The sequence below is a fragment of the Streptomyces sp. NPDC058145 genome, assembly GCF_042884245.1.
Classification (GTDB): domain Bacteria; phylum Actinomycetota; class Actinomycetes; order Streptomycetales; family Streptomycetaceae; genus Streptomyces.
Window position 1 is genome coordinate 282,893 of sequence record NZ_JBHVUH010000006.1, and the last position, 57,347, is coordinate 340,239.

The following is a 57,347-nucleotide window of genomic DNA, read 5'->3' on the forward strand; positions in this document are numbered from 1 at the left end:
GGGTGTGGGGGACGGGGGGGGGGGGGTCCCGGGGGTGGTGATGGGGGTGCGGGCCGGGTGGTCACCGCGGGGGGGGGGCGCCGGGCCGCCGCCCCGGCCGCACCCCCTCGAAACCTCCGGGCGCCGCCGCCCGGGGCTTCAGAAGAACACCCCGCACCGCAGCAGCACGTTCGCGTACGGCCGTGCCTCCCCGGTGCGCACCACCAGCCGTGCCCCCGCCGACAACTCCTTCAGCCGCTGGTGCGGCACCAGCGCCAGCCCGGGGAAGTGGCCGTCCAGCAGCGCGCTCGCCGCCGGATTGGCGTCCCGCACCTCCTCGGCGGCCATGGCGCTCTCCACCACCAGCTCGGCCAGCAGCCCGTCCAGGACCTCCGCGAACGAGGGCACACCCGCGCGGAAGGCGAGGTCCACCACGCGCGGTCCGTCCGGTATCGGCATGCCCGCGTCGCACACCAGCACCCCGTCGCCGTGCCCCAGCGCGGCCAGCGCACCGGCCAGATGACGATTGAGAATGCCCGCCCTCTTCACCGGTCACCGCCCCGCGCACCGAGTGCCTCGGCCTCCGCCGCCGTAGGGTACGACTCCTGCGCGCCGCGCCGCGTCACCGCCGCCGCGCCCACCAGGGCCGCGTAGGCCGCCGCCGCCGGCAGTGCGGCACCCGACCCCAGCTTCCAGGCCAGGGCCGCCGTGAACGCGTCGCCCGCGCCGGTGGTGTCCACCGCGTCCACCCGCACCGACGGCACCCGGGTCACGCCGGAGGAGTCGCACACCAGCGCACCGGCCGCGCCGAGCGTCACCACCACCGAGCGCGGGCCCCGGGCCAGCAGCAGGGCTGCCCAGTCCGCCGGTTCACCGCTCGCGCCGTCCCCGCCGAGGAGCACCCGGGCCTCGTGCTCGTTGACGATCAGCGGATCGCAGGCCGCCAGCACCTCCGCGGGCAGCGCTTGCGGCGGGGACGGGTTCAGCACGAAGCGGCTGCCGTCCGCCAGGTTCCGTACGACCTCCACGACCGTCTCCAGCGGGATCTCCAGCTGCGCCGACACCACCCGCGAGGCGCGCAGCAGACCGGCGGCCTTCCGCACGTCCGCCGGGGTGAGCCGGGCGTTGGCGCCGGGCGACACCACGATGCTGTTGTCCCCGGCGGGATCGACGGTGATCAGCGCGACACCGGTCGGCGCCCCGCCCACCAGCACCCCCGCCGTGTCCACCCCGGCCGCCCGCTGCGCGTCCAGCAGCAGCCGGCCGTGGGCGTCGTCGCCGACCCGGGCCAGCAGCGCCGTACGGGCGCCGAGCCGGGCGGCCGCGACCGCCTGGTTGCCGCCCTTGCCGCCCGGATGGACGGCCAGGTCGCCGCCCAGCACCGTCTCGCCGGCGGCCGGCCGCCGCTCGACCCCGATCACCAGGTCGGCGTTGGCCGAGCCCACGACCAGGAGGTCGTAGTCGTACATGGAATTGACTCCCCTGAGAGATGACCGGGGCGGGTGGTCCCCGAGGACCACCCGCCCGCTCGCCGATGTCAGCCGGTGAACCCGGCCACGTTCTCCTTCGTGACCACCTTCACCGGCACCTTGATGGCCGCCCCGACCTTCTTGCCCTGGACCGCCTTCAGCGCGTTGTCGACCGCGATCCGGCCGAGCTGGCTGGGCTGCTGCGCCACGGACGCGTACAGGGTGCCGCTCTCGACCGCCTTCAGTCCGTCCGGGGTGCCGTCGAAGCCGACCACCTGGACCGACCGGCCGGCCTTGGCGCCCAGCGCCTTGATCGCGCCGAGGGCCATCTCGTCGTTGGCGGCGATGACGCCCTGCACGTCGGGGTGGGCCTGCAGCAGGTTCGACATCACGTCGAGCCCCTTGGTGCGGTCGAAGTCGCCCGGCTGCTGGGCCAGGACCTGGATGCCCGGGTAGGACTTCAGCCCCTTGGCGAAGCCCGCCGCCCGCTCACGGGCGGCGGAGGTGCCCGCCTGACCCTGCAGGATGACGATCTTCCCCTTGCCGCCGAGCTTCTCGGCGACCGTCTTCGCGGCCAGTTCACCGCCGGCCACGTTGTCCGAGGCCACCAGGGCGTTCACGGTCGCCTTGTTGACCCCGCGGTCGACGGCGATGACCGGGATCCCGGCCCTGTCGGCGGCCTTCACGGAGTTGCCCGCCGCGTCCGAGTCCACCGGGTTGACGATGATCGCGCCGAGGTTCGAGCTGGTGAAGTTCTGCAGCTGGTTGGCCTGCTGGGAGGCGTCGTTCTGGGCGTCCGTGACCGTCAGGTCCACGCCCAGCTTCTTCGCCTCGGCCTGGGCGCCCGTCCGGATCTGCACGAAGAAGGGGTTGTTGAGGGTGGACAGGGACAGGCCCATCTTCGGGTCCGTGGACGAGGAGGAGCCGTTGTGCAGGAAGGAGGTCGCACCGACGATCGCCACGGTGACGCCCGCGGCGAGCGCGTACGTCCCCGCCTGCCTGCCCTTGCCACCGGGAGAGGCACCGGCCGCGGCCGGTGCCGCCCCCGCCTTGCGGCGCAGCGTGTCGAAGAGCACGGCCAGCGCGATCACGACGCCGATGACGACCTGCTGCCAGAAGGCGGAGACGTTCAGCAGGTTCAGGCCGTTGCGCAGCACCGCCAGGATCAGCGCGCCGATCAGCGTGCCGGACGCCTTGCCGGTGCCGCCCGCGAGCGAGGCGCCGCCGATCACGACCGCGGCGATCGCGTCCAGCTCGTAGCCGTCGGCGGCCTGGGGCTGCGCGGAGGACAGCCGGGAGGCGAGCACGACACCCGCGACGGCGGCGAACACGCCGGACAGGGCGTAGATGGCGAGCTTCTGCTTCTTCACCCGCAGGCCGGACAGCCGCGCGGCCTCCTCGTTGCCGCCGATCGCGTACATCGAGCGGCCGATGTAGGTCCGGCCGAGCACGAGGGCGGCGATCAGGCCCATCACGATCATCACGAGGACCGGCACCGGCAGCCAGCCGCCGAGCGTGTCCCCGAGGTGCGAGACGGAGCCGGGGAAGGGGATCGGGGAGCCCCCGGAGATCACCAGCGACAGACCGCGGGCCACCGAGAGCATGGCGAGCGTCGCGATGAACGGCGGGAGCTTGCCGTACGCGATGAGGAAGCCGTTGACGAGTCCGGCCGCGATGCCGGTCACGACGGCCAGCAGCCCCGCCACGACGACCGGTACGCCGTGCGATGTGGCGGTCCAGGCGAGGACGGTGGCCGACAGGGCCGCCACCGAGCCGACCGACAGGTCGATGCCCGCCGAGACGATGACGAAGGTGACGCCGAAGGCGAGGACGGCGGTCACGGCCGCCTGGACGCCGACGTTGAGCAGGTTGTCCGTGGTCAGGAAGTCACCCGACAGCGCCGACATGGCGATGACGAGGACGATCAGCGCGGTCAGCGCGCCGTTCTCCAGGAGCAGACGGCGTACCGCCGTGGCGCCACCGGCGCCCGTCGTGCTCTTGAGCGTGTCAGTGGCCACGAGCGGCCTCCTTGTCGGTCGTGGGGCTGCTGACGGCGAGTGCCATCACGGAGTCCTGGGTGGCCTCGTCGGCGGACAGTTCGCCCGCGATCCGGCCCTGGGCCATCACCAGCACCCGGTCGCTCATGCCGAGCACCTCGGGCAGATCGCTGGAGATCATGAGTACGGCGGCGCCGGCCGCGGTGAGTTCGTTGATGAGCTGGTAGATCTCGACCTTGGCGCCGACGTCGATGCCGCGCGTCGGCTCGTCGAGGATCAGCACCTTGGTGTTCGCCAGCAGCCACTTGCCGATGACGACCTTCTGCTGGTTGCCGCCGGACAGGGTCCGCACGTGCTGGCCGAGCCCGGCCATCCGCACGCCGAGCTGCCCCGCGATCCTCGCGGCGGCCTCGCGCTGGCTCCTGAGGTCGACGAGCCCCGCGCGCGTGGCGGCGCGCATGGTCACCAGGCCGAGGTTCTCCTCGACCGACTGGTCGAGGACCAGCCCCTGGCCCTTGCGGTCCTCCGGGATCAGTCCGACGCCGGCCGCCAGGGCGGCGTTGACGTCATGACCCTTCAGGGCCGCACCGGCGACCTTCACGGCCCCCTTGTCGTACCGGTCCGCCCCGAACACCGCCCGGACGACCTCGGTACGGCCGGCGCCGACCAGCCCGGCGATGCCGACCACCTCACCGGCGTGCACCTCGAAGCTGACGTCGTGGAAGACGCCGTCCCGGGTCAGGCCCTCGACGCTGAGCAGCGCGCCGCCCCGGTCGGCCCGTTCGCGCGGGTACTGCTGCTCGATGGCGCGGCCCACCATGAGCCGGACGAGCTCGGCCTCCGGCGTGGCGGCCGGGACCCGACCGACGCTCCGGCCGTCCCGGATGACGGTGACCCGGTCGCCCAGGGCGGCGATCTCCTCCAGGTGGTGGGTGATGAAAACGACCCCGACCCCGTCCTCGCGCAGTTGACGCACGATTCGGAAGAGCTTGTCGACCTCCTCGGAGGTGAGCACGGCGGTCGGCTCGTCCATGATCAGCACACGCGCGTCCAGGCTGAGCGCCTTGGCGATCTCGACCATCTGCAGGCGCGCGATGCCCAGTTCACGCACCCGCGCACGGGGGGACACGTTCACGCCGACCCGCTTCAGCAGGACCTCGGCGTCGGCCTCCATCCGCTTCCGGTCGATCATCCCGAACCGGCGCGGCTGCCGGCCGAGGAAGATGTTCTCGGCGACCGTCAGGTCGGGAACGAGGTTGAACTCCTGGTAGATGGTGGCGATCCCGAGGCGCTCGGAGTCCTGCGCACCATGGATGCGCACCTCCTCGCCGCCGACGAGGATCCGCCCGGCGTCGGGCGTGTAGGCACCGGAGAGCATCTTGATCAGCGTGCTCTTGCCCGCGCCGTTCTCACCGAGCAGCACATGCACCTCGCCCCGGCGCAAGGAGAAGTCGACGCCGTCCAGCGCCACCACGCCGGGGAAGGACTTCCGGATGCCCTCGATGCGCAGCAACTCGTCCTGGTCGCTCACGACTTGCTCCTGTTCGTTACGGGGTTCTCGGCGGGGGGCGCGCCGCACGAGCGGCGCACGACGAGACGGGCGGGGAGGGTGACGGACTCGCCGGGCCGTCCCTCGATGCGGTCCACCAGGGCCCGTACGGCGGCCCGGCCCAGCTCGCCCGTGGGCTGGGCGATCGCGGTGACCGGCGGATCGGTGTGCACGAACCAGCGGATGTCGTCGAACGCGGCGAGCGCGATGTCGTCCGGGACGCGCAGCCCGCGCGCGCGGATCGCGTCCAGGGCGCCGAGCGCCATCAGGTTGTCCGCGGCGAAGACCGCCTCGGGCGGCTCCGGCAGGTCGAGGAAGCCCTCGGTGACCCGCCGGCCGCTCTCGGCCTGGAAGTCACCCGCGCCGGTGTAGGCGTCCGGCAGGTCCAGCCCGTACTCGGCCAGGGCGGCCCGGAAGGCCTCGACGCGCTCGCTGCCGGTGGTGGTGGCCGCGGGCCCGGAGATGATCGCGAGCCGCCGGTGCCCGAGCCCGTACAGGTGCGCGACGAGATCCCGTACGGCGCGCTGCCCGTCGGCCCGCACCACGGGCACCTCGACGCCCGGGATCCACCGGTCGACGAAGACCATCGGCGTCCCCGCGCGCGCGGCGTCCAGCATCAGCGGGGAGCCGCCGTCGGTGGGGGAGACCAGCAGACCGTCTATGCGGCGGTCCAGCAGGGTCCGCACATGGTGGTCCTGAAGGTCCGGCCGCTCGTCGGCGTTGCCGATGATCACGCTGTAGCCGCGTGCGCGGGCCTCCTCCTCGACGGAGCGGGCCAGCTCGGTGAAGTACGGGTTCAGTACGTCGCTGATGACCAGGCCGAGGGTGCGGGTCTGGTCGGTGCGCAGGGAACGGGCGACGGCGTTGGGGCGGTAGCCCAGCGCCTCGACGGCGGCCAGCACGCGCGTGCGTGCGTCCGCGCTGACCGACGGGTGCTCGTTCAGGACGCGCGACACCGTGGCGACCGAGACGCCCGCCGCGGCGGCGACGTCCTTGATGCTCGCCATCGCGGGCTCCACCTCCTTGTGGAACTCATGGAATCGATTACATCGACATGCACGAAGGATGGAATCGATTACACGGGCGTAAATCAACCCCTCGCCCGGTTCCTGAGACCGGATCGTGATGTCAGACCCGGCCGGTACCTTCGGGTCATGGCTCAACAGGCGGGGAACCCCACGGGCGAACGGCGGCTCGCCGTGCTCGAAGGCGTGCTGGAGCGGATCACCTACGCCAACGAGGAGAACGGCTACACCGTCGCCCGCGTCGACACCGGCCGAGGCGGCGGGGATCTCCTCACCGTGGTCGGAGCGCTGCTCGGCGCCCAGGTCGGGGAGTCGCTGCGGATGGAGGGCCGCTGGGGCTCGCACCCGCAGTACGGCAAGCAGTTCGTCTGCGAGAACTTCACGACCGTCCTGCCCGCCACCGTCCAGGGCATCCGCCGCTACCTGGGATCCGGGCTGGTCAAGGGCATCGGCCCGGTCTTCGCCGACCGCATCACCCAGCACTTCGGCCTGGAGACCCTCGCGGTCATCGAGGAGGAGCCGAAGCGGCTGATCGAGGTCCCCGGCCTCGGCCCCAAGCGGACGAAGAAGATCGCCGACGCCTGGGAGGAGCAGAAGGCGATCAAGGAGGTCATGCTCTTCCTCCAGACCGTCGAGGTGTCGACGTCCATCGCCGTGCGGATCTACAAGAAGTACGGCGACGCGTCCATCTCGGTCGTGAAGAACCAGCCCTACCGGCTGGCCGCCGACGTCTGGGGCATCGGCTTCCTCACCGCCGACAGGATCGCCCAGTCCGTCGGCATCCCGCACGACAGCCCGGAGCGCGTGAAGGCGGGCCTGCAGTACGCGCTGTCGCAGTCCGCCGACCAGGGGCACTGCTTCCTGCCGGAGGAACGGCTGATCGCGGACGCGGTGAAGCTGCTCCAGGTCGACACCGGCCTGGTCATCGAGTGCCTCGCCGAACTCGCCGGGCCGCCCGAGGAGGGCGAGGAGCCGGGGGTCGTACGGGAGAAGGTGCCCGGTCCCGACGGCGACGCGGAGCCCGTGAACGCCGTCTACCTGGTGCCCTTCCACCGAGCCGAACTCTCCCTCTCGGCCCAGCTGCTGCGGCTGCTGCGCACCCCGGAGGACCGGATGCCCGCCTTCCGGGACGTGGCCTGGGACAAGGCGCTCGGCTGGCTGCAAAGCCGTACCGGCGCCGACCTCGCCCCCGAGCAGGAGGCCGCCGTACGGCTCGCGCTGACCGAGAAGGTCGCCGTGCTCACCGGCGGCCCCGGCTGCGGCAAGTCCTTCACGGTCCGCTCGATCGTGGAGCTGGCCCGCGCCAAGCGCGCCAAGGTGCTGCTCGCCGCGCCCACCGGGCGGGCCGCCAAGCGGCTGGCCGAGCTGACCGGCGCCGAGGCCTGCACGGTCCACCGGCTGCTGGAGCTCAGGCCCGGCGGCGACGCGGCCTACGACCGGGACCGCCCGCTGGACGCCGACCTGGTGGTCGTGGACGAGGCCTCGATGCTGGACCTGCTGCTCGCCAACAAGCTGGTCAAGGCCGTGCCGCCGGGGGCCCACCTGCTCTTCGTCGGCGACGTCGACCAGTTGCCCAGCGTCGGCGCCGGGGAGGTGCTGCGCGATCTGCTCGCCGAGGGCGGCCCGGTGCCGGCGGTGCGGCTCACCCGGGTCTTCCGGCAGGCCCAGCAGTCAGGCGTCGTCACCAACGCGCACCGCATCAACGCCGGACAGCACCCGCTCACCGACGGGCTGAAGGACTTCTTCCTCTTCGTCGAGGACGACACCGAGGAGGCCGGCCGGCTCACCGTGGACGTGGCCGCCCACCGGATCCCGGCCCGGTTCGGCCTGGACCCGCGCCGGGATGTCCAGGTGCTCGCCCCCATGCACCGTGGGCCGGCCGGCGCCGGCACCCTCAACGGCCTGCTCCAGCAGGCCATCACACCGGGCCGGCCCGAGCTGCCGGAGAAGCGGTTCGGCGGCCGGGTCTTCCGTGTCGGCGACAAGGTCACCCAGATCCGCAACAATTACGAGAAGGGGGAGAACGGTGTCTTCAACGGCACCGTGGGCGTGGTCACCTCGCTCGATCCGGTCGACCAGCGTCTGACGGTGCTGACGGACGAGGACGAGGAGGTTCCGTACGACTTCGACGAACTGGACGAACTGGCCCACGCCTACGCGGTGACGATCCACCGGTCGCAGGGCAGCGAGTATCCGGCCGTGGTGATCCCCGTCACCACCGGGGCCTGGATGATGCTCCAGCGGAACCTGCTGTACACGGCGGTGACACGGGCGAAACGGCTGGTGGTGCTCGTCGGTTCACGCAAGGCGATCGGACAGGCGGTGCGCACGGTGTCGGCCGGCCGGCGCTGCACGGCTCTGGACTTCCGGCTCCGCGGTTCCTGAGCGCCTCTGACCAGCGGCTCCGACCCGCATCACAAAAAATGATCGATCAAATGAGTCGTGAAGGTCACAGAGCACTTCCGGTTACCGGTCGGAGCGGGCAGGATGAGCAGGTTGGCGGCACTGAGTGCCGTCGATGGGCCCAATGGTCGACCCCGAGTGCACTCTCCTGAGCCAAATGGGGGATGGTAGAGACAGTCAGGGCACCTCGAAGATGAGGCACTACGTCGGTGAGGGAAGACGTGAGCGACAACTCTGTAGTACTGCGGTACGGCGACGACGAGTACACCTACCCGGTGGTCGACAGCACCGTTGGTGACAAGGGCTTCGACATCGGGAAGCTTCGCGCCCAGACCGGGCTGGTGACTCTGGACAGCGGTTACGGCAACACGGCCGCCTATAAATCCGCCGTCACCTACCTCGACGGCGAGTCGGGCATCCTCCGCTACCGCGGTTACCCCATCGAGCAGCTGGCCGAGCGCTCCACGTTCCTGGAGGTGGCCTACCTGCTGATCAACGGTGAGCTGCCGACCGTTGACGAGCTGACGACGTTCAAGGACGACATCACGCGGCACACCCTGCTGCACGAGGACGTCAAGAACTTCTACAAGGGCTTCCCGCGCGACGCCCACCCGATGGCCATGCTGTCCTCGGTCGTCTCGGCGCTGTCCACCTTCTACCAGGACAGCCACAACCCGTTCGACGAGAAGCAGCGCAACCTCTCCACGATCCGGCTGCTCGCGAAGCTCCCGACCATCGCGGCGTACGCGTACAAGAAGTCGATCGGTCACCCGTTCGTCTACCCGCGCAACGACCTCGGTTACGTGGAGAACTTCCTCCGCATGACCTTCTCGGTCCCCGCGCAGGAGTACGAGCTCGACCCGGTCGTCGTCTCCGCGCTCGACAAGCTGCTGATCCTGCACGCGGACCACGAGCAGAACTGTTCGACGTCCACGGTCCGCCTCGTCGGCTCGTCGCAGGCGAACATGTTCGCGTCGATCTCGGCCGGCATCAACGCCCTGTGGGGCCCGCTGCACGGCGGCGCCAACCAGTCCGTCCTGGAGATGCTCGAGGGCATCCAGGCCAACGGCGGCGACGTCGACTCCTTCATCCGCAAGGTGAAGAACAAGGAGGACGGCGTCCGCCTGATGGGCTTCGGCCACCGGGTGTACAAGTCCTTCGACCCGCGCGCGAAGATCATCAAGGCCGCCGCGCACGACGTGCTGTCCGCCCTCGGCAAGTCCGACGAGCTGCTGGACATCGCACTCAAGCTGGAGGAGCACGCGCTCTCCGACGACTACTTCGTCTCGCGCAACCTCTACCCGAACGTCGACTTCTACACCGGTCTGATCTACCGGGCCATGGGCTTCCCGACCGAGATGTTCACGGTCCTGTTCGCCCTCGGCCGCCTGCCGGGCTGGATCGCCCAGTGGCACGAGATGATCAAGGAGCCGGGCTCCCGCATCGGCCGCCCGCGCCAGATCTACACGGGCGTGGTGGAGCGCGACTTCATTCCGGTCGAGGAGCGCTGAGCACCTGCCGGTCCAGGGGTGCCGATCCGGTGCCCCGCCCGCCGGACAGGGCCTGCCGTCACGGGCGGGCCCTGGATCGACGGTGATGAGCGAGAACAAACGGAAGGCGCCCTGACGCCGGTCCCCCCACGGGCCGACGACCAGGGCGCCTTCCCATGTCCCGGTGCGGATTCCCCCCACGGGATCCGGCCGGGCGCTCGGAGAGGACAGCGCCTGAAATCGCTGTCTGAACACCACGGGCAGAACCCGTCGTGCTCCGGTGACGCGGTGCGATGTGCCGGGACAACGCACGCTGGGAGGGCCGCTCAAAGCTTCCCGGTGTACGTGCCCCGGCAACGCATCTCTGAGGAAGTCCCCCAAGACATCCCCAGATGTCAGTCAGCGCCCCCCAAGACGCTGGTCTGACATCGCCAACTTAGACCTTCGAACCCCTTCGATGGTTACGTTCGCGTCACTGTGATCTGCGTCTCTTGCATTTGTCCTTTAGGTGCGCAAGAGCCCCGATACGACGATCGGGACTCAAGCGTAAGGATGATGCGCGAGCCTTGTGAAGAGCTTATGTGAGGCGCGCGCCCGACTCCAGGGGGGATGCCACTCCAACTGCGGCTAACCGCCGGTAACCCCGGGTGAGTTCAGTGGAAGCCGCGCAGCCGCAGGCTGTTGGTCACCACGAACACCGAGGAGAAGGCCATCGCGGCGCCCGCGATCATCGGGTTCAGCAGACCCGCGGCGGCCAGCGGCAGCGCGGCCACGTTGTAGCCGAAGGCCCACACCAGGTTGCCCTTGATGGTGGTGAGGGTGCGCCGGGAGAGCCGGATCGCGTCCGCGGCCACCCGCAGGTCGCCGCGGACCAGGGTCAGGTCGCCGGCCTCGATCGCCGCGTCCGTGCCGGTGCCCATCGCAAGCCCCAGGTCGGCGGTGGCGAGCGCGGCCGCGTCGTTGACGCCGTCGCCGACCATGGCCACGGTCCGGCCCTCGCCCTGCAGCCGCCGTACGACGTCCACCTTGTCCTCGGGGAGCACCTCGGCGATCACCTCGTCGATGCCGACCGCCCGGGCGACCGACTCGGCGACCGTCCGGTTGTCCCCGGTGAGCAGCACCGGCGTGAGTCCGAGCGCGCGCAGCTCGCGCACCGCCTCGGCGCTGGTCTCCTTCACCGCGTCGGCGACGGCGAGCACTCCGCGGGCCCGGCCGTCCCAGCCGACGGTGACGGCCGTACGCCCGTCCCGCTCGGCCTCCTCCCGGGCGCGGGCCAGCTCCTCGGGCAGCTCGTCGTACAGCCGTCCCACGGCCACCTCACGGCCCGCCACGCGCCCGCGTACGCCCCGGCCGGGGACGCTCTCGAAGTGCTCGACGGCCGGCAGTTCCCACCCGTCGTCCATCACCGCCCTTGCCGGAGAGCGCTGCGCGCTCGCCCCTTTCAACCGTTCCTCGGCGCCCGCGGCGATCGCCCGGGCGACGGGGTGCTCGGAGGCGTGTTCCAGGGCGCCCGCGAGTCGCAGCAGCTCCTTCTCGTCCTCGCCGTCGGCGGCGTACACCCCCTGGAGCGTCATCCGTCCGGTGGTGACCGTGCCGGTCTTGTCCAGGACGACCGTGTCGACGCGACGCGTGGACTCCAGCACCTCGGGGCCCTTGATCAGGATGCCGAGCTGGGCGCCCCGGCCGGTACCGACCATCAGCGCGGTCGGGGTGGCGAGTCCCAGCGCGCAGGGGCAGGCGATGATCAGGACGGCGACGGCGGCGGTGAACGCGGCCACGGTGTCCCCGGTGACGCCCAGCCAGACGCCGAAGGTGCCGAGCGCGATGAGGATGACCACCGGGACGAACACGGCGGAGATCCGGTCGGCGAGCCGCTGTACCTCGGCCTTGCCGTTCTGCGCGTCCTCCACCAGCTTCGCCATCCGGGAGAGCTGGGTGTCGGCGCCGACCCGGGTCGCCTCGACCACCAGCCGGCCGCCCGCGTTGACGGTGGCGCCGGTGACCCGGTCGCCGGGGCCGACGTCCACCGGTACCGACTCGCCGGTCAGCATGGACGCGTCCACCGCGGAGACGCCCTCGGCGACCGTGCCGTCGGTGGCGATCTTCTCACCGGGCCGGACGACGAACCGGTCGCCGACGGCCAGGGAGGCCACCGGGACACGCACCTCGCGCCCCTCGCGCAGTACGGCCACGTCCTTGGCGCCCAACTCCATCAGCGCCTTCAGGGCGGCCCCCGCGCGCCGCTTGGAGCGGGCCTCCAGATAGCGGCCGAGCAGGATCAGCGCCACGACTCCGGAGGCGACCTCGAGATAGATGGTGGAGGAGCCGTCCATGCGCGAGACGGTGAACCGGAACTCGTCGTGCGTGCCGGGCATGCCCGCGTCGCCGAAGAAGAGGGCCCACAGCGACCAGCCGAAGGCGGCCAGGGTGCCGACCGACACGAGCGTGTCCATGGTCGCGGCGCCGTGCCGGAGATTGGTCCAGGCGGCCCGGTGGAAGGGCGCTCCGCCCCAGACCACGACCGGCGCGGCGAGGGTGAGGGAGAGCCACTGCCAGTTGTCGAACTGCAGGGCGGGGACCATCGCGAGCAGGACGACCGGGACGGCGAGCAGTGCGGAGACCAGCAGGCGGTGCCGCAGGGCGCCGAGTTCCGGGTCCTGGCCGGCTGACTCGGGGGTCTCGGCGGCCTGGGGTTCGGGCTCCGGGGACGGGGGTTCCCCGGCGGTGTAGCCGGTCTTCACCACGGTCGCGATCAGGTCGGCGACCTGGACGCTTCCGGCGTAGCTGACCTTCGCCTTCTCGGTCGCGAAGTTCACGGTGGCGCTCACGCCGTCCATGCGGTTGAGCTTCTTCTCCACCCGCGCGGCGCAGGAGGCGCAGGTCATCCCGCCGATGAGCAGCTCGACCTCGGAGGTGTCGCCTATCGCGCTCGCCGGTTTGGCGGTGGTGCTGGTCATGTCCGGACTCCAGACATCGGACCGGGCCGTACGGATCCAGTATCAGCTGGTCGGAAACGGCCCGGTCGGGGAAGGGAGGGTGCTTCTCAGGCCTGGCCGGCGAGCTCGAAGCCGGCCTCGTCCACGGCGGCGCGGACGGCCTCGTCGTCGAGCGGGGCCGCGGAGACGACGGTCACCTCGCCGGCGGACGCGACGGCCTTCACCGAGCTGACGCCGGGGATCTGGGAGATCTCGCCGGAGACGGATCCCTCGCAGTGGCCACAGCTCATGCCCGTCACCTTGTAGACGGTGGTGACGGAGCCCGAAGTGTCGGTCTGGGCGGTCATGTCGTTACTCCTCGTCGAAGCAGGTGGGGCCGGTGGGGCTCACGGTGGTGTCCCCATGCTCGGCACACTATACCCCTAGGGGGTATTTCTCCAAGCATCTCCGGGGGTCAGCGACCACACCCAGGCGACGCCGAGCAGGGCCACGAGTACCAGGCCTCCCGCCGAGAGCAACGTGAACAGGTGCTCCTGTCCGGCGCCGGTCCGCGGGAGGTAGGGCTGTCCGAACGGCCCCGGGACGGCTTCGGTGCCGTACACCCGTGTCACCAGCCGGCCGGCGACACCGCGCGTGGCGTCCCACGCAGCGTGCAGCACGCAGACGCCGAGCCAGGTGCCGACCACCGGCGCGGCGAGGCGGAAGCGCCCGTTCGGGCGGCGCTGGGACAGCAGCGCGGCACCCGCGATCGCGGTCCACAGCCCGTGTCCGAGCGGGGCGAGCAGCTCGCGCGGGAACTCCGTCTCCAGCACCACCCGCAGATCGGCGGCGTCGGAGAGGAGTGCCGCGTCGAAGGCGTAGGCGCAGCTCTCCACCGCCGCGAAACCGAGGCCGACGGCCGCGCCGAGCACCAGCCCGGCCCGCGCCCCGCGGAGGCCCGGCTGCCGGCGCAGCGCGAACACCAGCGCGCCGAGCTTCGCCGCCTCCTCGACCAGGGCGACACCGGTGAACCGCTCCAGGGAGGGGTGGAGCAGATACGACTCCATCAGCATGGCGCCGGGCACCCCGAGCGCGCCGCCGGCCAGGAAGCAGCCGAGGACCGCGCTGACGCCCAGGTCACGGCCGTGCCGCTCGTACGCCCACAGCACGAAGACGACGGGAACCAGGAAGCCGCCCAGCAGGACGAGTGCGGGCAGCGGTGCGATGCCGCGCGTCGAGTACGTCACCACCCCGGTCAGCGCCCACAGGGCGAGCCCGCCTTTCAGGCAGCGCCGCCACAGGCCCGCACCGATGCGGGGGAACGGCGGTGGCGGCTGCTGCGGGCCGGGGATGCGGGCCCGGGGCCTGCGGGGCGGCGGGGAGTGGGTCACGTGGGTCCCCCTCGGACTGCTGCGGGGTGATTTCATCCGCACCCTATGCAGGTGCGCCTTTTGTCGCAGTCCGGGTGACCCTGTGGGGTCAGGCGCGGCCGAGCCGGTCGCCCACCAGGGGTTCGAGGTAGCGGACGAGCACGTTCTTGACCTCCTGGACGTAGGCCGCGCGCTCGGCTCCCTCGTGGGCCAGCACCAGCTCCAGGCCGGCCTTGTAGATGCCGAGGCAGACGTGCGCCGTGCGGGTGAGGTCGGCCGGTGGGGCCTCGGGCAGCAGCGAGGCGAGCAGGCCCTCGACGCGGCCGATCAGGGTCGCGTGCAGCTGGTCGTGCGCCTCCGTGATCCCGCCGGGCAGGTCGGGGCCGTGCATCAGTGCGAAGAACACCGGGTGCTCGGTGTTGAAGGCCATGAACCGATCCACGGCCGAGCCGATGGCCTCCTCCAGCGGGGTGGCGGGATCGACCGGGGCCAGCGCCTCACCGTAGGTCTCCCGCATCTCGTGCATCAGGCGGTCGCCCAGCTCGATCGCGATCGCTTCCTTGTTCGGGAAGAACTGGTAGAGCGTGCCCGGCGAGACGCCCGCCTCGCGGGCGATGGCGTTGGTGCTGGCGGCGGTGTAGCCGGTGGTGCAGAAGACCTGGGCGGCGGCCTGGAGGAGCTGGGCGATACGGCGTTCGCCGCGTGCCTGACGGCGGCGCGGCTGCTCGTTCTCCGAGGTGTCGGACACGCGTTATCCCCAGCCCTTCGAAGGCGATTGACAAACGCGAGTGGTCGCTCGCATTCTTGTGAAACGCGAGCGATCTCTCGTGTTTGCCAGTTTATGGCAATGACCGACCCATGCCGCCTGCCTGCACGGACATGGGTCACGGTGAAGGGGACACCGCACGATGACCGAAGTCAACAAGGCGCCGCGCACCGGGGACGGACCTCCCCGGGCCGGCGGCTGGACGCGTTTCGTCACCGCCCGCCCGCGCCTGTCGCTGCTGGTGGCCCTGGTGCTGACCGCGCTCGCCGTGCTGGCCGGCAGCGGGGTCGCGGACCATCTGGGCAGCGGCGGCTGGGAGGACCCGGCCGCGGAGTCGACGTACGCGACCAAGGCCCTGGAGCGCGCGTTCCCCGGCTCCCAGCCCAATCTGCTGCTCCTGGTCGACGCCGGCCGCGGCTCCGTCGACGACCCGTCGGTCGCCGCCGAGGCCCGCGGCCTGGCCGAGCGGCTGGCCGGGGAGCGGGGCGTGACCGGCGTCGGCTCCTACTGGCAGGCCGGTCCCTCGACGGCGCCCGGCCTGCGCGCCAAGGACGGCCATGAGGCGCTGATCGCCGCCCGCATCACCGGCGACGAGAACGCCATGGGCCGCACGCTGGACCGCATAGCGCCCCACTACCGGGGCGCGCACGGCCCGGTGCGGGTGCAGGTCGGCGGCATCGTCGCCGTCCGGCACGAGATGCAGACCATCATCAAGGAGGACCTGACCCGGGCCGAGATGATCGCCCTGCCGATCACACTGGTGCTCCTGGTGATGGTCTTCGGCAGCGCCGTCGCGGCCCTGCTGCCCCTGGGCATCGGCATCGTGGCGATCCTCGGCACGAACGCGGTGCTGGGCGGCCTGACCACCTTCACCGACGTCTCGGTCTTCGCGCTCAACCTCACCACGGCCCTCGGCCTCGGCCTCGCCATCGACTACGCCCTCTTCATCGTCCGCCGCTACCGGGAGGAACTGTCCGCCGGGGCCGACCCCTTGGCGGCGGTCGGCACGACACTGCGCACGGCCGGCAGGACGGTGCTGTTCTCCGCCCTCACCGTCGCGGTCTCCCTGGCCGCCATGATGCTCTTCCCGCAGTACTTCCTGCGGTCCTTCGCCTACGCCGGCATCGCCGTGGTCCTGCTGGCCGCCGCTGCCGCCCTGATCCTGCTCCCGGCGGCCCTGATCCTGCTCGGCCACCGGGTCAACTCCCTCGACCTGCGGCGCCTGTTCCGCCGCGGCCGGGAGACCACCGGCTCCGGCATGGAGGCGACGGGCAACACAGGGTGGACGCGCACCGCCACGCTGGTGATGCGCCGCGCCCCGCTCTTCGCGCTCGGCACCAGCGCCCTGCTCGTCGTCCTCGGACTGCCCTTCCTCAACGTGAAGTTCGGCACCGCTGACGACCGCCAACTGCCCTCGGGCGCCGAGTCCCACGTGGTGCAGCAGCACCTCCGCGACGGTTTCCCGGGCACCCCCGGCGGCGGCATCGAAGTCCTCGCCGAGGGCGGGGCCACCAAAGCCCAGTACGCCGCCTACAGGCAGCGGGTCGCTGCCCTGCCCGAGGTCGCCCGCGTCGACGGCCCCCTGATCAAGGGCGATACGGGCTACTTCACCGTCCAGCCGAAGGGTGAGGCCGTCGACACCGGGGCCCAGCGCCTCGTCGACGACCTGCGCTCGCTGAAGGCCCCCTTCGACACCAAGGTGACCGGCACGGCCGCCGTCCTGGTCGACTCCAAGCACGCGATAGGCGAACGCCTGCCCTGGGCGGGAGCGTTCATCGTGGTCGTCACCCTGCTGCTGGTCTTCCTGCTCACCGGGAGCGTGCTGATACCCCTGCAGGCCGTGGTGCTCAACGCGCTCAGCCTGACGGCGATGTTCGGCGCGGTGGTCTGGGTCTTCCAGGACGGCCACCTGTCCGGCGCGCTCGGCTTCACCAGTCCAGGCTCCATCGAGACCACCCTGCCCGTCCTGATGTTCTGCGTGGCCTTCGGGCTCTCCATGGACTACGGCGTGTTCCTGCTCTCCCGCATCAAGGAGGAGTACGACCGCAGCGGGGACCACAACGAGGCGGTCCGTCACGGGCTGCAGCGCACCGGCGGACTGATCACCGCGGCGGCGGTCATCCTCGCCGTGGTGATGGTCGCCATCGGGACCTCCCGCGTGACCAACACCAAGATGCTGGGCCTCGGCATCGCGCTCGCGGTCCTGATGGACGCGATGGTCGTCCGCAGCCTGCTGGTCCCGGCGATCATGCGGCTCACCGGCCGCGCCACCTGGTGGGCCCCCGCCCCGCTGCGCCGCTTCCACCGGCGGTTCGGGCTCAGCGAGGGCGAGGCATCCGCGCCCGCGCCGGAGAAGGAGACGGCGGGGGTGTGATCCGACGGCGGGGTGTGGGGCGGCGTGACCGCGTGCGAAGGTGGGCCGCATGAGAGCGGTGGTGTTCGAGAAGTACGGGGAGCCGGCCGAGGTGCGGGAGGTGCCGGACCCGGAGCCGGCCGAGCACGGGGTCGTGGTGCGGGTCGAGGCGACGGGGCTGTGCCGCAGCGACTGGCACGGCTGGATGGGCCACGATCCGGACATCACCCTGCCGCACGTCCCCGGGCACGAACTCGCCGGCGTCGTCGAGGCGGTGGGCGCCCGGGTGACCGGCCGGCGGCCCGGCGACCGGGTCACCGTCCCCTTCGTCTGCGCCTGCGGAAGTTGCCCGTCCTGCGCGGCCGGCGACCAGCAGGTGTGCGAGCGCCAGACCCAGCCCGGCTTCCACCACTGGGGGTCCTTCGCCCAGTACGTGGCTCTCGACCATGCCGATGTGAACCTGGTCGCGATCCCGGACTCGATGGGGTACGGCACCGCCGCCGCCCTCGGCTGCCGCTTCGCCACCGCCTTCCGCGCGGTGGTGCGGCAGGGCCGGTTGGCGGCGGGGGAGTGGGTCGCGGTGCACGGCTGCGGCGGGGTCGGGCTGTCGGCGGTGATGATCGCGGTCGCCGCGGGGGCCCGGGTGGTCGCGGTGGACGTCTCGCCCCGGGCGCTCGAACTGGCCCGGACGTTCGGCGCGGCCGGGACGGTGGACGCCGCCGCCGTACCGGACACGGCGGCGGCCGTGCGGGAGCTGACCGGCGGCGGCGCCCATCTCTCCCTGGACGCCCTCGGCTCACCCGTCACCTGCGCCGCTTCCATCGGCTCCCTGCGCCGCCGTGGCCGGCACGTCCAGGTGGGCCTGCTGCCCTCGGCCGACGGCACCACCCCGGTCCCGCTGGCCCGAGCCATCGCCCTGGAACTCGAGATCCTCGGCAGCCACGGCATGCCCGCCCACGCCTATCCCGGGATGCTGGAGCTGGTCGGCTCCGGGGCGCTGCGCCCCGATCTGCTGGTGACGCGGACGATCCCGCTGGACGAGGCCCCGGCCGCCCTCGCCGCCATGGGGACGGCACCGGGGGCGGGCGTGACCGTCATCGAGCCGTGGCGCTGAGCGCGGCCCACTCACGGTCCAGGATCGCCATGATCACCTCGTCGGCCCACTCGCCGCCGCGCACCTGCACCTCCCGCCGTACCCCCTCGACCACGAAGCCGGCCTTCTCGTAGACGCGCAGGGCCCGGTGGTTGAAGGCCCAGGCGGCCAGCTCGATGCGGTGCAGGCCGAGCGACTCGAAGCCGTGGGCGACGATCAGCCGGGTCGCCTCGGTGCCGATACCGCGGCCGCGGCCCCGGGGACCGACGAGGGTGCGGAAGGTGCAGCCGCGGGCGGCCGCGTCGTACTCGTACAGCACGACCTCGCCCAGGACCTCACCGGTCTCCGGATCGGTGACGGCCAGGTCGAGGCGGTCGGGGGCGGTGGCCCGGGAGCCGTACCAGGTACGCAGCCGCTCCGGGGTCAGTTCGGTGGACGGCTCGAAGGTGAAGCGGACGACCTCGGGGTCGGCGACGATCGCCCCCATGACATCGGCGTCGGCCGCGGTGAACGGCCGCAGAACGGTCCTGCGGCCGGTCAGAACGGGTTTGACGGAGAAACTCATGGGGCGACTGTGCCCCACGCGGCGGGTGAGGCACAGGTGATTTTCCGGCGCTCAGTCCACTCTGCGGCTCCGGTTGCCCGGCCGGGAGGCGACCCAGGCGCGGACGGTGTCGGCGTACCAGTAGGGCTTGCCGGCCTCCACCTGGTCCGGCGGCGGCAGCAGGCCGTGCTTGCGGTAGGACCGCACGGTGTCCGGCTGCACCCTGATGTGCGCCGCGATCTCCTTGTAGGACCAGAGCCTTCGGTCGGTCATGCGTCGTACCTCCCCGCGCGCGCCGCGGCGTGGCCGGGGGACGGCCGTCGGGGGAGCCGGGCGGTGCGCTGGTGATCACCAAGCCTGTGCCCGGTGAACGACACCGAGGGGCGGCGGGCAAGCGGCTGTTGGCCGGGTGTGACCGAGAACCCGCATAGGTGCGACATCTGTGACATGAAGGGGGAGTTTGTGACACGGCCGCAGCAAAGTGGCGCGTGACGGCGCCGGTTCGGGCGACGAGGGGCGCGAGGAGGGACGAGGTGACGACCGCGACGGGATGGCGCTCAGGCTCCGCAGGACCTCAGGAACGCCCGGGTGCGGCGGGCGATCGGCAGCGGCTTGTCCGGGTCGCACGGGTACATGTCCTGCTCGACGATCGCGAACAGGTCGGTGTCCAGCCGTCCGGCGGCCTCCAGTACCGGACCGAGTGCGGGGACCCCGGACGGCGGTTCGCACATCACGCCCTGGGCGACCGCGGGGCCGAACGGAGTGCCCTTGGCCCGCACGCCGGCGAGGATCTCCGGGTCCACCTGCTTGAGATGCAGATAGCCGATCCGTTCGCCGTAGGCCTCGATCAGCTTGACGCTGTCGCCGCCGCAGTACGCGTAGTGCCCGGTGTCCAGGCACAGCGACACCAGACCCGGGTCGGTGCCGTCGAGGAACCGGGTGACGTTCTCCTCGGTGTCGATGTGCGTGTCGGCGTGCGGGTGGACCACGACCGTGAGGCCGTACCGCTCCCGCACCTCGCGCCCCAGCCGTTCGGTCAGCGAGGTCAGGTCGCGCCACTGCCCGGCGGTCAGCGTGTCGGGCTCCAGCACCTCGCCCGTCCGGTCGTCCCGCCAGAAGGACGGGATGACGACCAGGTGGCGGGCGCCCATGGCCTGGGTCAGGGCGGCGATGCCGGCGACGTGTTCCCAGGTCTTCTCCCAGACGGCGGCGCCGTGGTGCAGGCCGGTGAAGACCGTGCCGGCCGACACCTTCAGGCCCCGGCGGCCGGTCTCCTCGGCGAGCACCGCGGGATCGGTCGGCAGATAGCCGTAGGGGCCCAGCTCGATCCACTCGTAGCCCGAGCCGGCGACCTCGTCGAGGAACCGCTGCCAGGGCACCTGCCGCGGGTCGTCCGGGAACCACACACCCCAGGAGTCGGGCGCCGAACCGATCCGGATGCGGGAAAGTGAGGAGGGCGACAAGGACGTCATGGCCGCCAGCCTGCGGGCGCCCGGAAAGCGGTGTCAAGCTGTCGTCCGAATGTCCGGACAAAAGATTGACAGGGTTCGTCTGACAGGACTAGAAAGCCCGGGAAGAGATACGCGGGGTGAACCGGACAGCGCGGAAGGGAAGCCGATGGCGTACGACCTGATCACCATGGGGCGGATCGGAGTGGATCTCTACCCGCTGCAGACCGGCGTCCCACTCGCCCAGGTGTCGGCCTTCGGCAAGTTCCTCGGCGGATCGGCGACCAACGTCGCGGTCGCCGCCGCCCGGCTCGGCCGCCGGACGGCCGTGATCACCCGCACCGGCGACGACCCGTTCGGCACCTATCTGCACGAGGCCCTGCGCGGCTTCGGCGTCGACGACCGCTGGGTCACCCCGGTCCCCGGACTGCCCACGCCGGTCACGTTCTGCGAGGTCTTCCCGCCGGACGACTTCCCCCTCTACTTCTACCGCCGGCCCAAGGCGCCCGACCTGGAGATCGACGTCGGCGACCTGGACCTGGACGCCATCGCCGCCGCCCGGGTCTTCTGGGTCACCGGCACCGGCCTGAGCGAGGAGCCGAGCCGTACGGCGACCCTCACGGCCCTCGCCCACCGGGCCCGGTCCGGTACGACGGTCTTCGACCTCGACTGGCGCCCCGTTCTCTGGAACAGCACGGCCTGGACCGACCCCGACGAGGCCCGGCCCTTCTATGCCGAGGCGCTGCGGCACACCACGGTCGCCGTCGGCAACCTGGACGAGGTGGAGATCGCGACCGGCGTCCGCGAACCCCATGCGGCAGCCCGCGCCCTGCTGGCCGCGGGGGCCGAGATCGCCGTGGTCAAACAGGGGCCCAAGGGCGTCCTCGCCGTCGACCGGACCGGCGAGTGCGCCGAGGTCCCGCCCCTCCCGGTCACCGTCCTCAACGGACTCGGCGCCGGGGACGCCTTCGGCGGCTCCCTCTGCCACGGTCTGCTGGCGGGCTGGGACCTGGAGACGACCATGCGGTACGCCAACGCGGCCGGCGCCATCGTCGCCTCCCGCCTGGAGTGCTCCTCCGCGATGCCGACCCCCGGCGAGGTGGCCGCCGCGCTCGAGGCCGGAGCGGTCCTGTGAGGGCGGGCCGCGTGGCGGGGACGCACACCGAGGGCGGGTCGGGGACCCGGCTGCCGCCCGTCGACGTCTCCGAACTGGTCCGCGTCCGCATCCACCACCCCGAAGCCGTCGCCGAGGCCGCCGCCCGCCGCGTCCGGCGCCCGCTGCTGGGTACGAGCGACCGCCTGATGATCGTCGCCGCCGACCATCCGGCCCGTGGCGTGCTCGGCGTGGGCGACCGCCCTCTCGCCATGGCCAACCGCGCCGACCTGCTCCGGCGCCTGTGCCTCGCGCTGTCCAGGCCCGGAGTCGACGGCGTCCTCGCGACCGCCGACATACTGGACGACCTGCTGCTGCTCGGCGCCCTCGACCACAAGGTCGTCCTCGGCTCGATGAACCGCGGCGGACTGCAGGGCGCCGGCTTCGAACTGGACGACCGCTTCACCGGTCACCGCCCCGAGGACATCCAGCGTCTCGGCTTCGACGCCGGCAAGCTGCTGCTGCGCATCGACTACGCCGACCCCGGTTCCCTCACCACCCTGGAGTCCGCCGCCCGCGTCATCGACGACATGGCCGCCCGCCGGCTCCCGGTGTTCGTGGAGCCGTTCATCACCAGCCGCACCCCCGAGGGGCGGCTGGTCAACGACCTGTCCGCCGACGCCGTCACCAGGTCCATCGCCATCGCCTCCGGCCTCGGCGGCTCCTCGGCCTACACCTGGCTGAAGGTGCCGGTCACCGAGAACCCCGACGACATGGCCCGGGTCATGGAGACCTCGACCCTGCCGGCCGTACTCCTCGGCGGTGACGTCGGCGACTCCCCCGGGGAGCAGGTCGCCGCCTACGAGAAGTGGCGCGGCGCCCTCCAACTGCCCACCGTGCGCGGCCTGGTGGTGGGCCGTTCGCTGCTGTACCCGGCGGACGGCGATGTGGCCGCCGCCGTGGACACCGCCACCGGACTGCTGTGAGGGGCCGCATGACCAGCACCGACCTGCACCTGCCCCGGGGAGCCACCGCGAACGGCGGGTACACCGTCGACATCGGCCCCGGGCGCGCCGGATGGGAGTACAGCGGCCTGCGTGTCGTGGAGCTGACACCCGGCGGCAGCCATACGTTCACCACCGGGGGCAGTGAATGGATCGTGCTTCCGTTGCAAGGCGGATGTACGGTGCGAATCGAGGAAGACGAGTTCCAACTCCTGGGGCGGGAAAGCGTGTTCACCGGGGTCTCCGACTTCGTGTACGCGCCCCGCGACGCCCGGGTCCAGATCGCCTCCGGCGCGGGAGGCCGCTTCGCCCTGGCAGGAGCGAAGTGCGAGCGACGACTCCCCGCCCGCTACGGCTCCGCGCCGGAGGTCCCCGTCGAACACCGCGGCAGCGGCACCTGCGCCCGCCAGGTGCGCAACTTCGCGGCGGCCGACACCTTCGACTGCGACCGGCTGATCGCCGTGGAGGTCGTCACCCCCGGCGGCAACTGGTCCTCCTACCCGTCGCACAAGCACGACGAGCACCGGCCGGGCGAGGAGTCGCGGCTGGAGGAGATCTACTACTTCGAGATCGACGGCCCGAACGGTTTCGGCTACCAGCGCGTGTTCCCCTCGCGAGAGGGCGGCTCCGACGTCCTCGCCGAGGTCCGCTCCGGCGACGCCGTCCTCGTCCCCGACGGATGGCACGGCCCGTCGATCGCCCAGCCCGGCCACGACATGTACTACCTCAACGTCATGGCGGGACCCGGCGAGACGCGGGAGTGGCGGATCCGCTTCCATCCCGACCAAGCAGAGAGCACAGGGGGCTACCGATGACCATCCGGCTGACCGTCGCCCAGGCACTCGTCCGCTTCCTCGCCGCCCAGCACACCGAACGCGACGGCGAGCGGCGGCGGCTGATCGGCGCCACCTGGGGCATCTTCGGGCACGGCAACGTCGCCGGGCTCGGCCAGGCGCTGGTCGAGTACGCCGAGGTCATGCCGTACCACCAGGGCCGCAACGAGCAGGCCATGGTGCACGCTGCGGTCGGCTACGCCCGCCAGTCCAACCGTCTGTCCACCCACGCCGTCACGACCTCCATCGGCCCCGGCGCCACCAATCTGGTCACCGGCGCCGCCCTCGCCACCGTCAACCACCTCCCGGTCCTGCTCCTCCCCGGCGACGTCTTCGCCGCCCGCCCCGCCGACCCGGTCCTGCAGCAGCTCGAGGTGCCGTACGCGGGCGACGTCTCGGTCAACGACACCCTGCGCCCGGTGTCGCGTTACTTCGACCGGATCACCCGGCCCGAGCAGCTGATCCCGGGCGCGCTGCAGGCCATGCGGGTCCTCACCGACCCGGTGGAGACCGGCGCGGTCACCCTCGCCCTGCCGCAGGACGTGCAGGCCGAGGCGTACGACTGGCCCGAGGAGTTCTTCGCCGAGCGCGTGTGGGTGGTACGGCGTCCCGGCGCGGACCCGACCGAGCTGGCCGAGGCGGTCCGGGCCGTCCGCCGGGCGCGCAGACCGCTCGTCGTCGCGGGCGGCGGCGTCCACCACAGCCGCGCCGAGGAGGCCCTCGCGGAGTTCGCGGCGGCCACCCGCATACCGGTCGCCTCCACCCAGGCCGGCAAGGGCTCCCTGCGCCACGACCACCCGCAGGACGTCGGAGGCGTCGGCCACACCGGCACCGCCACCGCCGACGAACTGGCCCGCACCGCGGACCTCGTCATCGGCGTCGGGACCCGGTACACCGACTTCACCACCGCCTCCGGCACCCTCTTCGAGAACCCGGACGTGCGCTTCCTGAACCTCAACATCGCGCCCTTCGACGGCCACAAGCTCGCCGGGCTCCCGCTGGTCGCGGACGCCCGCAGCGGCCTGGGCGAACTGACCGAGGCGCTGGTGATGCACGGCCACCGGGTCGCCGGTTCCTACGTCACCGAGTACACCGAGGACAAGGAGCGCTGGGAGCAGCGCGTGGACGCCTGCTTCGAGGCCGACGAGCCCGACGTACGGCCCACCCAGCCGCAGGTCATCGGCGCTCTCGACGCCCTGGCCGACGAGTCCGACATCATCGTGGGCGCGGCCGGCTCGCTCCCCGGCGACCTGCACAAGCTGTGGCGGACCAGGTCCCGGGACCAGTACCACCTGGAGTACGGCTACTCCTGCATGGGGTACGAGATCCCGGCCGCGATCGGCGTCAAGCTCGCCGCGCCCGGGCGGAGCGTGTGGGCGCTGGTCGGTGACGGCACGTATCTGATGATGCCGACGGAGATCGTGACCGCCGTCCAGGAGGGCGTCGCGATCAAGGTCCTGTTGGTGCAGAACCACGGGTACGCCTCGATCGGCGGCCTGTCGGAGTCGGTGGGCGGCGAGCGCTTCGGCACCGCCTACCGCCACCGCGCGGCCGACGGCACCTTCACCGGCGCCCCGCTGCCGGTGGACCTCGCCGCCAACGCGGCCAGCCTCGGCATGCGGGTGCTGCGCGCGCGGACGGTCCGGGACCTGCGGGCGGCACTCGCCGAGGCGCGCGCGGCCGACACTCCCACATGTGTCTACGTGGAGACCGAAACGTCCGACACTGTGTCGGGCGCGCCTCCGGCGCAGGCCTGGTGGGATGTTCCTGTGGCCGAGACCGCGACCCGATCGTCCGCGGTCAAGGCACGTGAGCTGTACGAACGGCACGTCTCGACCCGACGCCGCCATCTGTAGAAGGAGTCTCTGGGCATGACGAAGATCGTCAACCACTGGATCGGCGGCAAGACCGCCGAAGGCGCGTCGGGCACGTACGGGCCGGTCACGGACCCGGCGACCGGCGCGGTCACCACGAAGGTCGCGTTCGCGTCCGTCGAGGAGGTGGACGCGGCGGTCGCCGCCGCCAAGGACGCCTACACGACCTGGAGCCAGTCCTCGCTGGCCCAGCGGACCAACATCCTCTTCAAGTTCCGGGCGCTGCTCGACGCGCACCGGGACGAGATCGCCGAGCTGATCACCGCCGAGCACGGGAAGGTGCACTCGGACGCCGTCGGCGAGGTGGCGCGCGGCCTGGAGATCGTCGACCTGGCCTGCGGCATCAGCGTGCAGCTGAAGGGCGAGCTGTCCACGCAGGTGGCGAGCCGGGTGGACGTGTCGTCGATCCGGCAGCCGCTGGGTGTCGTCGCGGGCATCACCCCGTTCAACTTCCCGGCGATGGTCCCGATGTGGATGTTCCCGATCGCCATCGCCTGCGGCAACACGTTCGTGCTGAAGCCGAGCGAGAAGGACCCGTCCGCGGCGGTCAGGCTCGCCGAGCTGCTCGCCGAGGCCGGACTGCCCGACGGCGTCTTCAACGTCGTGCACGGTGACAAGGTGGCCGTGGACCGGCTGCTGGAGCACCCGGACGTCAAGGCCGTCTCCTTCGTCGGCTCGACCCCGATCGCCCGCTACATCCACACCACGGCCTCCGCGGGCGGCAAGCGGGTGCAGGCCCTCGGCGGCGCGAAGAACCACATGCTGGTCCTGCCGGACGCCGACCTGGACGCGGCCGCCGACGCGGCGGTCTCGGCGGCCTACGGCTCGGCCGGCGAGCGCTGCATGGCGATCTCCGCGGTCGTGGCGGTCGGCGCGATCGGCGACGAGCTGGTGGAGAAGATCCGCGAGCGGGCCGAGAAGATCAAGATCGGCCCCGGCAACGACCCGGCGTCCGAGATGGGCCCGCTGATCACCGCCGCCCACCGTGACAAGGTCGCCTCCTACGTGAAGGGCGCCGCGGACGAGGGCTGCGAAGTGGTGCTGGACGGCACCGGCCACACCGTGGAGGGCTTCGAGGACGGTCACTGGCTCGGCATCTCGCTGCTCGACAGGGTCCCGACCACCGCCGGCGCCTACCAGGACGAGATCTTCGGCCCGGTGCTGTGCGTGCTGCGCGCCGAGACGTACGAGGAGGGCGTGGCCCTCATCAACGCCTCGCCGTTCGGCAACGGCACCGCCATCTTCACCCGGGACGGCGGTGCGGCCCGCCGCTTCCAGCTGGAGGTCGAGGCCGGCATGGTCGGCGTCAACGTCCCGATCCCGGTCCCCGTCGGCTACCACTCCTTCGGCGGCTGGAAGGACTCGCTCTTCGGCGACCACCACATCTACGGCAACGACGGCACGCACTTCTACACCCGCGGCAAGGTCGTCACCACCCGGTGGCCGGACCCGGCGGACGCCCCGGCGGGCGTCGACCTGGGCTTCCCGCGCAACCACTGAGAACGCCCCGTCGGGCCGTCCGGATACCGGACGGCCCGACATTTTTTTGCCGTGGTACCTGCGGTTCCCGTTTTCGCGGATGAAACGGGCAAGCCATGAGAGATCTGCCGCTCACCTTCGAAAGCAAGGTCATCGATCCACTTGGCTTACTGAATGAGCTGTTGCGTGATCAGTACCTGCGAAAGCGATGTGAACTGCGTCGCTTTCCAAGTGCGGAATCCGAAGGTGAACTCCCATTGACGTGGCGGTTTTCGAAGGGGTTCTCTAAGCAGCGCCGGGAGCGGACGAGACGAAACGTACGACGAGCCGCCGGAGGCGATAGCGCTCCCGACCCCCACTTTCAGTCGCACGAGTCGATCGGAACCCCGCCGCATGACCGACACGCTCCGCCCTGTCGACACAGCCGTCACAGACGCTCCCGGCATCTCTGACGGCCCCCAGAAGCTCAAGCGTTCCATCGGCGTCGTCGGCGGCACCCTGCTGACGCTCTCGTGCGTCACGCCCGCCTCCACGCTCTTCGTGGTCATCCCGGACCTGTTCGGCTCCCTCGGCACCGCCACCGCCCTGACGATCGCCATCGGCTCCCTCCTCTGTATCGCCGTGGCGTTCTGCTACTCCGAGCTGGGCACCCTCATCCCCAGCGCGGGCGGCGAGTACGCCATGGTGTCGACGATGGCCGGGCGGCTCGCGGGCTGGCTGGTCTTCGTGCTGTCCCTGCTGGTGGTGATGATCGTCCCGCCCGTGATCGCGATGGGTACGGCCGACTACCTGGCCCCGATCGTGCACCTCGACCCGGCCATGACCGGCGCCGGCGTGATGCTGCTCGCCACCCTCGCCGGACTGCTCGACCTGCGGGCCAACGCCTGGATCACCGGCATCTTCCTGGTCCTCGAGGTAATCGCGGCCGGCGTGGTCGCCCTGCTGGGCTTCTCGCACAGCCACCGCGGCGTCGGCAGCCTGGTCTCCATGCAGGTGGCCGGCCCGAGCGGCCACACCGACCCGGTGACGGCCATGCTCGTCATATCCGGGCTCGCCATCGCCCTCTTCGCCACCCAGGGCTTCTCGACCGCCGTCTACCTCTCCGAGGAACTGGAGCACCCGCGCCGCAACGTCGCCCGCACGGTGCTGGCCACCCTCGTCATCTCCTCGGTGGTCATCATCGTGCCGGTCGCCGCGATCACCCTGGGCGCCTCCGACATCAAGGAGCTCACCAGCGGCGACATCAGCTCCATGGTCACCGCCTGGTCCAACTCCGCGGTCGGCGCCTTCGTGAGCATCTGCGTGGCCCTCGCGATCATCAACGCGGGCATCGTCATGGTCATCCAGAACTCCCGCGTCCTGTTCGCCTCCGCCCGCGACAAGGCCTGGCCCGAGCCGGTCAACAACGTCTTCTCCAAGCTCGGCCGCTTCGGCTCCCCCTGGGTCGCCACCCTCGCGGTCGGTGTCCCCGGCGCGCTGCTCTGCTTCGTCAACCTGGACACCCTGTACGGCGTCACCGGGGTCTCCGTGACCGGCATGTACATCCTCGTCGCGGTCGCCGCCCTGCTCTGCCGCCGCGGCTCCCACCAGCACACCCCCGCCTGGCGGATGCCGCTGTGGCCCGCGATGCCCATCCTGCTGATCGTGGTCCTCGCCTACATCCTCACCCAGCAGGAGGCGAGCTACCTGCTGTGGACCGGCGGCATCACCGCGGTCGCCACCCTCTACTGGGCCTTCTACCTCCGCCCGCGCCGCGACACCCGCTGGCTGGTGTCGATCCCGGAGGACGCGCAGGCCTGAGGGCTCGGCAGAAGCCCCACGTCACCACCGAGCACGCCCCGTCGTCCTCGCCGCCCCGCACTGCGACGGGCGACGAGGGCGACGTCGTTCCCACGGCCCACGCCGGCCCACATCCCGTGGCAGCCCCGGTCCCGCTCGGTACCACGCCTGGAGTACGGGGGAGCGGGCCCGTACGCCGCAAGGAGGGCGGGGGTTCAGCCCCTGGGCCGCATGCGCTGTCGGTGGCGGCCCGTACCGTTGAGGCATGGATCTTCGAGTGCCCGTGCCGTGGGGACTGCTGAAGGGGCCGCGCCGGCTGCTGGCCGCCGCGGCCGCCGTCGTGGTGCTCGCCGGCGCCGGGACGTGGTCGGCCGTCGCGTCCGACCACCCGCCCGGGGTGCGCCGGGCCGACCGGGTCATGACCATGGCCGACGGCACCCGCCTGGACACCTCGTACTTCACCGGCGCCTCGTCCGGCCGCCGCCCCGCCGTCCTGCTCGCCCACGGCTTCGGCGGCAGCAAGGCCGACGTGCGGCAGCAGGCCGAGGACCTCACCCGCGCCGGATACACGGTGCTGACCTGGTCGGCCCGCGGCTTCGGCCGCTCCACCGGCAAGATCGGCCTGAACGACCCGGAGCACGAGGTCACCGACGTCTCCCGGCTCATCGACTGGCTGGCCGAGCAGCCCCAGGTCCGCCTGGACGGCAAGGGCGACCCGCGCGTGGGCGTGACCGGCGGCTCCTACGGCGGCGCGATCTCCCTGCTCGCCGCCGGACACGACCGCCGTGTCGACGCCATCGCCCCGGCCGTCACCTACTGGAACCTCGCCGACGCCCTGTTCCCGAACGGCGTCTTCAAGAAGCTCTGGGCCGGCGTCTTCTTCAACACCGGCGGCGGCTGCGCCAGGTTCGAACCCGCCCTGTGCCGGATGTACGACCGGGTCGCCGAGTCCGGCACCCCGGACGACGCCGCCCGCGCACTGCTCAGGGAACGCTCGCCGGTCGCGGTCGCCGGCCGTATCAAGGTGCCCACACTGCTGGTGCAGGGCCAGACCGACTCCCTGTTCACCCTCGCCCAGTCCGACGCCGCCGAGAAGGCGATCCGCGCGAGCGGCGCCCCCGTGGACGTCGACTGGATCGCGGGCGGACACGACGGCGGCGACATGGAGGACAGCCGGGTGCGGAAGCGGGTGACCGCCTGGTTCGACCACTACCTGAAGAGCGACGAGTCGACCGGCACCGGCCCCGCCTTCCGCATCACCCGCACCGGCGGCGTCGACTCCACCGACGGCGCCGCCCAACTGCGCGGCGCGAGCGCCGGCGCCTACCCGGGCCTGCGCGACCACCCGCGTGCCATCGCCCTGACCGGCCGCGAGCAGCACGTGACCAACCCGGCCGGCGCCAGCCCGCCCGGCGTCTCCGCGCTGCCCGGCCTCGGCGGCTCCGGCGGCCTCTCCCAGCTCTCCGCGCTCGGCGTCGGAGTCTCCCTCGACTTCCCCGGCCAGTACGCCCGGTTCGACTCGGCCCCGCTCACCCGCGACCTGCGGATCACCGGCTCGCCGACCGCCACCGTCCACGTCGCCTCCACCACCGACGACGCGGTCCTGTTCGGCAAGGTGTACGACGTCGGCCCCGACGGCATCCGGCAGGTGCTGCCCTCCCAGCTCGTCTCACCCCTGCGGGTCACCGGCGCCAAGGCCGGCAAGGACGTCACGGTCACCCTCCCGGCGATCGACCACGAGGTGCGCAAGGGCCACCGGCTCCGCCTGGTCCTCGCCTCCACCGACCTCGGCTACGCCTCCCCGGCCGCCCCGGCCACGTACACCGTCTCCCTCAGGTCGGACCTGAGCGTGCCGACCGCGCCCGCCGTCACCACCGCGGCGGCCCCGCTGCCCGCCTGGGTGTGGTGGCTGCCCCTGGCCGGGGCCGTGGGCGCGCTCGCCCTGCTGGTCACCGGCCGCCGCTCCACGGCCGCCCCCGCGCCCGCTCCGGCGCTCGCCGACGTCCCGCTGCAGATAACGGACCTGAGCAAGCGGTACGCCAGGTCCGCCGACCGGTACGCGGTGCGCGAGCTGTCCTTCCGCGTGGAGAAGGGTCAGGTCCTCGGCCTGCTCGGACCCAACGGCGCGGGCAAGACCACCACCCTGCGCATGCTGATGGGCCTCATCGGGCCCGACGGCGGGGAGATCCGCGTCTTCGGCCACGCCGTCCGGCCCGGCGCGCCGGTGCTGTCGAGGGTCGGCGCCTTCGTGGAGGGCGCGGGCTTCCTGCCTCACCTGTCCGGCCGGGAGAACCTGGAGCTCTACTGGCGGGCCACCGGCCGGCCGGCCGAGGACGCCCATCTCGACCAGGCCCTGGAGATCGCCGGCCTCGGCGACGCGCTCGCCCGCGCCGTGCGCACCTACTCCCAGGGGATGCGCCAGCGCCTGGCCATCGCCCAGGCCATGCTCGGCATGCCCGACCTGCTCATCCTGGACGAACCCACCAACGGCCTCGACCCGCCCCAGATCCGCGAGATGCGCGAGGTGATGATCCGCTACGCGGCGGCCGGCCGCACCGTGATCGTCTCCAGCCATCTCCTCGCCGAGGTCGAGCAGTCCTGCACCCATCTGGTGGTGATGGACCGCGGCCGGCTGGTGCAGGCGGGACCGGTGCGGGAGATAGTGGGCTCCGGCGACACGCTCCTGGTCGGCACCGGCACGCCCGTGGAGGAGCCGGTGGTGGAGAAGGTCACGGCCCTGCCCGGCGTCGCCTCCGCCGTCCGCACCGAGGACGGGCTGCTCATCCGTCTCGAACCCGGCGGCAGCGCCGAGGAACTGGTCGTGGAACTGGTGCGCCTCGAGGTGCCCGTCGCCTCGGTCGGTCCCCACCGGCGCCTGGAAGACGCCTTCCTCACCCTGATCGGAGGTGCCCCGTGAGCACGCTCACCGAGCCCGTCGAGCCCGTCGAGCCCGTCGAGGTGGCCCCCGGTTACCGCGCGGGCCGTACGCTGCCGCTGCGCGTGGAGCTGGTCCGCCAGCTCAAGCGGCGCCGCACGCTGGTCATGGGCGGCGTTCTCGCGGTCCTGCCGTTCGTGCTGCTCGTCGCGTTCGCGATCGGCGGCGAGCCCTCGGGCCGCGACGGCCGGGTCACGCTGATGGACACGGCCACCGCGTCCGGCGCCAACTTCGCCGCGGTCAACCTGTTCGTCTCGGCGGGCTTCCTGCTGGTGATCCCGGTCGCCCTGTTCTGCGGGGACACGGTCGCATCCGAGGCGAGCTGGTCCTCCCTGCGCTACCTGCTCGCCGCGCCCGTGCCGAGAACCCGGCTGCTGCTGTCCAAGCTCGCCGTGGGTCTCGGGCTGAGCCTCGCCGCGATGGTGCTGCTGCCGGTCGTGGCCCTCGCGGTCGGTACGGCCGCCTACGGCTGGGGCCCGCTGCAGATCCCCACCGGCGGCGCGCTGGACCCGGGCACGGCGGCGCAGCGGCTCCTGGTGGTCGTGGCATACGTCTTCGTGTCCCAACTCGTCACGGCGGGACTGGCGTTCTGGCTGTCGACGAGGACGGACGCCCCGCTCGGCGCGGTCGGCGGCGCGGTCGGCCTGACGATCGTCGGCAACGTCCTGGACGCCGTGACGGCCCTCGGCCACTGGCGTGACTTCCTGCCCGCGCACTGGCAGTTCGCCTGGGCCGACGCCGTGCAGCCGGACCCGGAGTGGTCCGGCATGGTCCAGGGCGCCGCGATCTCCGTGACGTACGCCGTAGTGCTGTTCGCCCTGGCCTTCCGGGGCTTCGCGCGCAAGGACATCGTCTCCTGACGACGGCCCGGGCCGGGCGCCCGCACACCCCATTGACGTTTCCTTACTTACGAGTAAGTTGACCCGGCAGTAAGAACCTTCGTCACAGCCGCGACCGGGAGCCGTCATGGGCGTACGCAGGGATCTGAAGCGAGCACGGCGGCGCGCCGACCTGGCGGCGCGCGGCTCGGTGGAGATCGTCAGGGACCCCGGGGGCACCGTGCGCGAGGTGCGGGCGGCACCCCTGGCGGCACCGCTCGTTGGCGGCTCCATGGCCGACCTCCCGTTCACCCACGCGGCCGAGACCCCGGACGCGGTGCTCCTGCGCCGCCGCGCCGCGGGGGCCTGGCGCCCGGTGACCGCGGCCGCCTTCGCCGCCGAGGTCACCGCCGTCGCCAAAGGGCTGATCGCCGCCGGTCTGGAACCGGGCGGCCGGGTCGCGGTGATGTCCCGCACCCGCTACGAGTGGACCGTCCTGGACTTCGCGATCTGGGCGGCCGGCGGCCAGTCCGTGCCCGTCTACCCGACCTCCTCCGCCGCGCAGGTGGAGTGGATCGTCCGGGACTCCGGCGCCCGGTACGTGGTCACCGAGACCGCGGAGAACACCGCCACGGTCCTCGCCGGCACCGCGAGCCACGCCCGCCGGCCACGCGTCCGGCAACTGACCCCTTCGGCCGACGCCGGGACATCCGCCGCGTCCGCCGTGCCGGGCGACGCCCTCGCCGACCTCACCGCCCTCGGCCGTGACCTCGGCGACGACGAGGTCGCCAAGCGGCGCGCCGCCCTCACCCCCGACACCATCGCCACCCTCTGCTACACCTCCGGCACCACCGGCCGCCCCAAGGGCTGCGTCCTCACCCACGCCAACCTGCACGCCGAGGCCGCCAACACCGTCGAACTGCTGCACCCGGTCTTCCAGGCGGTCACCGGCCGGACCGCCTCCACCCTGCTCTTCCTGCCGCTCGCCCACATCCTCGGCCGCACCCTGCAGCTCGCCTGCCTGATGGCCCGTATCGAGACCGGCCACTTCCCGAGCGTCAAGCCCGACGAACTGCGGCCCGCGCTCAAGGAGTTCCGGCCCACCTTCCTGGTCGGGGTGCCGTACCTCTTCGAGAAGATCCACGACACCGGGCGCGCCACCGCCGAGAAGATCGGCCGCGGCGCCTCCTTCGACCGCGCCGAACGGATCGCCGTGCGCTTCGCCGAGGCGTACCTGAGGAAGTTCCTCGGCACCGGCAAGGGCCCGGGCCCCGGCCTGTACGCCGCATGGGCCCTGTACGACCTGCTGGTCTACCGGCGCATCCGCAAGGAGCTCGGCGGCCGCATGCGCTACGCCATCAGCGGCGGCTCCCCGCTGGACCGCGACCTCAACCTCTTCTTCAACGCGGCCGGGATCGTCGTCTACGAGGGCTACGGCCTGACCGAGACCACCGCCGCCGCCACCATCGTGCCCCCGCTCACCCCCCGCCCCGGCACGGTCGGCCTGCCCATCCCGGGAGTGGCCGTGCGCATCGCCGACGACGGCGAGGTGCTGATCAGGGGCGGAGTGGTCTTCGGCGCGTACTGGAACAACCCGGCGGCAACGGACGCCGTCCTGTCCGACGAGTGGTTCGCCACCGGCGACCTCGGCCGCCTCGACGAGGACGGCTACCTCACCATCACCGGCCGCAAGAAGGACATCCTGGTGACCTCCGGCGGCAAGAACGTCTCCCCGGCCGTCCTGGAGGACCGGCTGCGCAGCCGCTCACCGGTCGGCCAGTGCCTGGTCGTCGGGGACGGCCGGCCCTTCGTCGCCGCGCTGATCACCCTCGACCCGGAGGCGGTAGCGCACTGGCTGACGGTGCGAAAGCTCCCGCCGGACACCCCGCTCGCCGAACTCGTCCGCGACGAACGGCTGCGCCGCGAGGTGCAGAAAGCGGTGGACCACGCCAACGAGGCCGTCTCCCGCGCCGAGTCGATCCGGGCCTTCGCCCTGGTCGAGGGGGATTTCACCGAGGAGAACGGGCTGCTGACCCCGTCGCTGAAGGTGAAGCGGCACGCGGTGACCGCCGCCTACGCCGAACGCATCGAGGCGCTGTACCGCGGGTGAGCGCGCGAAACGACGGCGGGCGACCGGAAGGAACCGGTGCCGGCCGCCGTGGAGTGTGCGCTCAGCCGTTGTTGGTGCCGTTGCCGGACACGGCGGAGATGCCGACGCAGGCCAAGGGCGACGAGCCGGTCTCGCACGTCCTGGACGACATCTCCGTCCTGGTGGGCAACGGCTTCGGCGACAACCGAGCCTGCCGTCCCCCGACACCGCCCGGCGGGCACGCGGACATCCGCGGGCCGTTCGGGCGGTTTCTCGTGCTTCCGCGCAGGTGGAAATTCGCCGACATCGGCCAAGGTGTCAATTCTGTGGGGGCGTTCGAGTGAATTGACGGGTGGTATGCGTTCCGTAGTTTCTTCCGCTGTCTATTCCTCGTTTTACAGCTGCCGGTCATGGTGCGAGCCGTTGAAGCTGTGCTCGCTCGGTCGAAGCCGCTCGCTGGGTTTCGGCCGTCAAAAGGGCATGACCGCAGAGAAGGGAAAGTCTCATGAACAAGAGCGCTGCTGTCCTCGTCGGCGCGATCCTGGCTCTGGGTGGGGCGGCCCCCGCGTTCGCGGACTCCGGCGCGGACGGCGTCGCCGCCAACTCGCCGGGTGCCGTCTCGGGCAACGCCATCCAGGTTCCGGTGCACGTTCCGGTCAACGCCTGCGGCGACTCCGTGGACGTCATCGGGGCGCTGAACCCGGCGCTCGGCGCCAAGTGCGACAACGACTGAGTGCAGTAACCCGACGCCTCAGCCCACGGGCTGTGTCGTGGCCGGCCCCGGACCTCTTTCTCGTTCCGGGGCCGGCCTTCCCATTTCTACGAGCAGAAAGACAACGACATTGCGACAGACCCTCAGCAAGGGCGTGCTCGTGGCCGCCGCCGCGACGGGCCTGCTGTCCCTGTACGGCGGCCTGGCACTCGCCGACTCGGACCCGCACGGCGCCGCCCGGCAATCGTCCGGGGTGGTGTCCGGCAACACCGTCCAGGCCCCGGCGGACGCCCCGGCCGACGTCTGCGGCAACTCCGCCAACGGCGCCGCCGCGCTGAACCCCGCTTCCGGCAGCTCCTGCGCCGGCGGTCATGAGTCCGGCACGGACAGCGACAAGGGCCAGGGCGCTACTAGCGCGGACCCGAAGGACGAGTCCGACTACAGCGACGACGTGGCCCCGACGCCCTCACAGAACAAGGGAAACGATTCCTCTCCGTCCTCGTACGGCGAGGAGGACAAGGCCCAGGGCCCCTCGAAGGAAGAGGAGCACTCGACCGAGCCCTCGTACGGGCAGGAGGAGCCCACTCCGGCACCCTCGTACGGGGAGGAGAAGCCCACCCCCGCACCTTCGTACGGCGGTGAGGAGCACTCGACCGCGTCTTCGTACGGGAAGGAGGAGCACTCGGCCCCGTCCTCGTACGGGGAGGAGAAGCCCACCCGCGCACCTTCGTACGGCGGTGAGGAGCACTCGACCGCGTCTTCGTACGGGAAGGAGGAGCACTCGGCCCCTCCCTCCTACGGCGACGACGAGCCCTCTCGGAAGCCTTCGCACGGGGATGACGAGCCGACTCGGAAGCCCTCGTACGGGGATGACGAGCCGACTCGGAAGCCTTCGTACGGGGACGAGGAGCCCTCTCCGAAGCCTTCGTACGGGGACGAGGAGCCGACTCCGAAGCCTTCGTACGGGGACGAGGAGCCGACTCCGAAGCCTTCGTACGGGGACGAAGAGCCGACTCCGAAGCCCTCGTACGGGGACGAAGAGCCCTCTCCGAAGCCTTCGTACGGGGACGAAGAGCCGACTTCGAAGCCCTCGTGCGACGACGACCATTCGACCCCGCCCTCCCACTGCGACGACGACGATTCGACCCCGCCCTCCTACGGGGATGACGACACGCCCCCGTCCCACGGCGGCTGGGAGCACCACCACCATCACTGGAACCGACCCCACCTCCCGCACACCGGCGGCAACGCCGAAGCCATGATCGCGACCTCCGCGGCGAGCGCCGCGCTGATCGTGGCCGGGACCGCCCTCTACCGCCGGGGCCGCCGCGCCGCGCCCCGTCGCTGATGTGCCGGGTGCCGGAGCCCAGTGCCCGGCACCCCGCCTGTTCGGCCGTACGAGGGGTGCGGCCACCTGTAAGCCGTAACCGCGTTGGCGGAGTCCCTGTTCGTATGACTGGGTGTCAGTAACAGGAACCGCCGGGCGAGCAGGCGGGCGCGCGGGAGAGGGAGGGTCCCGGCATGGCTCCACAGCGGCGAAGGGCCCGGTACCGGCTGGCGCTGATCGCGGCCGGGATCACCGCCGCGGCGGTCCTGGTGGCGGGACCGGCTCCCACCCCGGTGACCTCCACACCGGCACCACCCGCCCCCGCGGCGTCCCCGTCCGCGACCTCCGCACCAACGACGCCCCCGGTCTCCGCCTCGCCCGAGGCCACGAAGGGGGCCGCCGGGATCGCCCCCTTCGGCGCCTTCCTCGACTCGGGGCCGCTGGGGGTGACCCGTATGTCGGGGCTGCGCCGCTGGCTCGGCGGCACCGAGCCGAAGGTCGCGCACACCTATCTGCCCGGCGGTAGCTGGACCGACATCGAGGGCCCGCCCGGCTTCCTGGACGCGTGGGCGCAGTGGCGGCGCGGGCAGGCGGACCGCACGCTCGTGCTCAACGTGCCGATGCAGGAGCACAACGAGGAGAACGTCTCCGACGACCAGGTGCGCGGGCTGCTCCGGCAGGCGGCGACCGGGGAGTTCGACCACCACTTCCGTACGCTGGCCGAGCGGCTGGTGGAGTCGAAGGTGCCCGACACCGTGCTGGTCCTCGGCTGGGAGATGAACGGCATCACCTACACCCACCGCTGCGGACCGGACCCGGCGGCCTGGAAGACGTACTGGAAGCGGATCGTCACGACCATGCGGTCGGTGCCGGGCCAGCGGTTCCGGTTCGACTTCACGCCGAGCCGCGGCCGGGACGCCGTTCCCTGGACCGAGTGCTACCCCGGGGACGACACCGTCGACATCATCGGCATGGACGCCTACGACCAGCCGGCCGGACTGTCGTTCGACGAACAGGTGAAGGAGCCCTACGGGCTGCGGCAGCACGTCGACTTCGCCAAGGCCCACAACAAGCCCATCTCCTATCCGGAGTGGGGGCTCTTCCGCAACGGCGACAACACCGTCTACATGCGGGGCATGCTGGCCTGGATCGAGGAACACAAGCCGCTGTACAACACGCTCACGGACTACTGCCCGCACGGTGTGTGGCAGTGCGCGCGGAACCCCCGTTCGTCCCAGGTCTACCGGTCCTTCCTGTACGGCCGCGGCGAGCAGCCGGCCGCCCCGGCACCGACGGTGTCCACGTCGGCCCCGGAGTCCACGAAGTCCACCGCGCCCACGCCGGAGCCGGCCGACGGCTGCCCGGCCCCGGACGACTGGCTGGAGTACTGGCTCGGCCGGAAGTCCTGCTTCCGCCCCGGCCGGTGATCCAGCGAACGGCAGGCCCCGGCGTCAGCCCGACGGCTGCCGTCGCCACCGGCGCAGCACCCTGCCGCCCCACTGCCGGGCGGCCGCGGTGAACAGCGTGGCCGACATGAGCGGCGCGGTCCGTCGCCGGGCCATCAGCAACCGCCGGTTGGCGACCGGTTCGGGCCGCCAGTGCATCTTGTACGGCTCGTTGCCGCGCAGCAGGCTCAGCGTGCCGCGTCCGTCCGCGCCGGTGCGCGCGGCCTGCTCGCTGCAGGCGTCCAGCAGCATCACGGCCACGTCCGCCTTGCTCTCCCGCAACCGCGGATGCGCGCCGTACAGATAGCCGCCGGCCAGGCTGCGGGACCGCAGCGTCAGGTCGACGGCGACCACGTCGTCGCCGATCCGGAACTCGGTGACGACCGCGTTCCCGGAGCGGACCAACTCGGGTACCGCGCGCACCAGATGTTCGCGGAACCGGGGCAGCGTGTGCTCGGCCGTCACCTTGCGCTCCTGCCACTGCAGCCGGTGCAGCTCCAGCATCCGCTGCAGGGCCGCGGCCGCCTCGTCGGGCCGGGCCACGTGCCGCACCACGCCCAGCGATGTGTGCCTGCGCAGTTGCGCGCGGACCCGCTGGGCCCGCTTCGTGGGCAGCCGGGCGGCCAGCTCGGCCAGCGGGACGGCGGGCAGCTCAAGGCACAGCGAGTCGCGGACCGTGCGGCGCGGCCCGCGCCAGCGGTCGTAGACCCGCTCCACCGCACCACCGGGCCGCACCTCGCGGAAGTCGACCAGGGCGGTGCGGGCCGCGTCCCACAGGGCGTCGGCGAGGGCGTCGGCCGCTCGCCCGTCGTCGGTGTCGTCCAGCAGCACGTCCCCGTAGTCGGAGATCGCCCCGCCCAGCGGCACCAGCGCGGGCAGCGGGCGGTGGACCAGCATCAGCGGCGCCGCGCCGACCAGTTCGTCACCGGAGCGCACCAGCAGCACCCGGAGCCGGCCCGGCCCGCCGTACGACCGCCACCAAGAGTGCAGCCAGGCGTGGTGCTGGAACGGGGTCGCGGTGGCGCACCGCTCGAACAGCCGCCCCCAGGCCGGGGCCAGCGCGGCGAAGGCGTCCAAGTCGGTGACGAGGTCGGTGGTGTGGGCCCGGACCGCCGGGCAGACGGCCGTCACAGCTGGCCGTGTGTGTCGGAGGCGACGGCCGGGCCGGGCACCGACGCCGGGCGGAGCCCGGCCCCGGCCGCCTCGTCCTCGGCCGCCTCGTCCTCGGCCGCCTCGTCCTCGGGCCTGCGCCGTGGCCGTACCAGCAGCACCAGGGCGCCGAGCAGTCCGCCCGCGCTCGTCCCGACCAGGCCCGTGACCACGGGGGAGGCCGAGGTGGGCGCGGTCGGCCGCGGGGCCCGGGAGAACTGCACCAGCTCGACATGGGTGTCGGCCTTGGTGGCGTTGGCGTGCTGGGCGAGGGAGTGGGCGACCGCGTTGGCCATGTCGGCGGCCTTGGCAGGGCGGCCCGAGGTGGCGGAGACGGCGACCATCGGGGCGTCCGGCGAGGTGGCCGTGCGCACGCTGCCGCGCAGGGTGTTCACCGGCACCCCGGCCGGCCCCTGCGCGTCGCCGAGCACCGCGAGGTCGGTGGCGACCCGGCCGTAGGCCTGGGCGAAGCCGACCGCGGCGGCGGAGTCGGAGCTCTCGGTGGGTACGGCGATGACGTAGCTGGTGGCCGTGTACGTCGGCGGCTTCAGCACGCCGTACGCGCCGCCGAGCAGTCCGCCCGTGAGGACGCCGGCCGCCACCAGCGACCAGGGCGGAAGCGCGCGCAGGCGCCTGAAGCGGGCCGGGCGGGAGTGCCGGGTGGGATTCTCGGTCATGGCGAGCTGACTCCCTCGGGAGATCGGGACCTGGGGAACGTGCCGGAGAGCGCCGCCGCGTAGACGTCCATGAGCCGGGCGGCGCTGCGGGTGATGCAGTAGTGGCGGGGCGCCTCGGGGGCGGTACGGGGGCCGGGCCCGGCGGCACGCACCTCGGCGAGCGCTCGGGCATAGGCGTCGGCGCCGCCCGTGACGCGCAGCGCGTCCGGGGCGGCGCCGGGCGGCAGGTCCTCGATGGCCGGGCAGGAGGCGTAGCGCACCGGCAGCCCGGCCGCCAGCGCCTCGACGACGGCCAGCCCGAAGGCCTCCTCCGGGGACGGTGCGGCGAGCACGTCCATCGCCGAGGTCAGCGCGGGCAGTTCGGGCCCGGGCGAGCCGTCCGGGGTGTAGGGCCGCTCACCGGTGAACAGCACCCGGCCGGCGACGCCGGTCTCCTCGGCGGCCCGGCGCAGGGCGGCCTCCTCCGGGCCGCCGCCGACCAGCAGCAGCCTGCAGTCACCCGGGAGCCGGGCGAGGGCCCGGATCAGGACGTCGAAGTGTTTGCCCGGGACGAGCCGGCCGATGCCGCCGATGACGAACGCGTCGTCCGGCAGCCCGAGCCGGGCGCGGGTGAGCCGCCGCCGCACCGGGTCGAAGCGGAACCCGTCGAGGTCGATGCCGTTGGGCACCACCGCGATGCGCGGCCGGGGCACCCCCCACTGGGTGAGCCGTTCGGCGACCGTGGGGGAGACCGCGACGGTGGTCCGGCCCAGCCGCTCGCCGGCCAGGTACAGCGCGCGCACGCCCGCCGTGAGCGGCCGCCCCTCCATCTGCGAGTCGCCGAGGGAGTGTTCGGTGGCCACGACCGCGCGCACCCCGGCCAGCCGGGCGGCGATCCGGCCGTACAGGCAGGCCCGGTAGAGATGGGTGTGCACGAGGTCGTAGCGGCCGCGCCGGATGACGCGGGCCAGGCGGGGCAGCGCCGCCACGTCCCGGTTGCCGCTCATACCGAGGTGCGTCACCCGCACCCCGTCGGCGGCCAGCCCGTCGGCCACCGGCCCGGGGTTGGTCAGCGTCACCACGTCGCACCGCGCGGGCAAGTGCCGCAGCAGCAGCCGCAGTTGCTGCTCGGCGCCGCCCACGCCGAGCCCGGTGATGATGTGCAGCGCCCTCACCGCGGCCCCTCCACCGGCCGGCGGCGCAGCCGGTGCAGCCGGTACTTCAGCAGCAGGCGCACACCGGTGTCGTGCTGCCCGACGTACACCCGGGGCAGCGCGTACGGGCCGGTCAGCGCGCCGGGGTCGATGGCGCAGGCGTAGTCGTACCCGGCCTCCCGCACCGCGTCGGCCGCGCGGGCGTCGACCGTGCCGTACGGATAACAGAAGCCGGTGACCGGAGCGCCGGTCAGCCCCTCCAGCAGGACCCGGCTCTCGACGGTCTCGGCCTTGAGCGTGAGGTCGTCGGCCCGGGTCAGGTCGACGTGGGTCAGACCGTGCGAGCCGATCTCCACGCCCGCCCGGGCCGCGCGCCGGATCCCGTCCGCGGTCAGCAGCGGCTTGCGCGGGCCCAGCGGGTCCCACGCGTTGTCGCCGCCGAGCCGGCCGGGCAGCGCGAACAGGGTGGCCGTGCACTCCCAGCGGGCCAGCACATCGACCGCGCCGGTGAGGAAGTCGGCGTAGCCGTCGTCGAAGGTGAGCCCGACCAGACCGCGCCCCTCGCCGCGGGCGCGGGCGGCGAGCAGTTCGCGCACCGACACCCCCCGCAGGCCCCGGCCGCGCAGCCAGCGAAGCTGCCGCTCCAGCCGGTCGGGCGTGACGGTGATCCGGTACGGGTCGTCGGCGCGGTCGCCGACCGAGTGGTACATGGCGATCCACGGGACACGGCCCGGACCCGCGGCGGCGGCGCGCCGGGGCGACTCAACGGAGGACGGCATGGGCGAGCCTTCCGGCGAGGGTGCGGACGAATCGGATGGCGGGGGTGCAGCCCTGGGCGCCCAGGGCGTGGCCGAGCAGGACGAACACGACGGTCACGGTGGTGGTGCCGGCCAGCAGACCGGCGAGCGGGGCGGTGGGCAGGCTCGCGGCGAAAACCCCCGCCAGGGTGGCCACCGCGGCGGCCCGCAGCGGCCGGCTCAGCTCGCGCAGCACGCCCCGGGCCCGCACGGGCACGCTGCGCGAGGCCAGGCCGGACAGCAGCAGGACGGCGGTGAAGGTGATCCCGGCGGCGTTGGCGGCGGCGATGCCGGTGACGCCCCAGGTGCCGATGGTGCCGGCGCCGATCCAGGAGGTCACGGCGATGCCGGCGGCCATGGCGGCGAGCGGGTACCAGGTGGCGCGGCCCGCCGAGAAGTAGGAGCGGACCAGCACGCCCGTCAGGGTCTGGCCGAGCAGGCCGAGCGCGTACACCCGCATGACGTCCGCGGTTGCCGCGGTGTCGGCGGCGGTGAACGCGCCGCGCTGGAAGAGGAGCTGGATCATCTGCGGGGCGCAGGCGAGGACGGCCGCGGTGCCGAGCAGCACCAGGCCGGCGGCCACCGCCAGATCGCGCTCCACCCTCGTCCGGGCCCGCTCGGTGTCGCCGTCCGCGAGGGCCCGGGCCACCACCGGGAAGGTGACCGTGCACAGCATCATCGACAGCATCATCGGGATCTGCGCGACCTTCTGCGCGTAGTTCAGGTGTGAGATGGCCCCGGCGGGCAGGTGTGAGGCGAGGAACCGCTCGATGAGCACCTGGGACTGCCGGCACAGCCCGAACAGCAGCACGGTGGCCATCAGCGTGACGTCCACGGGCCGGGCGGTGGCGGCGTCCCCGGAGACGGCCCGTGTCACCCGGCGATCGCGCAACCGGCGCACCAGGTCGGGCAGTTGGACCGCCACCATCAGGCACCCGCCGGCCGCGACCCCGAACGCCGCCGCACGCACCCCCCAGCGGCCGCCGAGCGCGAACATCGCCGTGATGATGCCGATGTTGTACACGACGTAGATCGCCGCCGGGGCCAGGTAGCGGCCGTGGGCCCGCAACGCCGCGCTGCAGTACCCGGCGAGCCCGAAGCTGAGCACACAGGTCGCGGTGAGCCGGGTGCAGTCGACGGCGAGGGCGGGGTCGGGCAGCCCGGGCGCGAGCACTCCGACCAGTTGCGGTGCGGCGGCGGCGAGCAGCGCGCCCACCGCCGTGAAGGCCAGCGACAGCCGGGGCAGGCTGCCGGCCACCAGGGACCGCACGGGATCGCCGGGGGCACCCTGCGCACGCCGGGCCAGGGCGGCACTGAACGCCGGGATCAGCGCGAACGCCAGCCCCTCCTCGATGAGCAGCGTGGCCGCGAACTCCGGCACGGTCCAGGCGACCAGGAAGGCGTCGGTGTCCCGGCCGGCCCCGAAGAGCTGGGCCAGCGATTGGTCGCGCACCAGTCCGAGGAGGGCGCCGGCGACCGAGAGGGAGGCGGTGACCAGGGCGGCGCGGGCGAGGAAACGGGGGATGGGCGGTACGTGTTCGGGGATCGGGGTGGATTCGCGGCTCGACTCGGGACCGGGGCCTGGGGCTGGGCCGGGGCCGGATTCCCGGGCGGTGCCGGCTCCGGCGCCGGGCGTGGCGTCCTCGCCGGGCGCGGCGTCTCCTGGCACGGCCGTCCGCGCGGTCGGCAGGGACACCCCGCCCACCGGAGCCGCGTCGGCGGATTCCGCCGCCGGCCCGGTCGGCCCGCCGGCTCCGGGGTTCGCCGCCGGACCGGCCGGCGCCCGAGGGTCCCGCGGTTCGCGGGAGGGGGTCGTCGTCATCGTGCGGCCGCCTCTTCCGGCTCCGGGGCGCGTTCGGCCGTGGCGGTGCCGGACAGCGCCCACCAGGCCGCCAGCCCGAGACACACCGCGGTCAGCACGGTCGAGGGACCGCCGATGTCGGCGTAGGCGAAGTCGACCAGTTGCCAGACCAGCAGTCCGCAGGCGACCAGCGCGCACTCCCGGCCCCCGGCCGAACGCCGGGTCCGCCACAGGTTCCGCAGCGCGCACACCAGCAGGGCCAGCCAGCCGCCCGCCAGACCCAGCAGCCCGAGGAGGCCCTGCTCGCCGAGCACCAGCAGGTACATGTTGTGCGGGGAGAGCAGCGGCTGGCGGCGGAAGGCGGCGCCCGCGCCCGCCGTGTCGCTGCCCGAGGACAGCGCCAGCGAGGCGTGGCCGTCCCGGTACTCGGGGAAGCCCTTGAGGCCGACGCCGGTCAGCGGGTGTTCCCGCCACATGTCGGTGGCCGCCGCCCACATGGTGTACCGGTCGGTGACGGACTGGTCGGGCGCGTCGGTGACCCGGGTGATGCTGTCGAACCGCTCCTGCAGCATCGCCGTGCCCACCCCGAACCCGCCCACCAGGACCACGCCCGCGGCCACCGCCGCCGCCCCCACCCGCAGCGCCCGGCGCGGCCCGGCCAGCGCGAGCTGGACGGTGACGGTCACGACGGTGGCGATCCAGGCGCCCCGGCTGAAGGACAGGGCGAGCGGCGGCAGCAGGGCCACGGCGCAGGCGGCCGCGGTCCACCGCTCGCGCCCCGTGGACCGGCCCAGGGCCAGGCCCACCGCGCAGACCAGGCCGAAGGACACCACCGTCGCCATGCCCATCACGTCCGACGCCCCGAAGGTGCCCACCGCGCGGACGTCCTCGCCCTCGTACGACGCCCCCGTGCCGGTGACGTACTGGTGCACCCCGAGGACCCCCTGCCACAGCGCGAGCGCCACGAGCGACCAGGCCAGCAGCCGGAAGTCGCGCCGGTCGCGGATCAGCAGGAGGACGGCGGCCGGTACGAGGACGAAGATCTGCAGATAGCGGCCGAGGCCGGTGATCCCGGCGCCCGGCGACACCGCGCCCATCGCGGCGAGCGCGAGGCCGGCGACCGGCAGCCCGAACACGACGGCGGCGGTACGGGACAGCGGGCGCCGGCGCTCCCGCAGCAGCCGTACGGCGCAGTGGGCGACGACCACGGCGGACATGGCGTCGGCCGGGCCCGCGCCGCCCTCACCGCCGGGCTGGCCCGGCAGCGCGAGCAGCGCGACCACGGCCACCACGGACAGCACCGGCGCAGGCCTGAACGGGCGGTGCAGCGGCAGGGTGAGGCTCATCGGTCAGCTCCCCGCCGACCGCACGAGCGCGACCGCGGTGCGCAGCAGGATGCAGACGTCCTGCCACAGCGACCAGTTGTCGATGTAGGCGTTGTCGAAGCGGGCCCGGTCCTCGATGGAGGTGTCGCCGCGCAGGCCGTTGATCTGGGCGAGTCCGGTGATACCGGTCCGCATGCGGTGGCGGGCCGCGTAGCCGGGGTGGGCCTGGCTGAACAGGGAGACAAAGTAGGGCCGTTCGGGGCGCGGCCCGACCAGGCTCATGTCGCCCCGGAACACGTTCCACAGCTGCGGCAGCTCGTCCAGCGAGGTCCGCCGCAGGAAGCGGCAGAAGCGGCTCATGTCGCGCTCGCCCGCCACGCTCCACCGGGTGGCCGCCTCGTGCTGGTCGACCGGGCGGTGGGTGCGGAACTTCAGCAGTGTGAAGGGGCGCCCGTCCTTGCCGATGCGCTCCTGCCGGAACAGCACCCCCGGTCCGTCGGTGAGCCGGAGCACCACCGCGCACACCAGCAGCACGGCGGAGACCGGTACCAGCAGCGCCCCGGACACCAGCACGTCCAGCAGCCGCTTGCCGAGGCTCCCGCACCGCCCCGAACCCAGGTCCAGGTGGCGCACGGCGAACCCGGCGAGCTGGTCGCTCGACTCGTGCGCCGGGCTCTCCGGGTCCACCTCCCACACCGTGCAGCCCGCCTCGAGGAGCGTCCGCAGCAGCGGCGCCCGCTCGGTGCGCACGGCCGGTGCGACGGTGAGGACGACCCTCACGCCGTTCTGGATGAGCGCGCGCCCCACCTCCTCGTCCGTGGTGAGCACGGGCAGCCCGCCCCGGCCCTCGAGGTGTTCGGCGACGACGCCCACCGGCCGCACCCCGCAGCGCGGATGCCGCAGCAGCGCGGCGGCCACCCGCTGCGCGGTCGCGGCGGGGCCGATGACCAGCGCCGGGCGCGGGTGACCGGCCAGGACGGCACCGCGTCGCCAGTGCACCGCGCCGCGCCCGGCGCAGGCCACCGCCGCGTGCAGCGTCCAGCCGAGCAGCAGGCTGCGGGCGGACAGCGCCAGACCAGGGTCGTAGGCGGCTCGCAGCGCGGCCAGGGCGAGCCAGGTCACCGCGATCCGGCCGCAGACGGCGGGAAGTTCGTCGAGCACGCCGAGCACCCGCCGCGCCGCGCGCGGCCGCAGCAGTATGGTGCCGGCCACCAGTACGGCGATCAGTAACGGGCGGTGGACGGCGCCTTCCAGGGCGAACGCGCCCGCGAGTGCGGCGAGCACGTCGGCGGCGAGCAGGGGCAGCGGCGAGGCGGGCCGCGCGGGCGGCCGGCGCACCGGGAACCGGGACCCGTCGGCGGTGCGGGCGGGCAGCACCGAGAGAGGCGAGAGTCCGTGGTCCCATGGCTGGCCGCCGGTGGAGGGGACAGTACTTTCCGCGGTCACGAGTGGATGGACTCCCTGCGCTCGAAGGACACGGGTGGCCGGGGTCCGAGGAGTTCGCGGTAGAGGTCCGCGACCCGCTCGGCGGTGTGCCGCACGTCGTGCGTGGACAGGATGTGACGGCGCCCCTGGGCCGCCAGGGCGGCACGCAGGGGTGCGTCGGCGAGCAGCGCGGTGACGGCCCCGGCCAGCGCGCCGGGGTCCGCCGCCGGCACCAGGCAGAGGGGCGCGAGGGCCGGTGGCAGGCTCTCCCGGGCGCCGTCGACGTCGGTGAGCACGACCGGCCGCCCGCAGGCCAGCGCCTCCAGCGGGGCGAGGGCCATGCCCTCCCAGCGCGAGGGCAGGACCACCAGGTCGGCGGCCCGGTACCAGGGCACGGTGTCGGGGACCGCGCCCGCGAAACAGACCGAGGGGTGCGCCCGTGCGCGCAGCGCGTCCCGGTCGGGTCCGTCGCCGACCAGCATCAGCCGGGCGTCCGGCGCCGTGCGCCGGACCTGCTCCCAGGCGCGCAGCAGCACGTCCTGACCCTTCTGCCGGCACAGCCGCCCGACGCAGACGACGAGCGGTGCGGACGGATCCAGGTCCGGCCGGAGCGCGGCGCGGGCGGGTGCGGTCGCGGCGGGAGCGGGGCAGAAGCGGGCGGTGTCGATGCCGTTGGGGATGACGGCGTAGGAGGCGTGCACCCCGGCGCCTACCCCGGTCGCGCGCTCCGCCTCGCTGACGCACACCACCCGGTCGGCCCATCGGGCGCCCCAGCGCTCCCAGCGCAGTGCGAGGCCCGCGGTCACTCCGCCGACGGCTTCGAACGACCACGCGTGCGGCTGGAACACGGTCGGGATGCGGCCGCGTACCGCCAGCCGGGCGGCGAGGCCGGCCTTGGCGCTGTGCGCGTGCACCAGTTCGGGCCGCACCTCTTCGATCAGGCGTGCCAACCGCCGTACCTCACCGGCCAGCCCCGGCCCCGGCGACCGTGCCGCCCGCCAGGGACGGAAACCGGCGCCCATCTTCTGCAGCTCCGAGCCCAGTTCACCGCCGGGGCAGCCGGCCGTTACCCGTGCGCCGGACGCCAGCTGAGCCCGCGTGAGGTCGAGCACGACACGGGCGACCCCGCCGTCGACGGGTTGCGCGAGATGCAGAACCCGCGGCCGAGGATCGGGTGCCGGCTGATGCATTCTCGGGTTCCTCGCTCACAGGGGCGCTCGGGGCTGCGGATGGGTACGCGTGTCATGCCGGCGCGTCCGCGGCCACGAGGTGTGCGCCGGTCCACGCCATGTCCCGGTGAGCAACGAGCCGGTGGCCCGGCTGGTCACCACCGCGCCGCCGAGCCGGGCCGGCTTCGAACACATCTGCGTGGCGGCGAGCGGGTACGCCGTCCGTCCTCCCGCACGTGGTGGAGAGAGCAGCAACTCTATTGGGCATGCGGAATAATCGGAAGAAACCGGACAAGTGTGTCGGAATGGTGAAAGGGTACTTCGGCACACATCACCCCTTTGGCGGCGGAACCCCGGCGGCTGCAATGCGTTGACACAGCGCTGGGCATCCCGCCCGGATGTTTGTGTCGATCCCAAGGAGCACTTCTCCATGTCGCGTATCGCGAAGGGTCTGGTTCTGACCTCCGCCGCCGTCGCGGCCGTCGCCGGCGGTGTCGGCGTGGCCGCCGCCGACTCGGGTGCGGACGGCCTCGCCGCCAACTCCCCGGGCGTGCTGTCGGGCAATGTCATCGAGGCCCCGGTCCACGTGCCGGTCAACGTCTGCGGCGACACCGTCGACGTCATCGGCCTGCTGAACCCCGCGTTCGGCAGCGGCTGCGCAAACGACTGACGCAGAGACGCACCCCCTTCGCCGGCCGCCCGCCCGTGCGTCACGCACGGACGGGCGGCCGGTTCATGCCGCCTTCCCCTGGCTGCTCCACCCGGGCTCCGAGCGGTTGCGGTACGCCACCGGCGGTTCAACGGTGGGCTGAGACCCCAGCCCCACCGAAAGGAACCCGCATGCGTGTGCTGCCCCCACGGCGTCTCGCGTCCGCCACCCTCTGTGCCGCCTTCCTGGTCGGCATCGCCGGCTCCGCCGCCGTCGCCACCGACCTGGTTCGGGAGCGCACCCAGGTGGGTTCTCCCTCGGCCGTCCCAGGCGCCGACCCGCTGCTCGCCCGGATCAAGGCGCTGAGCGACACCGGCTCCGTCCCCGCGCCCGTCAAGGAACTGCCCGAACAGTCGCTCCGCAAGGGCCGGCTGACCCCCGGCGAGGCCCACCGGCTCGGCGAGGCGGCCAAGCGTTCCGTCGCCGAGGAGGCCACCGCGGCTCCGGCGACCGCCGCCACACCGACCGATGCCGCCACGCCGCTCACGGCGTTGACACCCGCGGTTCCGGCGGACACGCCGACGAGTGCCGCGACGCCTTCCATGGATCCGACGCTGTCCACTGCCGCCTCGCCGTCCATGGCAGCCACCACGCCCACGGCGGCGACGCCCTCCACGGCGACCGGCCCGCGGCTCCTGCCGCGCCCGCCGACGGCGCCATGAGCCAGACCCTCGGCCTGTCGGTCCCCGTGCTAGATCCGCTGGTGGCCAACGGTGCCGCCCGCTTGGCGGCGCCCGCCGCGCCCGGGATGCCACGAGTGACGTGCTCGCCGCGCCGACCGGCGCGATCGACGCCCTGGTCAAGGCCGTCGTCTCCAGCCTCGACGACGTACTGCCCACCGCCACCGGCGTGGTGAACGAACCGCTGGGCCTGCTCAAGTCGGCCCTCCCCGGCACCGGGGCACCGACCCCGAACCTGGCCCTGCCCAGCGTGCCCGGCCTGCCGGTGGTCCCGGCGCTGCCGACCGGGTGACGGCTTCCCCGCCTCCGCCTCGGCCGTCGTGCCCACCGGCGCACGACGGCCGAGGCGTCTTCCTTTCGGGGCATCTCATATGCCTTTTCGCTATGGGGTTTCCGGCCCGACGGCGACTCGTTAGGCACGGCGTCAGAATTCCCTGGGGTGACGTGAGTTACCGAAGGAAGGAACACGATGAAGCCCCTCAAGGCCGCCGCTGTCGTTGCCGGTTCCCTGGCCCTCGCCGGCGCCGCCGCGCCCGCGTTCGCCCAGAACTCGGCCGACCTCAGGCCCACCAGCCTCAACGGCGCCGTGGACACGCTCGCCCAGCACCCCCTCACCGTGCACGACGTGATGCCGCTCAAGCACCAGTCGGACGCGCTCAGCACCGAGAGCGAGGACTCCGTCCTGCACACGGTCAAAGACGCCACCACCGCCGTGAACCAGCAGAACCCGCTGCTCGGCGGCATTCCCCTGCAGGGCTGACACCCCGGCGACGCGTCGACGGAGAGCCGGTACCGCACCGTGCGGGACCGGCCCTCGGCACGTTCGAGACCGCTTCCCTCGATCCTGTGGAGCGGTACCCGGCACTGAGTCGAAGGGGTGAGAGGCCACCAGACCGTGCCATGCCTCGTCGGTAGGTCGCGCGGTGACCTCAGCCTCAAGTTCAAGCGCGCCCCCGCCCGCCTCGCCGACCTCGGCACGCTGGTCGTCCTGACCTGGGGCGGCGAGGCGCCCGACGGCACCGACCGGACCGGCCTGCTCGTACCTGGTCTTCACCACCCGTGCCTGGCCCGACGGCGAGCCCGGCAAGGTGGTGGAACAGGCCGCGCCGGCCGCGTTCGCCGGCGCCGAGGAGACCCTCACGGCCGCCGCGCACGTCGTCCTGCCGGCCCGCCGCCTGCGCGGCTGATGCCCGCGGGCCGGGGCGACGAGCTGATGAATGACGAACCCAAGAATGACCGGCTGATGAACGACGAACGCATGAACGCAAGAGCGGACGAATGAAGAACCGATGAGTGAAGAGCCGACGAACGACGAACCGATGAGTGATCGGCCGATGAATGACGAGCTGATGAGTTGAGAGCCGAAGAGTGAAGACCCGATGAGCCGATCGGTCACCGAGTGACGGGCTAGGGCACCCGGCCGTCTTCCGCGCGCCGCGTACCGCCGGATGGCCCTCGTCGGTGACTCGGCCCGGGTCCTGTCGGTTACGGATACGGACATCTGATCCCGATCGAGGAGTGAGAGATGGTCGTCGGTGCCGGAGGCGTCGCGGTGGGGGCGAATCAGCAGGTCGCGGCGGGCGGTCGCAGAGTCACCCGCAGAGAGGCGGCCCGGGCGCTGCTGGCCACCGGCGCCGCCCTGGCGCTCGCCCCGGTCGTCGCCGCCTCCCGCCCCCTGCCGGCCGGGCGCGGCCCCGGGGGCAACTCCTTCGACGAGACCTACCGGGGCCGCCGCATCCAGGGCGCCCTGGTGCCGATCTCCGGGCGCCGCAAGGCCGACGGCACCTGGGAGGTCACCATCGACGGCCATCCGCTGCACCTCATGCGCCGGGCGGACGGCACCTGGCTGAGCATGGTCGACCACTACGGCTCGTACCCGACCGCGCTGGAGGCGACCCGCGCGGCCGTCGACGAGATCGGTCCCGGGCAGCAACTGCGCGACCTCGCCCCCGGCCCGGTCGGCGGCGAGATGGCCGGGCACCACATGGGAGGGCGTCATGGCGTACGTGCGTAAGGACGTCAGCACGCTGACCCGCACCGAGCGCCGCCGGTTCGTCAACGCGCTGCTGGAACTGAAACGGCGCGGCGAGTACGACGAGTTCGTGCGCATGCACATCGACCACTACACCGCCGACGGGGAGACCGGGCTGCGCTCCGCCCACATGGCCCCGTCCTTCCTGCCCTGGCACCGCAGGTTCCTGCTGGACCTGGAGCGGGCGCTGCGCCGGGTGGACTCCTCGGTGACGGTGCCGTACTGGGACTGGACCCGGAACCGTACGAACACCTCCGTGCCGTGGACGCCGGACCTACTCGGCGGCAACGGGCGGCGCTCCGACCGGCAGGTGATGACCGGACCGTTCGCCTATACGGCGGGGCACTGGACCATCAGGGTGGGGGTCACGGACGGCAAGTTCCTCACCCGGGATCTGGGCCGGGCCGCCAATCCCATCGCGCTGCCCACCAGGAGCCAGCTCCAGTGGGCCCTCGACGACCCCGTCTACGACGTCCGGCCCTGGGACTCGACCGCCGTGAGGGGATTCCGCAACAAGCTGGAGGGCTGGGGACCCGGCAGCGGCAGCGCCTCCTGGCGCAACCACAACCGGGTGCACCGCTGGGTCGGCGGTGTGATGCTCGGCGGCGCGTCCGTCAACGACCCGGTGTTCTGGCTGCACCACGCCTTCCTCGACATGCAGTGGCACCGGTGGCAGCTCGCCCACCGCAGCCACCGCTATCTGCCCGCGAGTCCGCCTCCTTCGGGGGACCGGCAGCACGGGCGGATCATCGCCCGGTACCAGAGGCTGCCGCCCTGGGACGTGACGCCGGACCAGCTCGAGGACGTGAGCGGGATCTACCGGTACGCGTGAGCGGACGGCGGACACGGCAAGAGCCCCGGCGCTCGAGGTGCCGGGGCTCTTCGCTGTCCGCGCGGCCGGATCAGTCGCCGTAGGCGCCGGGGCCGGGGTTGCCCGGCGTGACCTTGTGGTCGCCGCCGTTGCCGCAGACGTCGCCGAACGCGGGGTTCAGCAGGCCGATGACGTCGACCGTGTCCCCGCACACGTTCACCGGGACGTGCACCGGAACCTGGGCCGCGTTTCCGGACAGCACGCCGGCCGAGTCGAGGGCCCCACCCTCGGCGCCCGCGTCGGCCAGGGCGAGGCCGGCGCCGCCGATCACCACGGCACCCGTGCCGAGGGCGACAGCGGCTGCCTTCGCGATGCGAGACATCAGGTTCTCCTTTTTGCTCGGGGGTACGGCAGCAGGACCAGCCGCCGCACTCCCCGTTCAACGGCCCGGCATGGGGCTGGTCACGCCGATCAGCCGGGGATCACCCGTTCAACGGGGCGTGCGGGCGGCGGCGCCGGGCGGGGTGGGGAGCGGGGCGCCGGGGCCGCCGCACACAGCGGGGCCCGCAGACGCACGGCAGACGTACGGCGCACGTCCGGCGCGCGCTAATTGGGAGGCGTTCGGCCGGTCCGCCCGCCTAGCCTCCGGTCATGACCACCGACTCAGGCACCGCCGCCGACACAGAAGCCGACCCGGGCAACGACGCCGGCACGAGCGAGCGGGCCCGGCAGCTGATCGGGCTGCTGGCCGAGGAGCGCCGGATGCGTGCCCTCGCCGCCGTGGCCCTGGGCGCGGACACACCCGAACGGGTCGCCGAGGCGGCCGGGCTGTCCGCGAAGGACACGGCGCTGGCGCTGCTCCGCCTGCGCGAGCAGGGGGCGGTGACGACCGGCACGGCGGGCGCGCTCGCCGTCTCCTACGGCCTGTTCCGCGAGCTGGCCCAGCGGCAGCGTCCGGCACCACGGGCCGGGAGCGGGCCGGACGCCGTCCTGGACACATTCGTCCGGGACGGGCGGCTGGTACGGCTGCCCGCCCAGTGGACCCGGAAGAAGCTGGTGCTGCGGCACATCGCCGAGCAGACCTTCGAGCCGGGCGTCGCGTACCCGGAACGGGTCGTGAACGAGCGCCTGCGGGCCTGGTGCGAGGACTCCGACGGCATCGACCATGTGACGCTGCGGCGCTACCTGGTGGACCTCCACCATCTGCACCGGAGCGAGGGAATCTACCGCTGCCCGGAAGCCCGCTGAGCCGGCCGGACGCCGGCTGCCGTGTCCGAAGGCCGGCCACCGGCTGCCGTACCCGAGAACCTCAGGGCAGCCGGCGTACCGGCGAACCCTCCAGGTACGCCTGGATGTCCTCCACCGCCTGGCCGTAGTACGTCGCGTAGTTGGCCCGTGAGACATAGCCGAGGTGGGGCGTGGCGAGAAGGCGGGGCGCGGTGCGCATCGGGTGGGACGCGGGCAGCGGCTCGACGTCGAAGACGTCGATGCCGGCCCCGGCGATCCGGCCCTCGCGCAGCGCGGCGAGCAGGGCGTCCTGGTCCACGATCGCCGCGCGCGAGGTGTTGACCAGGTAGGCGTTCGGCTTCATCAGGGCGAGTTCGGCGGCGCCCAGCAGTCCACGGGTGCGCTCACCGAGGGCCAGATGGACGGAGACGAAGTCGCTGGTCGCCAGGAGATCCTCCTTGCCGGCTGCCAGTTCGACACCGGCCTCCTCGGCCCGCTCCTTGGTCAGGTTCTGGCTCCAGGCGCTCACCCGCATGCCGAAGGCGAGCCCGACCCCCGCCACCCGGCTGCCGATCTTCCCGAGTCCGAGCAGACCGAGCCGGCGCCCGTGCAGATCGGCGCCGACGGTGGACTGCCAGGGCCCGCCCGAGCGCAGCGCGCCGCTCTCCTCGACGATCCCGCGGGCCAGGCCCAGCAGCAGCGCCCAGGTCAGCTCCACCGGAGGCGTCGACGAACTCGCCGTTCCGCACACGGTGACCCCGTGCGCCTCGGCGGCGGTGTAGTCGATGACGCTGTTGCGCATCCCGGAGGCGACGAGCAGCTTCAACCGGGGCAGGCGGGCGATCAGCGAGCCGGGGAAGGGGACACGCTCGCGCAGGGTGACGACGATGTCGTAGTCGGCGAGAGCCCCGGCGAGGGCGTCCTCGCCCGCCAGGTGCTCGCGCAGCGCGACGACCTCCACCCGGTCCCCGAGCAGCGACCAGTCGGCGGAGGCGGTGGCCGCCCCCTGGTAGTCGTCCAGCACCGCGCAGCGAAGTCGCACGTGACCTCTCCCTTCCCCGCGGCGACTGTACCTGCCCGTCAAAGGCCCGAACTCAACCTAATACCCGGGGAAACGGAACCTGAACTGCTTCTTTCGATCCGGTGTACAACTCTTCGTCCTCTTCCTGAGTCGAACTGACGAACAACGGCGTTTGCCCCCAACATGCACGCCTGCCCGGAAGAGGAAACCTTGCCCATGACGATCCGTCGGTTGTGCGGTGCCCTGCGTGTGCGCGGGGTGACCGAGCTGCTCCTCGTGCTCCTGCTCGGCGCCGGCTTCACCGCGCTGCCCGTCTTCGCGCTGCTGCCCGACTGGCGGGGCTTCGCCGCCGCATCGGCCGTGACGTACGTCGTGGACGAGGTGCTGCACTCCAGGGCTCCGGGGTTCGTGCGCAGGCTCGCGGCGCTGCAGCTCACCAGGCCGCTGCGGTTCGCGGTGCGCACGGTGATGCTGCTCGCGCTGGCCAGCCGGATGGACGCGCCGGAGGCGGTGCTGGTGGCGGCGCTCGCCGTCTTCAGCGCCCACTTCGCGATGATGATGCTGTACACGGCGGTGCACCACGCCATCCGCCGGCGCCGGGTGCTGCCGCTGGTCGTGCGCAACCTGGACCTGAGCGGGCTGCCCATACCCAAGCAGCCGCCCGCCCTCCTCTACCGGCGCTTCCTGCGCAAGCTCCTCCACCTCGACCTGCCGGCCCACGCCGGGCTCCTCGCCGCGCTGGCGGTCGGCTCCTGGCAGCCGGCGTACGGGGCCTTCGCCGTCACCGTCGGCGTGACCACGGCGGCCGTCGTCGCGCTGCTGGACCAGTACCGCAAGGTCCGCCGCATGCCCGCGCAGGACGAGGTGTTCGCCGAGGTCAACCGGCAGCTCGCCGGATACCGCCCCGAGGTGGCGCTCTACTTCAGCTTCGCGGCCGTCTCCCGTGACTTCATGTACCAGGTCAACATGTGGATCGAGACGCTGGAGCAGCTCGACATGCGCCCGGTGATCATCCTCCGGGAGCGGGCCTCGTTCCGTTACCTCAGCCGGACCTGGATCCCGGTGGTCTGCGTCCCGAAGGCGGACGACCTGGCCGAACTCGAACTCTCCGGCGTGCGCGTCGTGCTCTACCCGGGCAACGCGGGCAAGAACGTGCACATGCTGCGGGTGGCCGAGGCCAAGCACGTCTTCATCGGCCACGGCGACAGCGACAAGCTCGCCAGCAGCAACCGGGTCAGCAAGGTGTACGACGAGATCTGGGTGGCCGGCCGGGCCGGCCGCGACCGCTACCAGCGGGTGCGGCACGCCATCAGCGACAGCGCCATCGTGGAGGTGGGCCGTCCCCAGCTCTCCCCGATCCGGCTGCACGCCGAGCACACGCCCGGCCCGCTGCCCGTCGTCCTGTACGCGCCCACCTGGGAGGGCTGGAGCGACGACGACTGCCACACCTCGCTGATCCCGATGGGCGTGCGCCTGATCGAGAAGCTCCTCGCGGAGAACGTCCGGGTCATCTACAAGCCGCACCCGCTCACCGGCAAGCGCTCGGCCGAGGCAGCCCAGGCCGACAAGGAGATCCGCGAGCTGCTGCGCGCGGACAACGAGCGGCGCGGCGCCGCCGAGGCGGAGGTCGCGGTCGCCGCCGCCAAGCCCCGGCTGAAGGAGATCCAGGCCCGCCTCGACGAGCTGGCCGGCCGGCTCGGCGGCGACGACGCCGAGCAGATGCGCGAGGCCCGGGTGCCGGACCGGACCGGGGCGGCCGAGTGGCAGGAGCTGCGCGCCGAGTGGCACCGGATCTTCTGGGAGACCCGAGGCCCGGTCCGCCACAACGTGATCCTCAAGCAACTGCCCACCCTCTACGAGTGCTTCAACCAGGCGGACATCCTCGTCAGCGACGTCTCCTCGGTCGTCGCCGACTTCGTGGCCAGCCTCAAGCCGTACGTCCTGACCAACGCCCACGACCTGCCCGACCACGAGTTCCGGGCCGCCTACACCACGGCCGGCGGCGCCTACCTCCTCGACAGCGAGTGCGCCCGCCTGACGGAGATCCTGGACTCGGTCCGTGCCCCGCACACCGACCCCATGGCCCTGGACCGCCGCACCCTCAAGGAGTACGTCCTGGGCCCGGACCACCCCACCTCCATGGAGCGCTTCAACGCCTCCGTGAACGCCCTGGCCGCGAAGGCGGCGGCGGAGCGCGCCGAGGAGACGACTCCGGAGCTGGCGGCCTGAACGGAGCGGACGACACGGCGGACGGGGCGCTGATGTACTCGGGTGGACCTGAGTACCAGCGCCCTGTTCGCGTACCGGGGCGGGCCGCAACGCTTGGCCCATGAGCAGAGAACCGCGGAAACCCGCCCTCCAGCTGTTGTCGATCCTCGTACTGGCCGGCGTGTCGATGGCGTTGTGGGCCGCCTGGCTGGGCTGGGACCAGCACCGGGACGTCCACCCCGACGGCTCGACAACCGGCCCGTACGAGGCGTGGCAGGTCATCGGGCTCGTACTGACGCTCCTGGCACCGGTGTGCTGGGCGGCGTTCCGGAACTACGTCGCGGCCGCGGTGCTCGGCACCTCGGCCGGCCTGACGATCGCCGCGTACTACGACTGGTCGGACGACTCCAGCGGCCTCTTCGTGGTCGGCGTGGGCCTGGTCATGATGGGAAGCCTCGCCGGGACCACCGTCGTCTCCGCCGTGATCACCGCGGCGACCCGGGACGGCCGGCGGGCCGGAGTCTGAACGCGGGTGACCCGGGCGGCGCCGACCGAATCCGCCCGGTCGGTCAGAGAGCGGCGAGCAGACCGTCGAGCGGCGCCGGCACGCGGTCGGCCTCAAGAGCGTCCACCAGCACCCGACCGTAGTGGATCTTCCGCCCCTTCTTGGTACCGAAGAAGCGCCGCAACTGCTGCCGCGCGGTACGGCCCCGCTGCGCGGGCTGGCGCAGAAAGGTCCGCAGGGCCCGCTCGTCGCCCTCCGCCCGGACGAGCTCCGCCACCCGCGTCACGCCCAGCGCGCGGATGAGCTCGTCCTCCAGATCCGCAGCACAGACGAAGAACCCCTGCCAGGCGGCACTGGCCCGCTCCAACCCGCGGACGTAGTAGCCACGTTCAGCCTCATCGCAGAGCCCCGTGAGGCGCAGCCCCAGGCCGGGCGGCCCGAGGACCCGGGCGAAGTGCCCGACACTCATGGCGCCGCCCATCGACACCACGCAAACCCCTTCGGCCGCCAGATCCCGCCCCTGGCGCGCCGCCAGAGCGCCGACCGCCGCGACATCGCTCGGCCCCTCGAGCAGTACGGCCACCCGCACGGACAACCGCCCGGCCAGCTCCCGCGCAGGCCCACCGTCCCCACCGGCCGCCCACACACCGACCGCATCCCGGAACGCCCCCATATCACCCACGCCCTGAGTCTCCGCCTCCACAGCACCGGACCGCCACGCAATTTCCCACGCCAGGCCCCGCCTCCAAGCCCCTGAACCCCTTGAGAGGGGGGAGCGCCGGCGCGACATACGCGGTCCGCCCTTCGGTGGCAGCGGTGTTCCTGGCCGCTCAGTTCCGCGAGTGACCCCACCGCCCCTGGCTTCGGGCTCAGTGAGCGTGAGCAGCGT

At 72.6% G+C, this 57,347-nt stretch carries 49 protein-coding genes and 1 pseudogene; 27 read left to right on the forward strand and 23 right to left on the reverse strand.

Annotated elements, in window-relative coordinates; genetic code table 11:
* Positions 1-138: 138 nt before the first annotated feature.
* The 5 genes from rbsD to ACFVVO_RS16045 all read right to left on the reverse strand — a co-directional run bounded on the left by rbsD (position 139) and on the right by ACFVVO_RS16045 (position 6,001).
* On the reverse strand, positions 139-528 hold the full coding sequence (rbsD, locus tag ACFVVO_RS16025; RefSeq protein ID WP_390055302.1) for a D-ribose pyranase: 390 nt from the start codon (positions 526-528) through the stop codon (positions 139-141).
* Positions 525-1,448: a ribokinase gene (locus ACFVVO_RS16030; RefSeq protein WP_390055304.1), complete on the reverse strand. Its 924-nt coding sequence runs from the start codon at positions 1,446-1,448 to the stop codon at positions 525-527. The genes rbsD and ACFVVO_RS16030 overlap by 4 nt, the downstream gene beginning before the upstream one ends.
* 68 nt (positions 1,449-1,516) lie before the next feature.
* Positions 1,517-3,466 (reverse strand): substrate-binding domain-containing protein, encoded by a 1,950-nt coding sequence (locus tag ACFVVO_RS16035; protein ID WP_390055306.1) that lies wholly within the window; start codon positions 3,464-3,466, stop codon positions 1,517-1,519.
* Positions 3,456-4,976 (reverse strand): sugar ABC transporter ATP-binding protein, encoded by a 1,521-nt coding sequence (locus ACFVVO_RS16040; protein ID WP_390055307.1) that lies wholly within the window; start codon positions 4,974-4,976, stop codon positions 3,456-3,458. The genes ACFVVO_RS16035 and ACFVVO_RS16040 overlap by 11 nt, the downstream gene beginning before the upstream one ends.
* On the reverse strand, positions 4,973-6,001 hold the full coding sequence (locus tag ACFVVO_RS16045; RefSeq protein ID WP_390055309.1) for a LacI family DNA-binding transcriptional regulator: 1,029 nt from the start codon (positions 5,999-6,001) through the stop codon (positions 4,973-4,975). The genes ACFVVO_RS16040 and ACFVVO_RS16045 overlap by 4 nt, the downstream gene beginning before the upstream one ends.
* 147 nt (positions 6,002-6,148) lie before the next feature.
* Between ACFVVO_RS16045 and ACFVVO_RS16050 the strand changes: the two genes are divergently transcribed.
* Together ACFVVO_RS16050 and ACFVVO_RS16055 are read left to right on the forward strand one after the other, a co-directional pair.
* Positions 6,149-8,404, forward strand: a complete 2,256-nt coding sequence (locus tag ACFVVO_RS16050; protein ID WP_390055311.1) for an ATP-dependent RecD-like DNA helicase — start codon at positions 6,149-6,151, stop codon at positions 8,402-8,404.
* Between the two features lie 239 nt (positions 8,405-8,643).
* The gene (locus tag ACFVVO_RS16055; RefSeq protein ID WP_390055312.1) at positions 8,644-9,933 is read left to right on the forward strand and encodes a citrate synthase; all 1,290 of its coding nucleotides are present in this window, start codon (positions 8,644-8,646) and stop codon (positions 9,931-9,933) included.
* Between the two features lie 632 nt (positions 9,934-10,565).
* On the opposite strand, the gene ACFVVO_RS16060 is transcribed toward ACFVVO_RS16055, so the two are convergent.
* The 4 genes from ACFVVO_RS16060 to ACFVVO_RS16075 all read right to left on the reverse strand — a co-directional run bounded on the left by ACFVVO_RS16060 (position 10,566) and on the right by ACFVVO_RS16075 (position 14,945).
* Positions 10,566-12,869 carry a heavy metal translocating P-type ATPase gene (locus ACFVVO_RS16060; protein ID WP_390055314.1) on the reverse strand — a complete coding sequence of 768 codons (2,304 nt, stop codon included), beginning with the start codon at positions 12,867-12,869 and terminating at the stop codon, positions 10,566-10,568.
* An 86-nt stretch (positions 12,870-12,955) separates the two neighbouring features.
* Positions 12,956-13,195: a heavy-metal-associated domain-containing protein gene (locus tag ACFVVO_RS16065; RefSeq protein ID WP_390055316.1), complete on the reverse strand. Its 240-nt coding sequence runs from the start codon at positions 13,193-13,195 to the stop codon at positions 12,956-12,958.
* A gap of 75 nt (positions 13,196-13,270) precedes the next feature.
* A complete protein-coding gene (locus tag ACFVVO_RS16070; protein WP_390055318.1) occupies positions 13,271-14,218 on the reverse strand; it encodes a PrsW family intramembrane metalloprotease in 948 nt (315 codons plus the stop codon).
* An 88-nt stretch (positions 14,219-14,306) separates the two neighbouring features.
* The gene (locus tag ACFVVO_RS16075; RefSeq protein ID WP_390055320.1) at positions 14,307-14,945 is read right to left on the reverse strand and encodes a TetR/AcrR family transcriptional regulator; all 639 of its coding nucleotides are present in this window, start codon (positions 14,943-14,945) and stop codon (positions 14,307-14,309) included.
* A gap of 160 nt (positions 14,946-15,105) precedes the next feature.
* Here ACFVVO_RS16075 and ACFVVO_RS16080 point away from each other — a divergent pair, with 160 nt between their 5' ends.
* Complete coding sequence (locus tag ACFVVO_RS16080; RefSeq protein ID WP_390055322.1) at positions 15,106-17,337, forward strand: MMPL family transporter; 2,232 nt, start codon at positions 15,106-15,108, stop codon at positions 17,335-17,337.
* A gap of 49 nt (positions 17,338-17,386) precedes the next feature.
* Positions 17,387-18,430, forward strand: a complete 1,044-nt coding sequence (locus ACFVVO_RS16085; RefSeq protein WP_390055324.1) for a zinc-dependent alcohol dehydrogenase family protein — start codon at positions 17,387-17,389, stop codon at positions 18,428-18,430.
* Here the strand turns inward: ACFVVO_RS16085 and ACFVVO_RS16090 are convergent.
* From ACFVVO_RS16090 to ACFVVO_RS16100, 3 genes are all read right to left on the reverse strand, one after another.
* Complete coding sequence (locus ACFVVO_RS16090) at positions 18,411-18,974, reverse strand: GNAT family N-acetyltransferase (protein ID WP_390055326.1); 564 nt, start codon at positions 18,972-18,974, stop codon at positions 18,411-18,413. The two genes, ACFVVO_RS16085 and ACFVVO_RS16090, sit on opposite strands and share 20 nt — an antisense overlap.
* A 51-nt stretch (positions 18,975-19,025) precedes the next feature.
* Positions 19,026-19,226, reverse strand: a complete 201-nt coding sequence (locus ACFVVO_RS16095; RefSeq protein WP_390055328.1) for a helix-turn-helix transcriptional regulator — start codon at positions 19,224-19,226, stop codon at positions 19,026-19,028.
* A 284-nt stretch (positions 19,227-19,510) separates the two neighbouring features.
* Positions 19,511-20,425: a sugar phosphate isomerase/epimerase family protein gene (locus tag ACFVVO_RS16100; RefSeq protein WP_390055330.1), complete on the reverse strand. Its 915-nt coding sequence runs from the start codon at positions 20,423-20,425 to the stop codon at positions 19,511-19,513.
* Between the two features lie 145 nt (positions 20,426-20,570).
* Here ACFVVO_RS16100 and iolC point away from each other — a divergent pair, with 145 nt between their 5' ends.
* The 13 genes from iolC to ACFVVO_RS16165 all read left to right on the forward strand — a co-directional run bounded on the left by iolC (position 20,571) and on the right by ACFVVO_RS16165 (position 37,771).
* Entirely contained in the window at positions 20,571-21,536 is a 966-nt protein-coding gene (gene iolC, locus ACFVVO_RS16105; RefSeq protein WP_390055332.1) for a 5-dehydro-2-deoxygluconokinase, read from the forward strand.
* Positions 21,537-21,547: 11 nt separating this feature from the next.
* The gene (locus tag ACFVVO_RS16110) at positions 21,548-22,480 is read left to right on the forward strand and encodes a deoxyribose-phosphate aldolase (protein ID WP_390055334.1); all 933 of its coding nucleotides are present in this window, start codon (positions 21,548-21,550) and stop codon (positions 22,478-22,480) included.
* An 8-nt stretch (positions 22,481-22,488) separates the two neighbouring features.
* Entirely contained in the window at positions 22,489-23,313 is an 825-nt protein-coding gene (iolB, locus tag ACFVVO_RS16115; protein ID WP_390055336.1) for a 5-deoxy-glucuronate isomerase, read from the forward strand.
* Positions 23,310-25,187, forward strand: coding sequence for a 3D-(3,5/4)-trihydroxycyclohexane-1,2-dione acylhydrolase (decyclizing) (gene iolD / locus ACFVVO_RS16120; RefSeq protein ID WP_390055338.1), 1,878 nt, complete (start codon positions 23,310-23,312; stop codon positions 25,185-25,187). Before iolB ends, iolD begins: the two co-directional genes overlap by 4 nt.
* A 15-nt stretch (positions 25,188-25,202) precedes the next feature.
* A complete protein-coding gene (gene mmsA / locus ACFVVO_RS16125; protein ID WP_390055340.1) occupies positions 25,203-26,705 on the forward strand; it encodes a CoA-acylating methylmalonate-semialdehyde dehydrogenase in 1,503 nt (500 codons plus the stop codon).
* A 372-nt stretch (positions 26,706-27,077) separates the two neighbouring features.
* A complete protein-coding gene (locus ACFVVO_RS16130) occupies positions 27,078-28,484 on the forward strand; it encodes an APC family permease (RefSeq protein WP_390055342.1) in 1,407 nt (468 codons plus the stop codon).
* 244 nt (positions 28,485-28,728) lie between these two features.
* Complete coding sequence (locus ACFVVO_RS16135; protein WP_390055344.1) at positions 28,729-31,380, forward strand: CocE/NonD family hydrolase; 2,652 nt, start codon at positions 28,729-28,731, stop codon at positions 31,378-31,380.
* On the forward strand, positions 31,377-32,258 hold the full coding sequence (locus tag ACFVVO_RS16140) for an ABC transporter permease (protein ID WP_390055346.1): 882 nt from the start codon (positions 31,377-31,379) through the stop codon (positions 32,256-32,258). The genes ACFVVO_RS16135 and ACFVVO_RS16140 overlap by 4 nt, the downstream gene beginning before the upstream one ends.
* Positions 32,259-32,364: 106 nt before the next feature.
* Entirely contained in the window at positions 32,365-34,326 is a 1,962-nt protein-coding gene (locus ACFVVO_RS16145) for an AMP-dependent synthetase/ligase (protein ID WP_390055348.1), read from the forward strand.
* A 98-nt stretch (positions 34,327-34,424) separates the two neighbouring features.
* The gene (locus tag ACFVVO_RS16150) at positions 34,425-34,649 is read left to right on the forward strand and encodes a hypothetical protein (protein ID WP_390055350.1); all 225 of its coding nucleotides are present in this window, start codon (positions 34,425-34,427) and stop codon (positions 34,647-34,649) included.
* A gap of 161 nt (positions 34,650-34,810) precedes the next feature.
* Complete coding sequence (locus ACFVVO_RS16155) at positions 34,811-35,038, forward strand: chaplin (protein ID WP_390055352.1); 228 nt, start codon at positions 34,811-34,813, stop codon at positions 35,036-35,038.
* Positions 35,039-35,147: 109 nt separating this feature from the next.
* Positions 35,148-36,365 (forward strand): chaplin family protein, encoded by a 1,218-nt coding sequence (locus tag ACFVVO_RS16160; protein WP_390055354.1) that lies wholly within the window; start codon positions 35,148-35,150, stop codon positions 36,363-36,365.
* Between the two features lie 173 nt (positions 36,366-36,538).
* The gene (locus ACFVVO_RS16165) at positions 36,539-37,771 is read left to right on the forward strand and encodes a glycoside hydrolase family 26 protein (RefSeq protein WP_390055356.1); all 1,233 of its coding nucleotides are present in this window, start codon (positions 36,539-36,541) and stop codon (positions 37,769-37,771) included.
* A 24-nt stretch (positions 37,772-37,795) separates the two neighbouring features.
* Here ACFVVO_RS16165 and ACFVVO_RS16170 read toward each other — a convergent pair whose 3' ends face one another.
* From ACFVVO_RS16170 to ACFVVO_RS16205, 8 genes are read right to left on the reverse strand one after another with little or no spacing between them, the layout of a single operon-like run.
* Positions 37,796-38,920, reverse strand: a complete 1,125-nt coding sequence (locus tag ACFVVO_RS16170) for a GNAT family N-acetyltransferase (protein ID WP_390055358.1) — start codon at positions 38,918-38,920, stop codon at positions 37,796-37,798.
* The gene (locus tag ACFVVO_RS16175) at positions 38,917-39,615 is read right to left on the reverse strand and encodes a lipopolysaccharide biosynthesis protein (RefSeq protein WP_390055360.1); all 699 of its coding nucleotides are present in this window, start codon (positions 39,613-39,615) and stop codon (positions 38,917-38,919) included. Before ACFVVO_RS16175 ends, ACFVVO_RS16170 begins: the two co-directional genes overlap by 4 nt.
* A complete protein-coding gene (locus ACFVVO_RS16180; protein WP_390055362.1) occupies positions 39,612-40,769 on the reverse strand; it encodes a glycosyltransferase in 1,158 nt (385 codons plus the stop codon). Before ACFVVO_RS16180 ends, ACFVVO_RS16175 begins: the two co-directional genes overlap by 4 nt.
* Positions 40,766-41,527, reverse strand: coding sequence for a polysaccharide deacetylase family protein (locus ACFVVO_RS16185; RefSeq protein ID WP_390055363.1), 762 nt, complete (start codon positions 41,525-41,527; stop codon positions 40,766-40,768). The genes ACFVVO_RS16180 and ACFVVO_RS16185 overlap by 4 nt, the downstream gene beginning before the upstream one ends.
* Positions 41,511-43,367, reverse strand: coding sequence for a lipid II flippase MurJ (locus ACFVVO_RS16190; protein ID WP_390055365.1), 1,857 nt, complete (start codon positions 43,365-43,367; stop codon positions 41,511-41,513). Before ACFVVO_RS16190 ends, ACFVVO_RS16185 begins: the two co-directional genes overlap by 17 nt.
* Positions 43,364-44,692 carry an O-antigen ligase family protein gene (locus ACFVVO_RS16195; RefSeq protein ID WP_390055367.1) on the reverse strand — a complete coding sequence of 443 codons (1,329 nt, stop codon included), beginning with the start codon at positions 44,690-44,692 and terminating at the stop codon, positions 43,364-43,366. The genes ACFVVO_RS16190 and ACFVVO_RS16195 overlap by 4 nt, the downstream gene beginning before the upstream one ends.
* A 3-nt stretch (positions 44,693-44,695) precedes the next feature.
* Entirely contained in the window at positions 44,696-46,117 is a 1,422-nt protein-coding gene (locus tag ACFVVO_RS16200; RefSeq protein ID WP_390055369.1) for an exopolysaccharide biosynthesis polyprenyl glycosylphosphotransferase, read from the reverse strand.
* Positions 46,114-47,286: a glycosyltransferase family 4 protein gene (locus ACFVVO_RS16205; protein WP_390055371.1), complete on the reverse strand. Its 1,173-nt coding sequence runs from the start codon at positions 47,284-47,286 to the stop codon at positions 46,114-46,116. Before ACFVVO_RS16205 ends, ACFVVO_RS16200 begins: the two co-directional genes overlap by 4 nt.
* Before the next feature lie 409 nt (positions 47,287-47,695).
* On the opposite strand from ACFVVO_RS16205, the gene ACFVVO_RS16210 reads away from it, so the two are divergent.
* From ACFVVO_RS16210 to ACFVVO_RS16240, 7 genes and pseudogenes are all read left to right on the forward strand, one after another.
* Positions 47,696-47,935 (forward strand): chaplin, encoded by a 240-nt coding sequence (locus ACFVVO_RS16210; protein ID WP_390055373.1) that lies wholly within the window; start codon positions 47,696-47,698, stop codon positions 47,933-47,935.
* Between the two features lie 170 nt (positions 47,936-48,105).
* A complete protein-coding gene (locus ACFVVO_RS16215) occupies positions 48,106-48,636 on the forward strand; it encodes a hypothetical protein (RefSeq protein ID WP_390055375.1) in 531 nt (176 codons plus the stop codon).
* Between the two features lie 100 nt (positions 48,637-48,736).
* A complete protein-coding gene (locus tag ACFVVO_RS16220) occupies positions 48,737-48,946 on the forward strand; it encodes a hypothetical protein (protein ID WP_390055377.1) in 210 nt (69 codons plus the stop codon).
* 177 nt (positions 48,947-49,123) lie between these two features.
* Positions 49,124-49,414, forward strand: a complete 291-nt coding sequence (locus tag ACFVVO_RS16225) for a hypothetical protein (RefSeq protein WP_390055379.1) — start codon at positions 49,124-49,126, stop codon at positions 49,412-49,414.
* Positions 49,415-49,691: 277 nt separating this feature from the next.
* Positions 49,692-49,841: pseudogene (locus tag ACFVVO_RS16230) on the forward strand (DUF5949 family protein); the annotation flags it as partial.
* A 338-nt stretch (positions 49,842-50,179) separates the two neighbouring features.
* On the forward strand, positions 50,180-50,668 hold the full coding sequence (locus tag ACFVVO_RS16235) for a tyrosinase family oxidase copper chaperone (protein WP_390055381.1): 489 nt from the start codon (positions 50,180-50,182) through the stop codon (positions 50,666-50,668).
* Complete coding sequence (locus ACFVVO_RS16240; RefSeq protein ID WP_390055383.1) at positions 50,652-51,518, forward strand: tyrosinase family protein; 867 nt, start codon at positions 50,652-50,654, stop codon at positions 51,516-51,518. Before ACFVVO_RS16235 ends, ACFVVO_RS16240 begins: the two co-directional genes overlap by 17 nt.
* 70 nt (positions 51,519-51,588) lie before the next feature.
* On the opposite strand, the gene ACFVVO_RS16245 is transcribed toward ACFVVO_RS16240, so the two are convergent.
* Positions 51,589-51,879, reverse strand: a complete 291-nt coding sequence (locus ACFVVO_RS16245) for a chaplin (protein ID WP_390055385.1) — start codon at positions 51,877-51,879, stop codon at positions 51,589-51,591.
* Positions 51,880-52,148: 269 nt separating this feature from the next.
* On the opposite strand from ACFVVO_RS16245, the gene ACFVVO_RS16250 reads away from it, so the two are divergent.
* A complete protein-coding gene (locus tag ACFVVO_RS16250; protein WP_390055387.1) occupies positions 52,149-52,745 on the forward strand; it encodes a DUF2087 domain-containing protein in 597 nt (198 codons plus the stop codon).
* A 61-nt stretch (positions 52,746-52,806) separates the two neighbouring features.
* Here ACFVVO_RS16250 and ACFVVO_RS16255 read toward each other — a convergent pair whose 3' ends face one another.
* Positions 52,807-53,766: a D-2-hydroxyacid dehydrogenase family protein gene (locus ACFVVO_RS16255; protein WP_390055388.1), complete on the reverse strand. Its 960-nt coding sequence runs from the start codon at positions 53,764-53,766 to the stop codon at positions 52,807-52,809.
* A gap of 195 nt (positions 53,767-53,961) precedes the next feature.
* Here ACFVVO_RS16255 and ACFVVO_RS16260 point away from each other — a divergent pair, with 195 nt between their 5' ends.
* The gene (locus ACFVVO_RS16260) at positions 53,962-55,974 is read left to right on the forward strand and encodes a hypothetical protein (RefSeq protein WP_390055390.1); all 2,013 of its coding nucleotides are present in this window, start codon (positions 53,962-53,964) and stop codon (positions 55,972-55,974) included.
* Positions 55,975-56,074: 100 nt separating this feature from the next.
* Complete coding sequence (locus tag ACFVVO_RS16265; protein WP_390055391.1) at positions 56,075-56,479, forward strand: hypothetical protein; 405 nt, start codon at positions 56,075-56,077, stop codon at positions 56,477-56,479.
* A gap of 43 nt (positions 56,480-56,522) precedes the next feature.
* On the opposite strand, the gene ACFVVO_RS16270 is transcribed toward ACFVVO_RS16265, so the two are convergent.
* Positions 56,523-57,140, reverse strand: a complete 618-nt coding sequence (locus ACFVVO_RS16270; protein ID WP_390055393.1) for a TOPRIM nucleotidyl transferase/hydrolase domain-containing protein — start codon at positions 57,138-57,140, stop codon at positions 56,523-56,525.
* Between the last annotated feature and the right edge of the window lie 207 nt (positions 57,141-57,347).

Coding starts and splice junctions, on each gene's coding strand:
- mmsA (WP_390055340.1), top strand. CDS start 25,203: ATGACGAAGATCGTCAACCACTGGATCGGCGGCAAGACCGCCGAAGGC.
- ACFVVO_RS16210 (WP_390055373.1), top strand. CDS start 47,696: ATGTCGCGTATCGCGAAGGGTCTGGTTCTGACCTCCGCCGCCGTCGCG.
- ACFVVO_RS16185 (WP_390055363.1), bottom strand. CDS start 41,527: ATGCCGTCCTCCGTTGAGTCGCCCCGGCGCGCCGCCGCCGCGGGTCCG.
- ACFVVO_RS16215 (WP_390055375.1), top strand. CDS start 48,106: ATGCGTGTGCTGCCCCCACGGCGTCTCGCGTCCGCCACCCTCTGTGCC.
- ACFVVO_RS16240 (WP_390055383.1), top strand. CDS start 50,652: ATGGCGTACGTGCGTAAGGACGTCAGCACGCTGACCCGCACCGAGCGC.
- ACFVVO_RS16045 (WP_390055309.1), bottom strand. CDS start 6,001: ATGGCGAGCATCAAGGACGTCGCCGCCGCGGCGGGCGTCTCGGTCGCC.
- ACFVVO_RS16195 (WP_390055367.1), bottom strand. CDS start 44,692: ATGAGCCTCACCCTGCCGCTGCACCGCCCGTTCAGGCCTGCGCCGGTG.
- ACFVVO_RS16135 (WP_390055344.1), top strand. CDS start 28,729: ATGGATCTTCGAGTGCCCGTGCCGTGGGGACTGCTGAAGGGGCCGCGC.
- iolC (WP_390055332.1), top strand. CDS start 20,571: ATGGCGTACGACCTGATCACCATGGGGCGGATCGGAGTGGATCTCTAC.
- iolB (WP_390055336.1), top strand. CDS start 22,489: ATGACCAGCACCGACCTGCACCTGCCCCGGGGAGCCACCGCGAACGGC.
- ACFVVO_RS16155 (WP_390055352.1), top strand. CDS start 34,811: ATGAACAAGAGCGCTGCTGTCCTCGTCGGCGCGATCCTGGCTCTGGGT.
- ACFVVO_RS16095 (WP_390055328.1), bottom strand. CDS start 19,226: ATGACCGACCGAAGGCTCTGGTCCTACAAGGAGATCGCGGCGCACATC.
- ACFVVO_RS16260 (WP_390055390.1), top strand. CDS start 53,962: ATGACGATCCGTCGGTTGTGCGGTGCCCTGCGTGTGCGCGGGGTGACC.
- ACFVVO_RS16225 (WP_390055379.1), top strand. CDS start 49,124: ATGAAGCCCCTCAAGGCCGCCGCTGTCGTTGCCGGTTCCCTGGCCCTC.
- ACFVVO_RS16205 (WP_390055371.1), bottom strand. CDS start 47,286: ATGCATCAGCCGGCACCCGATCCTCGGCCGCGGGTTCTGCATCTCGCG.
- ACFVVO_RS16060 (WP_390055314.1), bottom strand. CDS start 12,869: ATGACCAGCACCACCGCCAAACCGGCGAGCGCGATAGGCGACACCTCC.
- ACFVVO_RS16190 (WP_390055365.1), bottom strand. CDS start 43,367: ATGACGACGACCCCCTCCCGCGAACCGCGGGACCCTCGGGCGCCGGCC.
- ACFVVO_RS16080 (WP_390055322.1), top strand. CDS start 15,106: ATGACCGAAGTCAACAAGGCGCCGCGCACCGGGGACGGACCTCCCCGG.
- ACFVVO_RS16030 (WP_390055304.1), bottom strand. CDS start 1,448: ATGTACGACTACGACCTCCTGGTCGTGGGCTCGGCCAACGCCGACCTG.
- ACFVVO_RS16085 (WP_390055324.1), top strand. CDS start 17,387: ATGAGAGCGGTGGTGTTCGAGAAGTACGGGGAGCCGGCCGAGGTGCGG.
- ACFVVO_RS16165 (WP_390055356.1), top strand. CDS start 36,539: ATGGCTCCACAGCGGCGAAGGGCCCGGTACCGGCTGGCGCTGATCGCG.
- ACFVVO_RS16100 (WP_390055330.1), bottom strand. CDS start 20,425: ATGACGTCCTTGTCGCCCTCCTCACTTTCCCGCATCCGGATCGGTTCG.
- ACFVVO_RS16090 (WP_390055326.1), bottom strand. CDS start 18,974: ATGAGTTTCTCCGTCAAACCCGTTCTGACCGGCCGCAGGACCGTTCTG.
- ACFVVO_RS16150 (WP_390055350.1), top strand. CDS start 34,425: ATGCCGACGCAGGCCAAGGGCGACGAGCCGGTCTCGCACGTCCTGGAC.
- ACFVVO_RS16245 (WP_390055385.1), bottom strand. CDS start 51,879: ATGTCTCGCATCGCGAAGGCAGCCGCTGTCGCCCTCGGCACGGGTGCC.
- ACFVVO_RS16235 (WP_390055381.1), top strand. CDS start 50,180: ATGGTCGTCGGTGCCGGAGGCGTCGCGGTGGGGGCGAATCAGCAGGTC.
- ACFVVO_RS16250 (WP_390055387.1), top strand. CDS start 52,149: ATGACCACCGACTCAGGCACCGCCGCCGACACAGAAGCCGACCCGGGC.
- ACFVVO_RS16145 (WP_390055348.1), top strand. CDS start 32,365: ATGGGCGTACGCAGGGATCTGAAGCGAGCACGGCGGCGCGCCGACCTG.
- ACFVVO_RS16175 (WP_390055360.1), bottom strand. CDS start 39,615: ATGACCGAGAATCCCACCCGGCACTCCCGCCCGGCCCGCTTCAGGCGC.
- ACFVVO_RS16265 (WP_390055391.1), top strand. CDS start 56,075: ATGAGCAGAGAACCGCGGAAACCCGCCCTCCAGCTGTTGTCGATCCTC.
- ACFVVO_RS16130 (WP_390055342.1), top strand. CDS start 27,078: ATGACCGACACGCTCCGCCCTGTCGACACAGCCGTCACAGACGCTCCC.
- ACFVVO_RS16050 (WP_390055311.1), top strand. CDS start 6,149: ATGGCTCAACAGGCGGGGAACCCCACGGGCGAACGGCGGCTCGCCGTG.
- ACFVVO_RS16065 (WP_390055316.1), bottom strand. CDS start 13,195: ATGACCGCCCAGACCGACACTTCGGGCTCCGTCACCACCGTCTACAAG.
- iolD (WP_390055338.1), top strand. CDS start 23,310: ATGACCATCCGGCTGACCGTCGCCCAGGCACTCGTCCGCTTCCTCGCC.